This window comes from Marinobacter sp. (assembly GCF_041687235.1).
Taxonomy (GTDB): Bacteria; Pseudomonadota; Gammaproteobacteria; order Pseudomonadales; family Oleiphilaceae; genus Marinobacter.
In genome coordinates, this window is the sequence record NZ_JAWLCH010000009.1 from 57,672 (window position 1) to 113,736 (window position 56,065).

General features: G+C 57.6%; 55 protein-coding genes (2 of these 55 only partly in view). 17 read left to right on the forward strand and 38 right to left on the reverse strand.

Translation table 11 applies throughout. The features are described 5' to 3' along the window. Nucleotides 1-2,551, reverse strand: partial view of an HTH-type transcriptional regulator MalT gene (gene malT / locus ACESMK_RS13405; RefSeq protein WP_372999581.1) — the 5' portion only. The gene continues 206 nt to the left of window position 1, outside the view; the window shows 2,551 of its 2,757 coding nt (coding positions 1-2,551); its start codon is at nucleotides 2,549-2,551; its stop codon lies off the left edge, out of view. Between the two features lie 249 nt (nucleotides 2,552-2,800). Between malT and ACESMK_RS13410 the strand changes: the two genes are divergently transcribed. Genes ACESMK_RS13410 through ACESMK_RS13425 form a run of 4 tightly spaced genes read left to right on the forward strand, consistent with a single transcriptional unit; the run spans nucleotide 2,801 to nucleotide 7,412 of the window. Continuing rightward, nucleotides 2,801-3,601 (forward strand): C39 family peptidase, encoded by an 801-nt coding sequence (locus ACESMK_RS13410; protein WP_372999584.1) that lies wholly within the window; start codon nucleotides 2,801-2,803, stop codon nucleotides 3,599-3,601. Nucleotides 3,602-3,657: 56 nt separating this feature from the next. Further along, the gene (locus ACESMK_RS13415) at nucleotides 3,658-4,668 is read left to right on the forward strand and encodes a transporter (RefSeq protein WP_372999587.1); all 1,011 of its coding nucleotides are present in this window, start codon (nucleotides 3,658-3,660) and stop codon (nucleotides 4,666-4,668) included. 38 nt (nucleotides 4,669-4,706) lie between these two features. After that, complete coding sequence (locus ACESMK_RS13420; protein ID WP_372999590.1) at nucleotides 4,707-6,332, forward strand: OmpP1/FadL family transporter; 1,626 nt, start codon at nucleotides 4,707-4,709, stop codon at nucleotides 6,330-6,332. Nucleotides 6,333-6,383: 51 nt separating this feature from the next. Beyond that, a complete protein-coding gene (locus ACESMK_RS13425; RefSeq protein ID WP_372999593.1) occupies nucleotides 6,384-7,412 on the forward strand; it encodes a MalM family protein in 1,029 nt (342 codons plus the stop codon). 22 nt (nucleotides 7,413-7,434) lie between these two features. On the opposite strand, the gene ACESMK_RS13430 is transcribed toward ACESMK_RS13425, so the two are convergent. From ACESMK_RS13430 to ACESMK_RS13440, 3 genes are read right to left on the reverse strand one after another with little or no spacing between them, the layout of a single operon-like run. Then, nucleotides 7,435-8,466: a polysaccharide deacetylase family protein gene (locus ACESMK_RS13430; protein WP_372999596.1), complete on the reverse strand. Its 1,032-nt coding sequence runs from the start codon at nucleotides 8,464-8,466 to the stop codon at nucleotides 7,435-7,437. 46 nt (nucleotides 8,467-8,512) lie between these two features. Beyond that, nucleotides 8,513-9,178, reverse strand: coding sequence for a DNA-J related domain-containing protein (locus ACESMK_RS13435; protein WP_372999598.1), 666 nt, complete (start codon nucleotides 9,176-9,178; stop codon nucleotides 8,513-8,515). A 28-nt stretch (nucleotides 9,179-9,206) separates the two neighbouring features. Then, nucleotides 9,207-9,851: a TetR/AcrR family transcriptional regulator gene (locus ACESMK_RS13440; RefSeq protein WP_372999600.1), complete on the reverse strand. Its 645-nt coding sequence runs from the start codon at nucleotides 9,849-9,851 to the stop codon at nucleotides 9,207-9,209. A gap of 72 nt (nucleotides 9,852-9,923) precedes the next feature. Between ACESMK_RS13440 and ttcA the strand changes: the two genes are divergently transcribed. Then, entirely contained in the window at nucleotides 9,924-10,838 is a 915-nt protein-coding gene (gene ttcA, locus ACESMK_RS13445) for a tRNA 2-thiocytidine(32) synthetase TtcA (protein ID WP_372999603.1), read from the forward strand. 4 nt (nucleotides 10,839-10,842) lie between these two features. Here ttcA and ACESMK_RS13450 read toward each other — a convergent pair whose 3' ends face one another. The 9 genes from ACESMK_RS13450 to ccoN all read right to left on the reverse strand — a co-directional run bounded on the left by ACESMK_RS13450 (nucleotide 10,843) and on the right by ccoN (nucleotide 19,526). Next, nucleotides 10,843-11,532, reverse strand: coding sequence for a sulfite exporter TauE/SafE family protein (locus ACESMK_RS13450; protein WP_372999606.1), 690 nt, complete (start codon nucleotides 11,530-11,532; stop codon nucleotides 10,843-10,845). Continuing rightward, entirely contained in the window at nucleotides 11,529-11,777 is a 249-nt protein-coding gene (ccoS, locus tag ACESMK_RS13455; protein WP_372999609.1) for a cbb3-type cytochrome oxidase assembly protein CcoS, read from the reverse strand. Before ccoS ends, ACESMK_RS13450 begins: the two co-directional genes overlap by 4 nt. Before the next feature lie 49 nt (nucleotides 11,778-11,826). After that, nucleotides 11,827-14,274 (reverse strand): heavy metal translocating P-type ATPase, encoded by a 2,448-nt coding sequence (locus tag ACESMK_RS13460; RefSeq protein WP_372999612.1) that lies wholly within the window; start codon nucleotides 14,272-14,274, stop codon nucleotides 11,827-11,829. Further along, the gene (locus ACESMK_RS13465) at nucleotides 14,271-14,786 is read right to left on the reverse strand and encodes a FixH family protein (protein ID WP_372999615.1); all 516 of its coding nucleotides are present in this window, start codon (nucleotides 14,784-14,786) and stop codon (nucleotides 14,271-14,273) included. Before ACESMK_RS13465 ends, ACESMK_RS13460 begins: the two co-directional genes overlap by 4 nt. Nucleotides 14,787-14,832: 46 nt before the next feature. Further along, on the reverse strand, nucleotides 14,833-16,263 hold the full coding sequence (ccoG, locus tag ACESMK_RS13470; protein ID WP_372999618.1) for a cytochrome c oxidase accessory protein CcoG: 1,431 nt from the start codon (nucleotides 16,261-16,263) through the stop codon (nucleotides 14,833-14,835). Between the two features lie 132 nt (nucleotides 16,264-16,395). After that, nucleotides 16,396-17,286 (reverse strand): cytochrome-c oxidase, cbb3-type subunit III, encoded by an 891-nt coding sequence (ccoP, locus tag ACESMK_RS13475; RefSeq protein WP_372999621.1) that lies wholly within the window; start codon nucleotides 17,284-17,286, stop codon nucleotides 16,396-16,398. After that, nucleotides 17,283-17,468, reverse strand: a complete 186-nt coding sequence (locus ACESMK_RS13480) for a cbb3-type cytochrome oxidase subunit 3 (protein WP_372999623.1) — start codon at nucleotides 17,466-17,468, stop codon at nucleotides 17,283-17,285. Before ACESMK_RS13480 ends, ccoP begins: the two co-directional genes overlap by 4 nt. A gap of 3 nt (nucleotides 17,469-17,471) precedes the next feature. Further along, on the reverse strand, nucleotides 17,472-18,080 hold the full coding sequence (ccoO, locus tag ACESMK_RS13485; protein WP_372999626.1) for a cytochrome-c oxidase, cbb3-type subunit II: 609 nt from the start codon (nucleotides 18,078-18,080) through the stop codon (nucleotides 17,472-17,474). Nucleotides 18,081-18,095: 15 nt separating this feature from the next. Beyond that, nucleotides 18,096-19,526 carry a cytochrome-c oxidase, cbb3-type subunit I gene (gene ccoN, locus ACESMK_RS13490; protein ID WP_372999629.1) on the reverse strand — a complete coding sequence of 477 codons (1,431 nt, stop codon included), beginning with the start codon at nucleotides 19,524-19,526 and terminating at the stop codon, nucleotides 18,096-18,098. Nucleotides 19,527-19,747: 221 nt separating this feature from the next. Between ccoN and ACESMK_RS13495 the strand changes: the two genes are divergently transcribed. After that, nucleotides 19,748-20,395, forward strand: a complete 648-nt coding sequence (locus ACESMK_RS13495) for an alpha/beta family hydrolase (RefSeq protein WP_372999632.1) — start codon at nucleotides 19,748-19,750, stop codon at nucleotides 20,393-20,395. Between the two features lie 3 nt (nucleotides 20,396-20,398). Here ACESMK_RS13495 and ACESMK_RS13500 read toward each other — a convergent pair whose 3' ends face one another. Beyond that, nucleotides 20,399-22,240, reverse strand: a complete 1,842-nt coding sequence (locus ACESMK_RS13500) for a diguanylate cyclase (RefSeq protein WP_372999635.1) — start codon at nucleotides 22,238-22,240, stop codon at nucleotides 20,399-20,401. Nucleotides 22,241-22,353: 113 nt separating this feature from the next. Here ACESMK_RS13500 and rlmM point away from each other — a divergent pair, with 113 nt between their 5' ends. Further along, nucleotides 22,354-23,430 (forward strand): 23S rRNA (cytidine(2498)-2'-O)-methyltransferase RlmM, encoded by a 1,077-nt coding sequence (gene rlmM / locus ACESMK_RS13505; protein WP_372999637.1) that lies wholly within the window; start codon nucleotides 22,354-22,356, stop codon nucleotides 23,428-23,430. Here the strand turns inward: rlmM and ACESMK_RS13510 are convergent. Further along, nucleotides 23,427-23,717, reverse strand: a complete 291-nt coding sequence (locus ACESMK_RS13510; RefSeq protein ID WP_372999640.1) for an antibiotic biosynthesis monooxygenase family protein — start codon at nucleotides 23,715-23,717, stop codon at nucleotides 23,427-23,429. The two genes, rlmM and ACESMK_RS13510, sit on opposite strands and share 4 nt — an antisense overlap. 86 nt (nucleotides 23,718-23,803) lie before the next feature. Between ACESMK_RS13510 and tusA the strand changes: the two genes are divergently transcribed. Then, a complete protein-coding gene (tusA, locus tag ACESMK_RS13515; RefSeq protein WP_372999643.1) occupies nucleotides 23,804-24,043 on the forward strand; it encodes a sulfurtransferase TusA in 240 nt (79 codons plus the stop codon). 9 nt (nucleotides 24,044-24,052) lie between these two features. Here the strand turns inward: tusA and dsbD are convergent, their stop codons facing one another. Continuing rightward, on the reverse strand, nucleotides 24,053-25,951 hold the full coding sequence (gene dsbD / locus ACESMK_RS13520) for a protein-disulfide reductase DsbD (protein WP_372999646.1): 1,899 nt from the start codon (nucleotides 25,949-25,951) through the stop codon (nucleotides 24,053-24,055). A gap of 160 nt (nucleotides 25,952-26,111) precedes the next feature. Between dsbD and ACESMK_RS13525 the strand changes: the two genes are divergently transcribed. The 3 genes from ACESMK_RS13525 to pdxB are packed head-to-tail and all read left to right on the forward strand — an operon-like array spanning nucleotide 26,112 to nucleotide 29,151. Then, nucleotides 26,112-26,702: an elongation factor P hydroxylase gene (locus ACESMK_RS13525; RefSeq protein ID WP_372999649.1), complete on the forward strand. Its 591-nt coding sequence runs from the start codon at nucleotides 26,112-26,114 to the stop codon at nucleotides 26,700-26,702. Next, a complete protein-coding gene (locus ACESMK_RS13530; RefSeq protein WP_372999652.1) occupies nucleotides 26,699-27,982 on the forward strand; it encodes a DEAD/DEAH box helicase in 1,284 nt (427 codons plus the stop codon). Before ACESMK_RS13525 ends, ACESMK_RS13530 begins: the two co-directional genes overlap by 4 nt. Nucleotides 27,983-27,999: 17 nt before the next feature. After that, nucleotides 28,000-29,151, forward strand: coding sequence for a 4-phosphoerythronate dehydrogenase PdxB (gene pdxB / locus ACESMK_RS13535; protein WP_372999655.1), 1,152 nt, complete (start codon nucleotides 28,000-28,002; stop codon nucleotides 29,149-29,151). Between the two features lie 53 nt (nucleotides 29,152-29,204). On the opposite strand, the gene htpX is transcribed toward pdxB, so the two are convergent. The 3 genes from htpX to ACESMK_RS13550 all read right to left on the reverse strand — a co-directional run bounded on the left by htpX (nucleotide 29,205) and on the right by ACESMK_RS13550 (nucleotide 31,881). Continuing rightward, nucleotides 29,205-30,089 carry a protease HtpX gene (htpX, locus tag ACESMK_RS13540; protein ID WP_372999658.1) on the reverse strand — a complete coding sequence of 295 codons (885 nt, stop codon included), beginning with the start codon at nucleotides 30,087-30,089 and terminating at the stop codon, nucleotides 29,205-29,207. A 95-nt stretch (nucleotides 30,090-30,184) separates the two neighbouring features. After that, nucleotides 30,185-30,655: a hypothetical protein gene (locus ACESMK_RS13545; protein WP_372999661.1), complete on the reverse strand. Its 471-nt coding sequence runs from the start codon at nucleotides 30,653-30,655 to the stop codon at nucleotides 30,185-30,187. Between the two features lie 11 nt (nucleotides 30,656-30,666). Next, nucleotides 30,667-31,881, reverse strand: a complete 1,215-nt coding sequence (locus tag ACESMK_RS13550) for a pyridoxal phosphate-dependent aminotransferase (protein WP_372999664.1) — start codon at nucleotides 31,879-31,881, stop codon at nucleotides 30,667-30,669. 253 nt (nucleotides 31,882-32,134) lie between these two features. Between ACESMK_RS13550 and ACESMK_RS13555 the strand changes: the two genes are divergently transcribed. After that, nucleotides 32,135-32,626 carry a glutathione peroxidase gene (locus tag ACESMK_RS13555; RefSeq protein ID WP_372999667.1) on the forward strand — a complete coding sequence of 164 codons (492 nt, stop codon included), beginning with the start codon at nucleotides 32,135-32,137 and terminating at the stop codon, nucleotides 32,624-32,626. On the opposite strand, the gene ACESMK_RS13560 is transcribed toward ACESMK_RS13555, so the two are convergent. Then, nucleotides 32,615-34,963, reverse strand: coding sequence for an ATP-binding protein (locus ACESMK_RS13560; protein ID WP_411289512.1), 2,349 nt, complete (start codon nucleotides 34,961-34,963; stop codon nucleotides 32,615-32,617). The genes ACESMK_RS13555 and ACESMK_RS13560 overlap by 12 nt on opposite strands. A 53-nt stretch (nucleotides 34,964-35,016) precedes the next feature. Continuing rightward, a complete protein-coding gene (locus ACESMK_RS13565) occupies nucleotides 35,017-35,784 on the reverse strand; it encodes a hypothetical protein (RefSeq protein ID WP_372999669.1) in 768 nt (255 codons plus the stop codon). Between the two features lie 237 nt (nucleotides 35,785-36,021). Here ACESMK_RS13565 and ACESMK_RS13570 point away from each other — a divergent pair, with 237 nt between their 5' ends. Next, entirely contained in the window at nucleotides 36,022-37,032 is a 1,011-nt protein-coding gene (locus ACESMK_RS13570) for a LysR family transcriptional regulator (protein WP_372999672.1), read from the forward strand. On the opposite strand, the gene ACESMK_RS13575 is transcribed toward ACESMK_RS13570, so the two are convergent. The 8 genes from ACESMK_RS13575 to ACESMK_RS13610 form a co-directional block, all read right to left on the reverse strand. After that, on the reverse strand, nucleotides 37,021-37,986 hold the full coding sequence (locus tag ACESMK_RS13575) for a GNAT family N-acetyltransferase (protein ID WP_372999675.1): 966 nt from the start codon (nucleotides 37,984-37,986) through the stop codon (nucleotides 37,021-37,023). The genes ACESMK_RS13570 and ACESMK_RS13575 overlap by 12 nt on opposite strands. A 5-nt stretch (nucleotides 37,987-37,991) precedes the next feature. Further along, nucleotides 37,992-39,143 (reverse strand): JmjC domain-containing protein, encoded by a 1,152-nt coding sequence (locus ACESMK_RS13580; protein ID WP_372999677.1) that lies wholly within the window; start codon nucleotides 39,141-39,143, stop codon nucleotides 37,992-37,994. A gap of 16 nt (nucleotides 39,144-39,159) precedes the next feature. Then, entirely contained in the window at nucleotides 39,160-40,527 is a 1,368-nt protein-coding gene (gene purB / locus ACESMK_RS13585; protein WP_372999680.1) for an adenylosuccinate lyase, read from the reverse strand. Between the two features lie 88 nt (nucleotides 40,528-40,615). Beyond that, complete coding sequence (gene hflD, locus ACESMK_RS13590; RefSeq protein ID WP_372999682.1) at nucleotides 40,616-41,260, reverse strand: high frequency lysogenization protein HflD; 645 nt, start codon at nucleotides 41,258-41,260, stop codon at nucleotides 40,616-40,618. Further along, nucleotides 41,257-42,444 (reverse strand): tRNA 2-thiouridine(34) synthase MnmA, encoded by a 1,188-nt coding sequence (mnmA, locus tag ACESMK_RS13595; protein WP_372999685.1) that lies wholly within the window; start codon nucleotides 42,442-42,444, stop codon nucleotides 41,257-41,259. Before mnmA ends, hflD begins: the two co-directional genes overlap by 4 nt. Nucleotides 42,445-42,480: 36 nt before the next feature. Next, the gene (locus ACESMK_RS13600) at nucleotides 42,481-42,945 is read right to left on the reverse strand and encodes an NUDIX hydrolase (RefSeq protein WP_372999688.1); all 465 of its coding nucleotides are present in this window, start codon (nucleotides 42,943-42,945) and stop codon (nucleotides 42,481-42,483) included. After that, nucleotides 42,942-43,574: a pseudouridine synthase gene (locus ACESMK_RS13605; protein WP_372999691.1), complete on the reverse strand. Its 633-nt coding sequence runs from the start codon at nucleotides 43,572-43,574 to the stop codon at nucleotides 42,942-42,944. The genes ACESMK_RS13600 and ACESMK_RS13605 overlap by 4 nt, the downstream gene beginning before the upstream one ends. 174 nt (nucleotides 43,575-43,748) lie before the next feature. Beyond that, nucleotides 43,749-44,060 (reverse strand): cold shock domain-containing protein, encoded by a 312-nt coding sequence (locus ACESMK_RS13610; protein WP_372999694.1) that lies wholly within the window; start codon nucleotides 44,058-44,060, stop codon nucleotides 43,749-43,751. Nucleotides 44,061-44,366: 306 nt separating this feature from the next. On the opposite strand from ACESMK_RS13610, the gene clpS reads away from it, so the two are divergent. After that, the gene (gene clpS / locus ACESMK_RS13615; RefSeq protein WP_008169202.1) at nucleotides 44,367-44,726 is read left to right on the forward strand and encodes an ATP-dependent Clp protease adapter ClpS; all 360 of its coding nucleotides are present in this window, start codon (nucleotides 44,367-44,369) and stop codon (nucleotides 44,724-44,726) included. Nucleotides 44,727-44,744: 18 nt separating this feature from the next. After that, nucleotides 44,745-47,015 carry an ATP-dependent Clp protease ATP-binding subunit ClpA gene (gene clpA / locus ACESMK_RS13620; RefSeq protein ID WP_372999697.1) on the forward strand — a complete coding sequence of 757 codons (2,271 nt, stop codon included), beginning with the start codon at nucleotides 44,745-44,747 and terminating at the stop codon, nucleotides 47,013-47,015. Nucleotides 47,016-47,117: 102 nt separating this feature from the next. Here clpA and infA read toward each other — a convergent pair whose 3' ends face one another. The 9 genes from infA to ACESMK_RS13665 form a co-directional block, all read right to left on the reverse strand. Next, nucleotides 47,118-47,336, reverse strand: a complete 219-nt coding sequence (gene infA / locus ACESMK_RS13625; RefSeq protein WP_008169200.1) for a translation initiation factor IF-1 — start codon at nucleotides 47,334-47,336, stop codon at nucleotides 47,118-47,120. An 80-nt stretch (nucleotides 47,337-47,416) separates the two neighbouring features. Further along, the gene (locus ACESMK_RS13630) at nucleotides 47,417-48,130 is read right to left on the reverse strand and encodes an arginyltransferase (RefSeq protein ID WP_372999701.1); all 714 of its coding nucleotides are present in this window, start codon (nucleotides 48,128-48,130) and stop codon (nucleotides 47,417-47,419) included. Continuing rightward, nucleotides 48,131-48,844 (reverse strand): leucyl/phenylalanyl-tRNA--protein transferase, encoded by a 714-nt coding sequence (aat, locus tag ACESMK_RS13635; protein WP_372999704.1) that lies wholly within the window; start codon nucleotides 48,842-48,844, stop codon nucleotides 48,131-48,133. A gap of 203 nt (nucleotides 48,845-49,047) precedes the next feature. After that, nucleotides 49,048-50,001 (reverse strand): thioredoxin-disulfide reductase, encoded by a 954-nt coding sequence (gene trxB / locus ACESMK_RS13640; protein WP_372999707.1) that lies wholly within the window; start codon nucleotides 49,999-50,001, stop codon nucleotides 49,048-49,050. A gap of 143 nt (nucleotides 50,002-50,144) precedes the next feature. Further along, nucleotides 50,145-51,056, reverse strand: a complete 912-nt coding sequence (locus ACESMK_RS13645; RefSeq protein WP_372999710.1) for an AAA family ATPase — start codon at nucleotides 51,054-51,056, stop codon at nucleotides 50,145-50,147. Between the two features lie 7 nt (nucleotides 51,057-51,063). Then, nucleotides 51,064-51,987: a carbon-nitrogen hydrolase gene (locus ACESMK_RS13650; RefSeq protein ID WP_372999713.1), complete on the reverse strand. Its 924-nt coding sequence runs from the start codon at nucleotides 51,985-51,987 to the stop codon at nucleotides 51,064-51,066. Next, nucleotides 51,987-53,036, reverse strand: a complete 1,050-nt coding sequence (locus ACESMK_RS13655; RefSeq protein ID WP_372999716.1) for an agmatine/peptidylarginine deiminase — start codon at nucleotides 53,034-53,036, stop codon at nucleotides 51,987-51,989. Before ACESMK_RS13655 ends, ACESMK_RS13650 begins: the two co-directional genes overlap by 1 nt. 102 nt (nucleotides 53,037-53,138) lie before the next feature. After that, nucleotides 53,139-53,441 (reverse strand): hypothetical protein, encoded by a 303-nt coding sequence (locus tag ACESMK_RS13660; RefSeq protein ID WP_372999719.1) that lies wholly within the window; start codon nucleotides 53,439-53,441, stop codon nucleotides 53,139-53,141. 95 nt (nucleotides 53,442-53,536) lie between these two features. Continuing rightward, nucleotides 53,537-54,124: a PilZ domain-containing protein gene (locus tag ACESMK_RS13665; protein WP_372999722.1), complete on the reverse strand. Its 588-nt coding sequence runs from the start codon at nucleotides 54,122-54,124 to the stop codon at nucleotides 53,537-53,539. Nucleotides 54,125-54,246: 122 nt separating this feature from the next. On the opposite strand from ACESMK_RS13665, the gene ACESMK_RS13670 reads away from it, so the two are divergent. Together ACESMK_RS13670 and lolD are read left to right on the forward strand one after the other, a co-directional pair. After that, nucleotides 54,247-55,488 carry a lipoprotein-releasing ABC transporter permease subunit gene (locus ACESMK_RS13670; protein ID WP_372999725.1) on the forward strand — a complete coding sequence of 414 codons (1,242 nt, stop codon included), beginning with the start codon at nucleotides 54,247-54,249 and terminating at the stop codon, nucleotides 55,486-55,488. Nucleotides 55,489-55,501: 13 nt separating this feature from the next. Continuing rightward, nucleotides 55,502-56,065 carry the 5' portion of a lipoprotein-releasing ABC transporter ATP-binding protein LolD gene (gene lolD / locus ACESMK_RS13675; protein WP_372999867.1) on the forward strand. 126 nt of this gene lie beyond the right edge of the window, so only the first 564 of its 690 coding nucleotides appear in the window; the start codon lies at nucleotides 55,502-55,504; its stop codon lies off the right edge, out of view.

Here is a 56,065-nt window from a genome sequence, read left to right on the forward strand (position 1 = left end):
TGCGGATCAGTTCCGGTACATCCGGACGGTCGATGATGTCCTGGATGATCGCTTCATCCAGGGAGATCCGGATGGCGCGGCTGAAGTCGCGTTGTTGCTGGGCCAGTTGAATCAGGCGCTCTGCCCTCTGAAGCTCCATGCCTTCAATGGCCTCTTCGTTGATCAGTGCCTTGAGCAGAACAATCAATTCCTTGCCCAACCTCAGGAAGCTGCCAACAGCGCCAGTGGTGCTCGCCAGTTCGAGCGCGGTTTTCATGTGATCCAGAGCCCGCTCACGGTCGTCCAGTTGCCAGTATAGGTAGGCGAGGGCAATGTGGTTACGGTTCAGGTCTGTTTTCAGGCCAAATTCCTGCGCAACCGCCGTCAGCTCTTCCAGGAGGGGACGGGCTAGTTCGTACTGACCAAGGCTGATCAGTGCCCGTGCCTGGTTGCGGCCATTGCACTGATGGAAGTGGTTGGTAGCCTTTACCGGATCACAGTGTGGCGCAACGGTGAGCCAGCGCTGGATGGAGTCATGGTCCCGGACAGCATCCCAGTACGACAGCATGGTGGCCTGGGCATTGGCCACCCAATCCAGGTGGTAGTCTTCCGCTGCCAGCATTTTCTGGATCTTGGCAATGTAATCGGCACACAGACTCTGCCTGCCCCGTGCCTGGGCAACTTTGGCCAGGGACGTGTAGCTCTGCACATACCAGCGTTCACCCTGCGCCTCGAGTATTTCGATACCCTGCAGGGCGCAACGCTCGGCACTCTCCAGATGGTGCCACTCCCACATGATCTGACTGCGAATCCGGAACAGGAATTCCAGAATTGGCAGATGGTTCAGCTGATTCTCCTCCGCATACTGGAAAGCACGTTCCTGAATGTTGTATGCCTTTTGCAGCAGACCCATGGCGACACTGATCTCGCTCTGCTGGCACAGGGCCCAGAGAACGTTCTGGTGCGCCTGATGGGCCCTGGCGAGATGCTCCGTGTCCTGCATGCGGGCCAGAGCTTCCTCCAGTTCACCGCGCACAAACAGCGCTTCCCCTATAACCGAGGCGGCAGCAACCCTGGACGTCGGCAGGTATCTGGCTTCCTGCTCGATGGCTTCCCGGGCGAGGGACAGGGCACGGTCGCCGTCGCCATAGTTCATTGCGACTTGGGCCCGGATGGCACTGAACTCCCCATGAACCGCCTTCTGGGTGTCTTCGTTCATGGATGCCTGCAGTCGGGCTTCCGCCGCTGACAGCCAGTTTTCCACTTCATCGAACTTGTACTGCCCCTGGGCTACCCATGCCCTGAGCAGAGTCAGCGTGGGATCTTCGGCAATGATTTCCTGGGGTAAGGTGTCCAGGCATCGCTGAAGCAGATGGAACTGGCCCTCGGTGAAGAATTTGCGGCCGTGGATGGTGAGTACACGGGTAATGCGTTCCGGATCTTCCGCGGCAATGGCGTGTTTGGCCGCCTCCTCGGCGTGGCTCAGCTCCAGCCAGGCATCAGCGGCACGCTGATGCAGATCCCTCTGGTTTTCCCGGGTAGTACAGGTCAGCAGATGACGCAGGTAGACCGAGAACAGCGGGTGATACCGGAACCAGAGCGCGGAGTTGTCCACGGGTGTTATGAACAGCCCCATGGACAGCAGACTGCTGAGCAGGGCCTGGCCGTCGGTGTCATCCATGACCCGCATCACCATGCCCGCATTGAAACGGTCCAGAATACTGGTGCGCATAAGAAAGCGGCGCTGCTGCTCGCTCAGATCGTTGCCTACGAGCTCGTCGAAGTAGTCAAAGATGTTCTGGTTGCCTTGCTCCAGTTGATCGACAAAATCACTGAACTCGACACTGGTAGCCGAGGAAGCGGACAGAAGTTGCAGGGCGGAAATCCAGCCCTCTACCCGCCGGACAGCCCGCTCAATGTCCTCGCGGGCAATCTCGAACGGCAGTCGGCTCTGGAGGTACTGTTGCGCTTCGTCCGGTCCAAAGCCGAGATCCCGGCTGGTGATTTCGGTCAGACGCCCCTGCATCCGGAGCTGGGCAACCCCAACCGGTGGAATGGTCCGGCTGATGATGACAAGCGTGAGATAGCCTGGCAGATGCCTTAGCAGAAAACGCAGCGCTTCGTGGATCTCCAGGTTGGTTATCAGGTGGTAGTCATCAAGCACCAGATACAGTGGCTCGTCATCCTGGGGCAACCCTGCGAGTAGATCGGTCAGGAAAGATTCGAGACTGTCATAACCTTCCGCCTGGAGCTTTTCCAGCACAGCTTGGCAGCAACCTTCGGTGGCCCGGGAGAGGGCGTTGGCCAGATAGCCGGCAAAGCGGGCCGGGTTGTTATCACTGCTTTCCAGGCGAAACCAGGCTGATCGGGCGTCGAGACTTGCCAGCCGCTCGGCAATCGTCGTGGTTTTGCCATAGCCAGCCGGCGCGTGAACCAGAAGCAGGCTGACAGGCTCAAGGCCGTGCAACAGATCGTTGAACTTATCCCTCGGCAGCAGCGCCGGCGGTGATACCGGGCTCTGATTCTTGGCGGCGATAAACGTGATTTGTCCCGGATTCAGTGTTGTTGTCATCAGGATCTACATCAGGAATTTGAGTTGCTGGACTGGTGTTGATACCGGCTTTGCGCTGTTGCGTCAACTCCAGAGGCCCTCTTTATCAGTGCCTTGAACCAGTTCTCAAATCCGCCCCGCAAGGCCCCTTCTGCACCGACAGATTTGAGGCACAGTTATCTTTAAGGGCGAGGGCTTTTCGGTATCTTACCGTAACAACATGTAACCCGATTAATAACGTGGCCAATAAAAACAGGGACTTCGTCTGACATGCTGCTGGTGCTCGCTGGATCCATCCTTACATTCACCATGGTGCAGGAAGCGACCGTGGTGGAGCCTTTTGAGAAGGGCGCCATCGTCATCCAGCAGGATGTGGATTCGAGCCCGATCGAATTGCGCTCGGATGTGCGGGTTGAGCCGCTTGTCGAGCAGAAATTCCGGAATATTGTCCGCCAGGCGTACGACTACAGTTGTGGAAGCGCGGCGCTGACCACCGTTCTGAACTTCTACCTGGGGCGAACCCTGTCGGAACGACAGGTCATGGAGGGGCTGCTTCATTACGGCGAAAGCGAGCGTATCGTGGAACGTCGAGCCTTTTCCATGCTCGACATGAAACGGCTGGTCACCGCTCTTGGCTACCCGTCAGGCGGCTTCAGGGCCACGATTGATGACCTCAAAGACCTTGACCACCCGGCCATCGTGCCCATCCATCACGCTGGCTTCAAGCATTTCGTGGTGTTGCGAACCATCCGGGACGGGCGTGTTTATCTGGCCGACCCTTCGGTAGGCAATATTTCCTTTACCCTTGCCCAGTTCGAGGAGAAGTGGGACGACAACGTGTTGTTCATTGTCTTTCCGGGCAGTGACAAGCCTCTGGACAACCTTGAGCTGAAGGAGGAGGACCTTCGCTTCGTGGACGACCAGACAATGACGCTTCTGGCGCTGGAACGGATACCGGCATTTCACGAGTCCACCCAGAGGCGAATCCAGAATCTGCTGGAACGCCAGAAAAACAATCCCGACGGCAGTGTAGAGAACACGCGAAAGCAGCTGCATTACCGTCGAAACTAATTTTCCGGGGTTTCTCCCCGGGTCAGGAACATTACAAATAAAATAAGGGAGTCAGGATGAATCGTTGGTTTGTGCGAGGTTTTATCCTTGTTTCCACGGCAGGTTTGCTTCCGGGCATGGCCCTGGCGCAGGAAGGAAGTGTGGACCAGGCGCGGGAAGCGTTGGCCAAACAGGAAGGAGACGAAGACTCCTCACAGCAGCTTGAGGAAGTGTTCCAGGCTGCAGAGAAGAACTATTCGTTGCAGAAGAAAGGCTCCCATTCCCTGAATTATTCGTTCGACTATTCCTACACCGCTGATCAGCGGCTGGATCTGGCTATTACGAATGGTTCGGTGAGAAACCTGGATGTCGTGCCATCGGCAACCCACAGCTTTACGAACTCCTTTTCCTACGACTACGGCCTGCTGGACAACCTGACCGTGGGTACCCGTATCCCGCTGGTGGTCAAATATGACACCCAGGACGAGCTCAATGTTTATGATTTCGGCGACATTTCCTTCACCGGGCGTTGGCAGCCCTTCGCCTATGTTCCCGGTAAGATGTCGACCACGCTGTTCGGCACCCTGTCCAGCAAGACCGGTGTCAGTCCTTATGAAATAGATATCAACGAGCAGCTTTCAACCGGCAGCGGGTATTACTCGATCGGGGGCGGGGCGAGTCTCTCGAAGGTCCTGGATCCGGTGGTGGTTTTCGGCTCCGTAAGCGCCACTTACAACCTGCCAGCGGAGGACCTCCAGCAGGTCAGGGGTGCGCGTTTGCTGGAAGAGGTGGACCCGGGGTTCGGGCTGTCAGGGTCGGCCGGTTTCGCCTATTCCCTCTCTTACGACATCTCGCTGAGCATCTCCGCCCAGCTCAGTTACAGCGACGAAACGGTGCTGACCTTCTCCAACGGCGATCAGGCCGTGGCCCAGGATCAGATGACCGGTTTCCTGAGCATGTCCCTGGGAACCCGTGTCAGTGATACCACGATTGTGAACACCAGCCTGGGTATCGGCCTGACTGAGGACGCCCCGGACTTCTCCCTGGGAGTCTCCCTGCCCATTAACTTCTCCGGTCTGAAAGAGTGATTGGTGTCGTTGACGATCTACGGGAAGGGAAGGACTTCATGGGACATAAACGCCACAACCGCCGGATTCTCGCGGCCCTGATTGCCACGACCATCTCATGTGGTGCCCAGGCACAGCTTGCGCAGAATCTGACGATTCATCCCAAGGCACTGGCCCTCGGGAATGCCGTGACCGCCGACCCACCGGGAATTATGGCAATTCATTACAACCCGGCGGGTCTGACCAAGCTGGACGGTCGTCAGCTGGAAGTGAACCTGATGAGCGTCTATCTCGATATCGATGCTGATTTCACGGCTCCGGATGGCTATGAGATTTTTGGCATTGACGGGCTGGAGACTGATCCTCAAACCGGAAAGCAGCGGGACCCGGTGGCCAACACCCACAGTCACACCAACAACGTGGCACTGTATGTTCCCGGATATGGAATTTTGCGGTTACCGCCCGGACCAGCCCTCGCGCCTTCGGCGGGTATCAGCATCAATCCGCCGGGCTCCAAGCTGACCTTCGGTAATGCCTTTTACCTGCCCCTTGCAGCCGGTTTCTACCGTGACAAGGACGACCCCGGTCGCTACCAGCCACAGGCCACGGCGCTGCAGCGCACAACCTATCTGTCGCCCACTGTCGGATACGAAATCAATGACGACTGGTCCGTGGGTGCCGGGATACATCTTTCCCACATGGGCGTCGCTGCGGATCAATACATGCGCGCGCCCAACCTGTTGTTGGGTGTGGCGGAAGTTCTGCAGGACGCCTTTAACTGTGAGAGCGGCGACGAGCCCCTTCAGCCCTGGCTTGCACTGTGTGGGGGTAATGTTGGCCCCTGGGATGACATCGGCGCACTGAACATCAATGTCCAGGAAACCCTGTCACCGACCTATGCCCTGGGTGTCATGTGGGAGCCGAACGACTGGTTCAGCTGGGGGGCAAGCTATACCTCTGAAGCTGACATGAACATGAAGGGCACTTTCGAGATTCAGTACACCGATGACTGGTCGGGCTTCTGGCAGAGTGTCAACGGATCGGTACTCGGTGCCATTACCTCGGCCATCCTGAGCCTGCCATCCGGTGCGCCGAAGGAATCCGGTAACGTCAGTATGGACCTGGTCTATCCGCAGCATTTCCAGACCGGTATCAGTGTTGACGTGCACCCGAAGCTGACCCTGAACGCCGATATCGGCTGGACCGATTACAAGCAATGGGATGCCTTTGTTTTCCGTTTCGACCGTAACCTGGAGTTCCTCAATGCGGCCCGGATCCTGTCACCGGACAATGCCACGCCAAACACTCTGAGACTGCCCCTGGGTTTCAAGAGCCAGTGGAACTGGGCCTTCGGCATGGAGTTCCATGCCTCTTCTCGCCTGGACCTCCGGGCTGGTGTGGAAATACGGGATTCCGTTATACCGGATGATCAGCGACAGGTCATGGCGCCCTTTGGCGGCGCCAACCTTTACAGCATCGGGATGGGGTACCAATGGGACAAGAACACTGAGATTGATATTAATCTCAGCTATCTCCATTCGGTGGAGTCGATTCCCGCGGACACCAGCTGTAACGTAAACTGCGACAATATCACCAACATTATCTACAACCCCTATGCAGGCCTTGATGTCAAAACCTCGCTACGGGTTGTCATGGCAGGCCTCAGTTTCCGGACAAAATTCTGAGTGCTGCCATTAACCAGAAGGTAGTCATTCGCAGTGATTAACGGACCTTTCTTGAAACCTGCCCTGTGCCTGTTTCTGGTTGCTCTTCTCGGAGGCTGCCAGACTGGCGGCTCGACGTTATCCGAACGGGAGGGTTATTTTACCTGGGTAGACGAGCAGGGCAGGGTCCGACACTCTCCCATTGCCGGGGGTTCCAAAGAAAAGGCCGGCAATGAACGCGATCCGGTTTCTGTTGAAGAAACAAGTCCTGCCGGTAGTGAGGCCCGTTCGGGCCCGGAGCTGCAGGAGGAAACCGAGTACACGCTGGAGAATTATCCGGATGGCGGACAGCTTGAAAAAGACGGCTACGTTCGTCCCGGGGAACGGCAACCCTACTTTACCTGGCGGGACGCTGAGGGAAATGTCCGGGTAAGCTATTACCGGCCCGATACGCGTTCTGACCTACAGAAGGGGCTGATAGAACCTCCCGTTCAGATTACCAGGGCCAGCGTCTACCATGCGGGGCCGGATGGGCCGGCTCAAGCGCCGGTGGCCGGTCATGACCCGGATGCCTTTGCCATTCTCGGCATTGAGGCCTCATCGGAAGATTTTTTCGCCCGATTTGCCGAGACCTGCTGTGCTTCCATGAATGGTCTTACCCCGCAACGCTGGCAGTCAGGACGGGAATTTGGCGTAACACTCGAAGACGGTTCAGCAACCCATCCGTTCCTGACCGGCAACAGCGCTTATCAATTGATCGAACTTCCTGACGCCGGCAAGCACGGAAGTTTTGTCATGCGCCTGCGCTCATACGCCAGAAACGGCGTGTTTGTTCCCTCGCTCGTTTTCCTGAACGAGCAGAAGGAGCCGGTAAGACTGGTGACCGATCTGGTCATGGATTTTACACCGGAAAACTGGCACAGACGCGGCTATCTGGAGGCATGGATTCCCGCTTTCCCTGCACAGGGAGAGCGCTGGCTGGTCCTGTTTACCCGCGATGAAGACCTGAATGGCCAGACCGTTTTTGAAACCGGAGCTGGCCCTGGGAAAATGCCCCACGTTATGCAGGGCGAAATTGGCCTGATGCAGGTAGAAGACTAGTGCCCCGAAGGGTGCCCCGCCGTCAGTCCTCCGGTTTGCTCAGATCCAGCCACTGTTGCGACAGCCAGTAGTAGCTGCCATGGCCCGCGGGGTGGGTGCAGTTGTAACGGAATCGCCGGCTGTTGAAGGAATCGGGCGCTTGCACCTTCACCTTGCCGTCAATCACGTCAAAGTCGATACGTCCCTGACCGGAGGCAAAGCATGTCAGCCGGCCAGCATCCAGCGCTTCAGGCAGCGGGAAAATCAGTGTGGGTGGGTTTTCCGAGATCACACCGTCCGGCAACTCGCCGGTATCAACAGGGAACGCCTTGCTGCGCAGCTTGTCTTCAAGGCTGCCCAGTTGTCCGTAGGCGTTGGCCATTGGAAAGCGGGGTAAACGAGTGTTCGCAGTTTTCTGGCCGATGGCGCCGGATTGCTGGCCGAAACCGTACCAGCCACGATCGGCCACTTCCCGTTCCAGTGCTTCGTCAAACTCCCCGTAAGGGTAGGCGAACATGGGAGCCGGGGCGTCAAGTTTCCGATCAAGGGTTTCCTGGGCTGCATCAAGGCTGTTGGTTACCCGGGCTTGCCAGGCGCTTTCGGATTCGTCCGGCTTGCGAGCCAGATGTCCATGGTCAGCGCTGTGATTGGCGATGGTCACGCCCGGGCGTTCCGCCAGTTCCCGAATCTGTTCCCAGGTCATGTAGCCCTTTCGACCAACGGCTTCGGTATTGACGAAAATGGTGTAGGGGTACGCCTTTTCGGCCAGCAGGGGAGCCGCCGCACGGTAGACCGAGTCGTAGGCATCATCGAAGGTAATGGCGATGCGATTGTCTTTCCCGCCGGTACCGGCCAGTGTTTCTCCGGTGCCCTCCAGAAGGTCCACAACCTCAAGGTCCAGATCAGACAGCATATCCAACTGGCCTTCAAACAGGGACACGGAGGTACTGGTGGCGGGCGGGGTCGAATCGCTGACATGGTGGTACTGCAGCACCACCAGGTCAGCCTGTGCCGAGATGGCGGTTGCCATGACCGCAACGGCCAGTGAGGGTTTCAGGAATACTTTGAGTCGCATAGAGTCTCCTGGGTTTTCTGATTCTGGCCCGGTGCTATGGAACCGGTCAGATGCTGTGACGAAAATGGGCCTTCAATACCGAAAACGCCTGGTTGAGGTGCTGAATGGTCTCGGTTTTGCCGCCGCGATCAGGGTGTGCACGCATCACGGCCCTGCGAAAACGCTGCTTGACGGTTGGGAAATCCGGTGGAATAGCCGTGAATCCAAGTGTTTCAGCAGCCTGCCTTGTTTCTGATTGTGCTGGTGCCTGGCCAGGAGCGCCTGCCCAGAAATCATCCATCATCTGCTGAATGGCTTCATCCGGCAGGCGGTACTGAGAAAGGTCCAGATAGAACTGGCGAAGTGTGTCGACACTGTCCGGAACTCCTTCGCCACCGACCACTGCCTGCGTCTCGATGCGTATCGTCAGGGGCGATATTCTCAGGCTCTCGCCGGTTTCAGACAACTGGTCACGCAGACGATAGAGAACGTGAAATAACAAAAAATGAACCGGGTAGAGTTTTTCGGGTTCGCTGAAAACAACGTCTCCAAGCAGTTCCCAGGGCGGTTTCTGAAGTACTTTGATGAGCGATAATTCATTCATGCCGGCCGGTGCTGACCTGAGCTCGTGCTCAACGGCCACCAACAGATGCTGAATCTGTTGCTCAAGGCAAGTATCTTCGTCCACTGCCCGAGGATGGAAAGGGTTCCTTCGGAAATCGTTGTCTGTCATGGATCCTATGGTAGGGCACTCCCGGTCGTCAGGGAAGTGCTGCCAGCCGAGGGAGACCGCCCAGAAACAGGGCCGTGGAAAAACGGGTTGCGGTCAGCGCTTCCGAATCCGCCGACTCCGGGTTTTTGTGGGCGCGCCTGGCTAGGGTCAGGCTGGTTTCATAGGCAACGCCGAAAAAAGCTGCGCACAGGTATTCTTGATCGATTGGGGGGAGCAACTGGCGGTCTATCGCGTCGCGGACATCCCCTTCCAGAGATAACATGGTGAGCCCGAGTATGTCCGACCCAAACAGTTCTTTCAGAGCACGGTCATTGCGATGGGCCAGTTCGTAAACCAGTGGATCCCGGGCGGTTGCGGTATACAGGGCCAGGTAGGCGTAATGAATGAAATCCTCGGTGGTATCCGATGTGCGCCGATACCGGGTGAGGTTATTGTTCAGATTGGTGAGGAAATCGGTGAGCAGGGCGGCGAAGATATCCTGCTTGCTGGAGAAATAATTGTAGAACGTACCGGCAGCCAGCCCCGTGCGGCGTACGATGTCGCGGATGGTTGAATTGTCGTAGCCCCGCTCCCGAAAGCATTCCCGCGCAGCATGGAGGATGGCCCTTCGGTTGCGTATCCGGTTCCGTTCCCGTTTGCCCGCGACTTCTCCACTCGATTGCAACATATCCATGTCGGTATCCTGTCCCTGAATCCATGTGACGCGTATAATCTCACGTCCATTTGCCTTATGAACGTAGTTGGTATGTCCGAAGCAATGATCGCCAGTTCCGAACAGTCCCTCAACTCCGAGCGCGAACGCCGCCAGAAGCTGGAGTTGAACAAGCTGCAGAAACGTCTGCGCCGCGAAGTCGGGCAGGCGATTGCCGATTTCTCGATGATTGAAGCCGGTGACAAAGTCATGTGCTGCCTCAGCGGCGGCAAGGACTCCTACGCCATGCTTGATATTCTGCTCAACCTGCAGAAAAGCGCTCCGGTTTCGTTCGAGCTGATTGCCGTCAACCTTGACCAGAAGCAGCCGGGTTTTCCGGAAGAGGTCCTGCCCGAGTATCTGGCCTCGATGGGTATTGAGTATCACATCATCGAGAAGGACACCTACAGTATTGTTAAGGAAAAAGTGCCGGAAGGGAAGACCACCTGTGGTTTGTGTAGCCGGCTACGTCGCGGAATTCTCTATAATTTCGCTGAGGAGCATGGGGTTACCAAAATTGCCCTGGGCCACCATCGGGATGACCTGCTGGAAACCCTTTTCCTGAACATGTTCTATGGCGGTAAATTGAAGTCCATGCCACCGGTGCTGCACAGCGACGATGGCCGGAACACGGTGATCCGGCCGCTGGCGTATAGCCGGGAAAAAGATATCGCCCGCTATGCGGGTCTTCGGGAGTTCCCCATCATCCCCTGTAACCTGTGTGGTTCCCAGGAGAATCTTCAGCGTCAGGTGATCAAGGAGATGTTTCAGAGTTGGGACAAGCAGCATCCTGGCCGGCTTGAGACTATGTTCCGGGCCCTGTGCAATGTAGAACCCTCGCACCTGGCGGATACCAACCTCTACGATTTCAGGGAAGGCAGGCGCCTGGGTGGCAAGCGCCAGGCTGTACAGACAGCGGAACCCGAGGCAGCGCCGGACTTTGGTCGCCTGGATGTGCTGAATATCTAATCGGCTAGTGTCCGGTCAGATGCTGAATCGGCAGGGTCCAGAGCCCGAACAGGATAAGCAGGCCGCCAGTCACCTTTCGGAACAGCTGGTGGCTCTGTAAGCCGCGAATCCAGTTGGCTGCGAAACCGGTGGCCAGCATGGAAGGGAGGGTGCCAAGCCCGAAAAACAGCATGGTCAGTGCAGCCGAACCCACCGTTGGCTGCAGCGCAGCCCACCCGAGGGTGCTGTAAACCAGGCCACAGGGCAGCCAGCCCCATAGCGCTCCGAGGGCAAGCGCCTGTCCTCCGTGATTCACTGGCAGGAAGCGACGGGTCAACGGAGATAGCCGCGCCCAGATGGGCGCGCCTACACGCTCCACATAGCGAATACCCTGCCACCACTGCCCCATGGAAAGCCCCATGAAAATCAGCAGAATTCCCGCCAGAGTTCGCAGTAGCAGGCCGGCAAGCGTCCAGTGACTGGCGGCTGAGGTGCTGGCCAGTGCAACCAGAGCGGCAATCAGAACGTAGCTGCCGATCCGCCCGAAATTGAAGGCCAGAAGCATTACCGATTGCCGTAACCGGAAGCCCCGGCCCACAGGCAGGGCCATGGAGAGGGAGGCGCTGATACCGCCGCACATGCCCAGACAGTGTGTGCTGCCGAGCAGTCCGATCAGAAATGCGCTCGGGTAGGAGAGGTAGAGTTCAGGGCTCATCCTTTTTCGGACTTGTCCTCTTCCGGGCTGGCGGTTTCCCCACTGTCGGCTGTTTGTGTCCGCGCTGGTTCCTTTTTCGCCGGCTTGTCGGTTCGGGCGTCGTCCGGGATCATGTCCTGGTCGTCATCGTACAGAATTCGATGGGCCGGGCCTTCGAGATCATCGTACTGTCCGTTCTTTACCGACCAGGTAAACAGGGCGATGCCCACGGCCACAAGTATGAGCATCACCGGTACCAAAAACATGACGATTTGCACGGTGCAACCTCGCAGAAAAGAGTATGGGGTTACGGTATCAGGACAAGGCCTGGGCGCCAACCGCGGGATTGTCCTGACTCTGCCGGCTCCGTGACTTGCCAAGCCGCAGTGCATTCAGAACCACCACCAGAGAACTGAGTGACATGCCAATGGCTGCAAGCCAGGGTGCAACCATACCCGCTGCAGCCAGGGGTAGCGCACAGACGTTGTATATGAGGGCCCACCAGAGATTCTGGCGGATAATGCGCCGGGTCTGGCGGCTCGTTTCAAGAGCTTCGACCAACTGCAGCAATTGACCATTCAGCAGAACCGCGTCGGCTTTCAACTGGGTCAGATCGGCTGCCGTGCCCATGGCCACCGAAATTCCGGCGCCGGCCATGGAGGGCAGGTCGTTCAGCCCATCACCGACCATCATGATGTGCCGGCCTTCGGCTTCCAGCTTTTGCAGCACTGCCAGCTTATCTTCCGGAGAGGCCTGGCCGATGGCTTCGTCAATACCCAGTATACGCGCCACCTGATCGACATGCCCGGACCGGTCGCCACTCAGCAGCAACGTGCGGATGCCTGCGTCCTGTAGAGCCTTGATGGCCGCACGGGCATCGTCGCGGGGCTGGTCGTCGAGCCTGAAACAGGCAAGCCATTCAGTCTCCGAGGCCAGCCAGATTTCCATGCCCTGATGATGCTCCGCCTGCGGAGCAGGAGCAGTGGTGTGCTGCTCGACAAACCCCCGGTGGCCAATGAACAGTCGCAGCTCCCCGAGCTGGCCGGACAACCCTCCGCCAACATGGTTCTGGACGTGCTCCACCGCAGCCGTGGTTCGACGATGGAACACTTTGGCGATGGGGTGCTCCGAGTATTTCTCCAGGCCCGCTGCAAGCTTGAGACAGGTCTGCTCGTCCAGGCTGCCAACGATCTCGGTGCCCGTCAGGCTGAGTTCCCCGCGTGTCAGCGTCCCGGTTTTATCGAAGACCACGGTATCGATGCTGTTCATCGACTCGAGGGTGTGCCCCCGCGTTGGCAGGAAGCCAAGGCGGCGGAGCCTGACCGTTGCCGATGTGATGGCTGTCGGGGTTGCCAGCGAGAGTGCACAGGGGCAGGTCACTACCAGCACAGAAAGGGTGATGTCGAAGGCATTGTCGGCCCCGGCCAGCCACCAGCCGATCCAGACAACCGGAGCCAGGATCAATACCCGGCCGACAAATTTTCCGGCCATACGGTCGGCCATCATGGCAACCTGGGGCTTTTCCGACTGGACCCGGTCCAGGACACGCAAAATGCCTGAAAGACGGGTCTGCGCACCTGCCTTGACGACCCGGACATCAAGGGGGTTTTCTCCGTTTACGCTGCCGGCGTGGACGGTATCGCCGGGATAACGGGTTTCCGGTAAATACTCACCCGTCAGGGCGGCTTCGTTCAGTGTGGATTCGCCCCGCACAATCTCGCCATCCACGGGCAGGGTTTCCCCGGGGCGCACACGAACGATATCTCCCGGCCGGATCTGGTGGGCGGGAACGATATCGGTATTCTCACCCGTCACCAAAGTCGCAACGGTTGGCTGAAACCCTGCCAGCGCGTTGCCTGTCAGACCTGCACGGTAGCGGGCCTGAACTTCGATGTAGCGCCCTAACAACAGGAAAAAGGTGAACATGCAAACAGACTCGAAGTACACTTCCTCACCGCCAAAGACGGTTACCCACGCGCTGGCGAGGTAGGCGAGCCCGATCGCTATGGCGACCGGCACATCCATGGTCAGGTGCCGGCTCTGGATATCCCGACGAGCATTGCGGAAAAAGGGCGCGGCACTGAAAAGAACCACGGGGGTGGCCACCAGAAGGCTGAACCATCGGAAGAAACTGACGAACTCGGGAGACAGCTCGCTGACCAGTTCGAAATAAAGGGGAAACGCCAGCATCATACTCTGGAAAGAGCCGATTCCGGCAATTGCGACCCGGATAAGCATGGATCGATGCTCGGCCTTGAGTGCCTGCTCTGCCTCGTCCGCCTGGTAGGGACGGGCCGTGTAGCCGAGTTCGTGGATAGCGATCAGCAGGTCGCTCAGCCGAGCCTGATCCGGGGACCAGACCAGTCGCGCACGCTGGGTGGTATGGTTTACCGAGAAGGAGACAACACCGGGTTGCTGCTTCATATGGTTTTCAAGCAGCCAGATACAGGCGGCACAGGTAATGCCGCCAATGAGCAACTGGGCTTCCTGGGCGCCTTTTACCGGTGCAACAAAAGACTCCTGAACCAGCGGATGATCAAGCTCTCTGATGCGATTCAGTTCCGCCGGGGTCAGCTGCTTTGGGGTAACCGCCGGTTTTGTCCGAAAATCATAGAACCCGGTAAGACCCTCGCTGCGAATGGTCTGGCACACGGCCTTGCAACCCTGGCAGCAGAAGTGGCGGGTCGTTCCTTCGAGCTCAAGAGTGATGGGGGGCTCGCCGTCTGCCGGCTCACCGCAATGAAAACAATCCAGGCTGGTCAACCTTGGGCTGACTCCCCGGCCTTGACCGTAATTCCCTCTTCAGACGGTAGCCAGGCTTCCCCCTTGAGTCGCCACTCGTTACCGGGACCCTGGAGATCGTAGTACCAGCGACCGTTGATATCTTCGTGCAGCTGACCTGCATACCGGCCCGGCGCAACCTGTCTGAACTGGATCACGCGGTCTTTGTCCGACAGGGTGGGATGAAACAGATTAAGCACCAGATAGGGCAAGTCTGCTGGCCCTTCCACGGTTTCCAGATTCAGGGTGACCTTGCGCTCATCGAAGGCAAACCTGGCTTCCATGCCCATATCTTCGGCTTTCTGGTCGCGGGCAATCGACATGTTGATGCCGCGGCCCTGCTTGGACCAGTCGTCCGTTACCATGGCGTTCTCGGTATTCAGTGCCACCGTTATTGCAATGGTGCACCAGATAATGGAGGCCCCGGGGAAAATCAGCAGGAACCAGAACCAGGGCTGTTTGTACCAGGGGCTTACGGGAGCTTCAGTAGTCATAAATCGGTATCTCGTTTAAACGTTCCCGGATTTCGGAAAATCCGGATCAGCGCGTTGGACCAACAAAACGGCTTTCAGTTTCAAGGCTGAGTGAAGAATCTTCCTCCGACTGGGCCGTGAAAAGAATGTCGTTGTTGGACTCAGCGATGGATTCGGGTGGCACGTCTACAACGGTCGGCAGTGACCGGTTCTCGCCACTTTCTACGGTCACGGAGGTGTCGGTCAGAATCCGGATGCCTTCGAGCCCGCTGACGGAAATAACAAAGGTTTGCGGCACTTCCGTCATATTCGCAATCTTGAGGGTGTAGGAGTTCTCAATACGGCCCTCACCGTTGAAACTGTATAAGGCGCCGCGATCTCGCAACGCATCCATTGTTGCCGGCACTCGGGTTGCGATGGTGAAGATGATGGCTGCAACCATCAGTGAGAGGACAGCGCCATAACCAAAGGTTCTCGGGCGCAAGAGCTTGGAAGGTTTGCCCTCGAGTTCGTTTTCCGTGGTGTAACGGATCAGCCCCCTGGGATAGTCCATCTTGTCCATGATCTCGTCGCAGGCATCAATGCACAGGGCACAGCCGATACACTCGTATTGCAGGCCGTCCCGGATGTCGATGCCGGTCGGGCAGACCTGGACACACTGGCCACAATCAATGCAGTCTCCCAGGCCAACTTCTGCCGGATCCACGCCTTTTTTGCGACCACCCCTGGGCTCGCCCCGGTTGGGGTCATAGGAGACCACCCGGGTATTCGGGTCGAACATCACAGACTGGAAGCGGGCATACGGGCACATGTACAGGCAAACCTGTTCCCGCATCCAGCCCGCGTTCAGATAGGTAGCCACCGTGAAGAAAGCGACCCAGAAATAGGCCCAGCCATTGGCTTGCAGCGTAAACAGATCGGCCAGCAATTCGCGAATAGGATAGAAGTAACCGACAAACGTGAGTCCGGTGGCGAGGGCAATAAGAAGCCAGACCGCATGCTTGGCGGACTTCTTGGCAATCTTGTTCGCCGAGCTCGGCGCTTTATCGAGCTTCATCCGCTTGTTCCGGCTGCCCTCGATACGCTCTTCCACCCACATGAAAATAAAGGTCCAGACGGTTTGCGGACAGGTGTAACCGCACCAGACCCGACCAAACAGTGTGGTGATGAAGAAAAGACCAAACGCACAAATGATCAGCATGCCCGAAAGCAGAATGAAGTCCTTCGGGTAGAAGGTCGCCCCGTACAAATGGAATTCCCGGGCAGGCAGATCAAAATGAATCAGCGGCTGTCCGTCCAGGGTGAACCAGACGAACGCAAAGTACATGCCCATCAGTAACGTCAGGCTGACGTTACGGATACGCTGAAAGAAGCCTTTGACTTCCTTGACGTAAATCTTCTTGCGGCTGGCGTATAGCTCGACGGTTCCGGATTTATTGTTGTTGTCGGAGGGGTCAGAGGATGGGTCAACCTGTTTGACCGGAATCTCACTGCTCATCGTTACCTCCAGGAAAACGGTAGTACGGGGCAACAGGCTTTTAGGCTGCTGATCTTTTCAAGCCTGTGCCCGCGGGGGCAGACACAGGGTTGAAAAGACCTGGCCGGAGTGATCCCACCCCGGCCAAGTGACTCAGTTCGAGAGGCTGTAAACGTACGCCGCCAGAATCTGAATCTGATCGTCCGAAAGGAGGCGATCCTGGGCAGGCATCTCGTTCTGCCTTCCATGAACAACGGTTTCCCGGATCCACTCGTAGGTAGAACCGTAAAGCCAGGTGTTGTCTGTCAGGTTGGGGGCTCCCATAGACTGCATACCCTTGCCGTCAGGACCGTGACAGGCCACGCATGCCTGGGCAAAGACCGCCTCGCCGGCTTCCGCTGCTTCGGCGTCCTTTTCCCGACCACTGAAGCTCAGGACATAATTGACGACCTGGTCGACTTGCTGGTTGGTCATGCTGGGCATGGTGCCTTTCGCGGGCATGTTACCCATGCGGCCATTGTGCAGGGTCTCGAGAATGTCGTCAGGACTTCCGCCCCAGAGCCAGTCATCGTCAGTCAGGTTGGGGAAACCCACCTGGCCGCGAGCTGCGGAGCCGTGGCACACAGCGCAGTTGTTGGCGAACAGACGCTGGCCGATCTTCATGGCATCGTCGTTCTCCGCCAGCTCGGGAACCGGTGTCTGGCCAAACTGGGCGTAGATTTCACCGTATTTATCTTCAGCCTCTGCCACTTCCGCTTCCCACTGGTTCGTGGAAGTCCAGCCGAGCAGGCCTTTATAGTTACCAAGACCCGGGTAGAGCGCGAGGTATCCCAGTGCGAAGATGCAGGTAGCAAGGAACAGGTAGAACCACCACTTCGGAAGTGGGTTGTCGTATTCCTCAATGCCATCAAAGGAATGGCCCATGGTGCGGTCGGTTTCGGTATCGGTCGTCTGGCTCTTGCGGGTTGCCCAAAGCAGCCACCAGCAGCCGAACACGGTACCGAGCACGATCACACTGATCCAGATGCTCCAAAAGGTACTCATTCTTTTTTCTCCGTTTTTTCCTGTTCGAGCGTACGCTTTTCCACGTCGTCATCGTCGAAGGGCAGGTGAGCTGCCTCGTCGTTGGCCTTCTTGCGGTGGGCACTGTAGGCCCACCAGACGATTCCAAGGAACATCGCCATTACCAGAAGTGTGTGAACACCGCGTAACTCATTAATATCCATGGTTCACCGTCTGTCTGAAATCACAGTACCCAGCTGTTGCAGGTATGCGACCAGCGCTTCGATTTCGAATTTACCCTCCACCTGAGCGGCTGCTTCTGCAATCTGCTCATCGGTGTAGGGAACGCCCAGAGTCTGAAGTGTCTCCAGCTTGGCAGCGGTCTTGGTATGGTCGACCCTGTCTTCAAACAGCCAGGGGAAAGCCGGCATGTTGGATTCAGGTACGACGCTGCGCGGATCATAAAGATGCTGACGCTGCCAGGCATCTGAATAACGTCCGCCAACGCGGGCCAGGTCCGGACCAGTGCGCTTGGAGCCCCACAGGAACGGGCGGTCGTAAACGAACTCGCCCGCAACGGAGTAGTGGCCATACCGCTCGGTCTCCGCACGGAACGGGCGGATTTGCTGGGTATGACACACGTGGCAGCCTTCACGCACGTAGATGTCCCGGCCTTCCAGTTCCAGCGCTGACAGAGGCTCGAGGCCCTCCACCGGCTCATTGACGTCTTTCTGGAAGAACAGCGGGACGACTTCGGCCAGGAAGCCGCCACTGATGGTCAGGATGATCAGTACGATCATCAGACCAATATTTTTTTCGACAATTTCGTGTTTCATCTGCTCTCTCTCCCGTTACGCCGGCTGTGTTGCAGCGTTGTCCTGCGCAACCGCATCTTTCTGACGCACGGTCATATAGACGTTGTAAGCCATGACCAGCATGCCGGTCAGGAAGATGGCACCACCGATGAAGCGGACGAAGTATCCCGGATAGGACGCTTCCAACGATTCCACAAAGCTGTAGGTGAGAGTGCCGTCTTCGTTGACAGCGCGCCACATCAGGCCCTGCATGATGCCGTTTACCCACATGGCGACGATATAAAGTACGGTGCCGACGGTTGCGAGCCAGAAATGCGCGTTGATCAGGCTCGTGCTGTACATGGCCTGAATGCCCCACAGTTTCGGGATGAGGTGATACACCGCACCGATACTGATCATGGCAACCCAGCCCAGGGCACCGGAGTGCACGTGACCAATGGTCCAGTCAGTGTTATGGGACAGGGCGTTTACGGTTTTGATGGACATCATCGGACCTTCAAAGGTCGACATACCGTAAAACGACAGGGAAACCACCAGGAAGCGCAGGATCGGATCGGTGCGCAGCTTGTGCCAGGCACCTGACAGGGTCATCATGCCGTTGATCATGCCGCCCCAGGAAGGTGCAAGCAGAATCAGGGACATCACCATGCCCGCAGTCTGCGCCCAGTCAGGCAGGGCAGAGTAATGCAGGTGGTGGCCACCGGCCCAGACGTAAGTGGCGATCAGTGCCCAGAAGTGGACGATCGACAGGCGGTAAGAGTAGACCGGACGGTTGGCCTGCTTGGGAACGAAGTAGTACATCATGCCCAGGAAGCCGGCGGTCAGGAAGAAGCCTACCGCGTTATGACCGTACCACCACTGCATCATGGCGTCTGTGACACCTGCGTAGGCAGAGTAGGACTTGAAGGCACTGGCAGGAAGCGCCATGTTGTTGCCGATATGAAGCACCGCCACGGTCAGAATGAACGCACCATAGAACCAGTTGGCCACGTAGATATGGGGCGTGCTGCGCTTCATGATAGTGCCGAAGAACACCAGCGCGTAGACAACCCAGACCACCGCGATGGCAATGTCGATCGGCCACTCGAGCTCGGCGTATTCCTTGGAAGTGGTAAGACCCAAAGGCAAGGTAATGGCTGCCGACAGAATGATCGCCTGCCATCCCCAGAAGGTGAACGACGCCAGGCTATCGGAAATCAGACGGGCCTGACAGGTGCGTTGCACCACATAATAGGAGGTAGCGAACAAGGCACTTCCACCAAAGCCGAAGATAACGGCGTTGGTATGCAGCGGCCGGAGACGGCCGAAGTGGGTCCAGGGCAGGTCGAGGTTGAGGGACGGCCAGACCAGCTGTGCTGCAATCAGCACACCCAGCGCCATACCTACAATACCCCATACCACTGTCATGATGGCGAATTGTCTCACCACCTTGTAGTTGTATGTCAGGTTTGCATTTACTGTGCTCATAGCCTTACCAATGGGTTTAAAGTGGGGAAATATGCGGGCGCAAGTATGGAGAAACCATTAGCTGTTTGCAATGACTCAGGTCAACTCCTGACATCCGTCAAATGCGCCGAAATCAGCAACATGGCTTCCTTTTCAGTGCCGTTATTGGAGTTGTTTCAGCGTCGGGAATAGGTGTTGCCTGAGTAGCAATGATAGTCGCTTAATTGCATGAGGTGAATTCTGTGGAGTTGATTAAGACCAAAGGCCATGAAAGTCCTTCGGAAGTCGTACTGATTCTGGCGCACGGAGCTGGTGCGCCGGCAGATTCCCCGTTTATGGAGGAGCTTGCTATGGCGCTCGGCCGGGAGGGCATCTCACCGGTCCGCTTCGAATTTCCCTACATGCAAAAACGTCGCCTGGATGGCAAAAAGCGGCCCCCCGACCGGGAACCTGTTTTGCTCGAGTATTTTGCCGGAGTCGTTGATCAGGTTCGCGCTGGGCTTGGGGCCGGGGGGCGGGTTCTGGTAGGTGGCAAGTCCATGGGTGGAAGGATGGCCAGTATCCTGGCAAGCCAGCGGGAGGATATTGATGGTGTGGTTTGCTTTGGCTACCCCTTCCATCCGCCGGGAAAACCAGACCGTTGGCGCACCGGGCACTTCCAGGATCTCAAGTCACCCATGCTGGTACTGCAGGGTACAAGAGATCCTTTTGGCAAGCCTGCCGAAATGGCAGGCCACGAGAAGGCGTTGGACGACATTCGGCTGCGCTGGCTGGAGGGCGGTAATCATGATTTCCAGCCTCTGAAAAGTCAGTCCCGGACCCAAAGTGACCTGATTGCCATGGCGGCCCGGGAGGCCCGGATTTTTGTCAATGAGTGCCTGGTGCCCTGAACGTCACTCAACCTCGCTGGTGTCGGCGACCAAGGCGCGATTCCGGCCGGCACTTTTCGCCCGATAGAGGGCTTCATCCGCCCGTTCGAAAAGTTCGTTCTGATCTTCGCCGGCGCCAAGGGACGCGATCCCTGCGCTGAGGGTCATCCTGACCTCGCTGCCGTCCGGCGACAATAAAGGCGTGTTGGCGATGTCGGCAAGCAGGGCCGCACAGACCTTTTCGGCGCCTGCAGCGTTGGTTCCCGGCAACAGCAGTGCAAACTCCTCACCGCCAAACCGAATGGCGACATCCCGTGGACGCTTCACATGCCGGGTGAGCATTTCGGCGATGAACTGCAGGCAGGTGTCGCCGAACCCGTGGCCCCAGGTATCATTAATGGTCTTGAAATGATCGGCATCTACCAGCGCCAGTGTCAGTGGGTGACCGGTTCGGCGTGCTTCGGCGCACAGCTCCGGGAAAATATTATCCAGATGTCTGCGATTGTGCAGGCCGGTCAACGCGTCATTGAGGCTCATGGTTGACAGCTTGCGGTTAGCCTTTTCCAGCTCCCGCATGGTGTTTCTGAGCTGTGCCGTGCGCTCGTGCACCTTGAACTCCAGCTCCGTCCGGGCACTGTGCTCAACGTCCAGGAGTTTCTGGTTGAGCAGACGCCATCGCTGCACCATCGCATAGTTAAGCAGAATAACCTGACCGCCCACGGCCGATTGCATCAACGCTTCACGAGCCAGGAAGTCGGTAAGATAACCAAAGGCCGCAAGCGCATAGATCAGGCCGCCAACCAGCATGATCAGCCAGGCAAGGAGGTACCACATGGCGGGCTGATAGCCTTGCTTCCAGCGAACTGCAGCAATAATGAAAAGGCTTGAGATGACCGCGAGCGCGAGAACCGTGTTGAGAAGAATGGTCTTGTTGTACGGGAGGATCAGTGTGAGAGCCAGGAAGCCGACGCAGAACCAGGCCTGGCCCTTGAGGACGCTGTCCGAGATGGTTCCTCTGTCGATTTCCAGAAACGACCGGCCAAAAAGTATCATGGCGAGAGCGCAAAGTGACAGAGACAGCGGTATGGATGTATTGGCAAAGTGGGCACTGTCTGGCCAGAAATACTGGTTGGCGAAGCCGCCCATGGCGAATAAGAAGAGTCCAAGCGCCGCCAGATAGAAAGCATTGTAGAAGTAGTAACCGGTACCGGAGCTGAAGAACAGCAACAGGTTGAAGACGGCAAATACCAGTAATGCCCCGTAGAAGAGTCCATGGGTCAGGGTCAGGTGATTGCTTCCGGCAATCACTTCCGGGACCGTCTCGAAACTGAGCGGCACATTAAGCGCCCCGTTGCTGTGGACCCTGAGCGTTAATGATCGGGTCTCCCCACCATCCAGCGTGACGGGGAGCAGAAAATACCGGTAGTCTACGGCCCGAGACGCAAAAGGCCGTTGGTCTCCGGTGATAATCGCCTCGGTCGTATCCTCTCCGGTTTGCCAGTAGGTAACTTCATCGAGCAGGGGGTAGTTGAGCTTCAGATACCACACGGTCCGCTCAGCACTGGAGTTCCTGACATGCAAATGGACCCAGTAAACAGACTTGGTGTGGCTGAAAACCAGATCACGTCCATCTGCAGGTGTCCACTCGAGATCACGCGGCAGCTGGTCCGGCGTTTTTGCGTGGTGGCCTGGTGTGTCCGGGGGGGCGCTGTGATAGCAGACATATTGCATAAGGGACGCACGGGCCGCACTATCGGTTGCCTCAAGTGTCGGGCATCCCGACCGGACTGATCCTGTATCTGGCAACGCCAGGGCAGGGATCAGCGACAGGCTGAGAATGGCAATCAGGCGCAAAACGGACAACATTCAGTGGTTCCCGCGGTTAACAGAGCGGGAAGTGTAGCCAGAGAAGACAATCTGCGCTGTTAAACAGATTCAACTTTTGAGGGATGGTTTGCTGTCCCTATATCAGGTGCCGCATGGAACAGATACTTGTATTTTGCCGGCCCGGCTTTGAAACAGAAGCTGGCCGGGAGGTAACCGACTCGGCCTCGGAAAAGGGCATCTTCGGCTATTTTGAGCCCGTCAAAGATCAGGGGCTGGTCCGCTTTTTCCCGGCCGCACCAGAAACCCCGGATGATTTGATGGCACGCCTTGCGCTTGATGATCTGGTGTTCGTTCGTGACTGGATGGTGGTGCTTGGCGAGTTTGGCCTGCCGGACGAGGACCGCGTTGGCGCGATAATAGAGGGTCTCAGGGGGCTGGGGCGGGGCTATCCCGGATGTGCTCGCCTGGAAGTCCGGCTGCCGGAAAACAATGCAGACCGAGACCTTGGCAACTTTGCCCGGAAGTGGGTGTCGCCCCTGTCCAGAGGGCTTCGCGGGGCGGGCCTGCTCAAGGCCGACCAGAACGCTGCTGCGCCAGCCCGCCTGGAAGTGTTCCTCCCGGATTTTACATCGGCGGTTGTCGGTTTCAGTCTTGCCGATAATCGGGCCCGGTATGTCGGCGGTATCCCGCGCCTGCGGCTACCGGCATCGGCGCCCAGTCGGTCCGCCCTCAAGCTGGAAGAGGCCTGGAAGGTATTTCTGCCACCTGATCAGGAACTGGACTATCTCGGTGGCGGCAAGAAAGCCGCTGATCTCGGAGCCGCGCCCGGCGGCTGGACCTGGCAGCTCGTTCGCCAGGGTATGATGGTAACCGCCGTTGACAATGGCCCCATGAACGCGGAGTTGATGGCCTCGGGGCAGGTTGAGCATGTGGAGGCCGATGGTTACGGCTGGCGCCCCAAACGGGGCATTGACTGGATGGTCTGTGATATCGTGGATCAACCCCGAAAAACTGCCAGGCTGGCGGTAACCTGGGTTGGCGAGGGCCTTTGCCGTTACACGGTCTTCAATCTGAAGTTACCGATGAAGAAGCGCTACGACGAGTGGCTGATCTGCCGTGATATTCTTGTGAATGGGCTCCGGGAGGCGGGTGTTGGATTCCGTCTCAAGGCTCGCCACCTGTATCACGATCGGGAAGAGATCACCTGTTTTATTGAGCGAACCGGTTAAAAAGCACTTTGTTCCAGAACCGTAATGTGCTCTTCCTCGTCCATCATGGGAATCAGGTCGATCATGAGGTTTTTGCGTTCCTCGGAGTGAAACCAACGGTTCCAGTCAGCTTCTGACCGCCAGTTTGCCAGGGTTATCCGATGATTGGGGTCATGGCTGTCTACCAGTGTTTCGCCGGAAATAAAGCCCGGTGCACTTACAGCCTGTTGCAGAACCTTGCGTGAGCGTTCTTCGTAAGCTGATTCCAGGGTTTCGGCAATGTGACGCTCAATCAGAACCCGAATCATGGCAAACCTCCAAGTGTTTTAGCTGTTATAAACAATAATTTAGCAGGTTTTCACGAAAAATCAGGTTCATTGACAGGAGATAGTGTGTGAGTGCATCCGAATACGACGCGGAGTTGGACGCCCGGGGTCTGTTCTGCCCGGAACCGGTCATGATGCTGCATAACAGGATCAACGATGTACAACCCGGTGGTGTGCTGCGAGTGGTGGCAACGGATCCCTCCACCACCCGGGATATCCCGAGGTTCTGCCAGTTCCTTGGCCATGAGCTGATCAGCCGGGCCGAAGCCGACGATCTCTTCATCTTCCTGATACGCCGAGGGCAATAGCGCTCTGTGTTACACCTCCGGGCGCACTCTCTGGAGGTGGCCAAGGAATTCCTCCCGGTCCATTTCGCCCAGTACCCGGCGTTGGGGCAGCTCTTCACCGTTGCTGCCATAGAACAGGATGGCGGGTGGTCCGAAAAGGCCGAGTTCGTCCAGCAACGCCTGCTGATCGGGTGTGTTGTCGGTCATATCGATCTGCAGCAGGGTGTAGGGGCTGAGGGCCTGGATGACGTCTGGTTTGCTGAAAACATTGCGCTCCATGACCTTGCAGGAAATACACCAGTCGGCATAGAAATCCAGCAGGACCGGACGGCCCTGTTCCCGGGCCTGTTGCAGCATTGCCCGGATTTCGCCGGGCTGCTCGACACGCAGGAAATCCGCATGCTGGTTGCTCGCCGCGCCGCCGCCACCGGGTGATGCGGAAGCCACTGTGAACTGTGACAGTGGCTTAAGGGGGTCATTGGCGCCGCTCACAGCGCCGGCGAGCAGGGCCAGGCCATAGGCGAACAGGACCAGGCCAAGGCCCTTGCGGGTCCGTTCCCAGCCGGCTTTGGCGGCATCGAAGGCGCCTAGCTGAACACCGGTGATGGCGATCAGAAGCCCCCAGAGAGTCAGTGCCAGCCAGCCTGGCACCAGGCGTTCAACCAGCCAGATGGCCACAGCCAGCAACATTACGCCATAGAAGTGTTTTACCGCGGTCATCCAGTGACCGGTGGTTGGTAGCAGTTTCCGGCCACCCACCGCGACCAGAATAAGCGGAATGCCCATGCCGAGTCCGAGTGCAAACAGTGCCACGCCTCCGATAACGGCGTCCTGGGTTGTCGAGATGTAGAGCAGGCTACCAGCCAGTGGAGCGGATACGCAGGGCGAAACGATCAGTGCCGACAGGGCCCCGATACCGAAAATACTGAATACTCTGCTGCCCGTGAGCCGGTGGCTGGCGTCATTCAATGGTTCGCGAATGAAGCGTGGTAGCTGGATTTCGAACAGGTCGAACATCGACAGCGCAAAGATCACGAACATCAGGGCAAAGACACTCAACACCCACGGCGATTGCAGTTGCGCTTGCAGGTTGAAGCTGGCGCCGAGCAGCCCGGTCAGGACCCCGGCCGCAGCATAGGTCAGTGCCATCCCCAGAACATAGCTGCCCGACAGAAGCAGGGCATGGCCTGTTGTCCGGGTATTCCTGCCGGATACCAGTGACGAAATGATCGGTACCATGGGGAGAACGCAAGGTGTGAAGGTCAGTCCAAGCCCCAGCAGAAGAAACACGCCGGCGATCACCAGCGTGGATTGCTGGGCCAGAAAGCCCGCAAGGCCTGTGGCGGTTTCGGTATCGACGGGCGTGTTGCCGCCACCTCCCGAAATACCTGCGGCGGATGCCGCCTCCGCATCAGAGCCGCCACCCCCCTGATAGAAGAGCACGTCGCGGGTCTGGGGTGGGTAACACAGTCCTGCTTTGGCGCAGCCCTGGTACGTTACCTGTAGCTCGGCTTCCCGAACTCCGGACGGGAGCGAGACCGGAACACGGACCTCAACGGGGTCAAAAAATACGGTGGTCTTGCCAAAGAATTCGTCTTCGGTCTCTGTACCCGGAGCCGAAAACTCAGGTTCTCCGACAACGACATCGGGATTGGTTGCTTCGATGCTCACCCGCTCGCGGTAAAGGTAGTGTCCGGGTGTGATGTCCCATGAAAGAACCACCTTGTCCGCATCGGTGGTGAAACTGAACGGCAGCGCTTCATCGACCGGAAGAAAATCATTGCCCTGGCCGCCAAACAGGGAGCTTCCATTGCCGCCAAGCGCCCAGGCAGGCGACGAGGCGAAAAATATCAGGGCGAGCGCCAGAATCAGATTCAGTGGATTTGCCCATTGGCGTTTCATCTTCGGTACGTCAGCGAAAGCCATCATCGATTGTAGGAGTTCCCGGTTAGTGTCTCTTGGGTTAGAGTCTTTGCAAGTCGGACTGTTACAGCGTTGTCGCCACCGGCTCACGCCAGCAGTGGACACGGAGGACCTGTCAAAGTTCCCTCTGGTATTGGGGGCGGTAAAGTCGCACAATAGCCACCCAATGAATCACAGTCCAAATGATCTTATCATGCTGTTTAATGACCTTTTCCGGGAAGCATACCGGACGGTCCTGGTCAAAGGCAGCGATGAACCTGAATACTTGCCTGCGAGCGGGCCGGAAGGTCTTGCACAGGTCATTTTTGCTCATGGCTATTATGCCAGTGCTTTGCATGAAATAAGCCACTGGTGTATTGCTGGTGAGCACCGGCGCACACTTCACGATTATGGTTACTGGTACTGTCCGGATGGCCGTACACTGCAGCAGCAACAGGCCTTCGAACAGGTTGAGATCAAGCCCCAGGCTATCGAGTGGTTGTTTGCCCTGGCTGCGGGATCCCGTTTTCACATCAGCGTGGACAACCTCTCCGGAGCGGGCGCCGCAAATGAAGAACGGTTCCGCCACAATGTGCGGATCCAGGCGAGAGAGTATCTGGACCGGGGGTTACCGCCCCGGGCACAGGCCTTTTTTGATTCGCTGGCAACATTTTACGGTACCGGAGCTACCCTACAAGAGCGTTGGCATGAAGATGCCCGACGCATTGCTCCGTTATATTCTGAATCAGGACATCCCAGGAAAACTGAGACTCTATGACATCTGACCCAAAACACACCGGCGACCTGAGATTCAGCGATCTGAACCTCGACAAGCGTTTGCTGGATGCCATTACGGCCATCGGTTTTGAATACTGCACACCCATCCAGGCGGAAACGCTGCCCTGGACACTGGCCTGCGAGGACCTGATCGGTCAGGCCCAGACCGGCACCGGTAAAACCGCTGCGTTTCTGATTACGGCAATCCAGAGTCTGCTGGAGACCCCGATTCCCGAAAAAGACCGTTTCGCCTCCGAGCCCCGGGTACTGGCCCTGGCGCCCACCCGGGAACTGGCCATGCAGATCGCCAAGGACGCAGAACAATTGTGCCAGCACACTGGCCACAATGTGGTGACGGTTGTTGGCGGTATGAACTATGACAAGCAGCGGGACCAGCTGCAGAACGAGATCGTCGATATTCTCGTTGCGACTCCGGGACGCCTGATCGATTTCCTCGGTTCTCAGGACGTCTTCCTGGATCAACTGGATATCCTGATTCTGGATGAAGCCGACCGCATGCTTGATATGGGGTTCATTCCAGACGTCAAACGGATCATCCGTAAATGCACCCCCAAGGATGAGCGCCAGACTCTGCTGTTCAGCGCCACATTCAATCAGGATGTCCTGAACCTCGCCTCCATGTGGACCAGTAATGCCGAGTTCGTGGAGATTGAGCCGGAACAGAAGACGGCAGAGCGGGTGGAGCAGACAGTGTACCTGGTGGGCGACGATGAAAAGCTTCCGGTTCTGGTTAACTTCCTGAAGCGGCCGGAAGTAGAGAAGGCGCTGGTATTCGCCAACCGGCGGGATCAGTGCCGCGATCTGGAAGAAGATCTCAGGAACCAGGGGGTCAAAGTGGCCCTGATGTCCGGGGAGATTGCGCAGAACAAACGCCTCAAAACCCTGGATCAGTTCAAGAAAGGCAGCATCCAGGTGCTTGTCGCCACCGATGTGGCCGGCCGCGGTATTCACGTGAACGGCGTCACCCATGTCTTCAACTACAATCTGCCGGATAATGCCGAGGATTACGTGCACCGTATCGGTCGCACGGGAAGGGCTGGCAAACACGGGGTTTCCATCAGTTTCGCCGGTGAGGACGATTCCTTCGCGCTTCCGGCCATTGAGACCTACATCAGTCAGAAGCTGAAGACCGCAGTGCCTGACGAGGAACTCATGGCGGCAATGGATAACCCGCCGATTACCCGCAAACGTGGCCGACGCCCTCAGGGATCAGGTGGCCGTGGCCAGGGCGGACGTAATCAGCGTCAGCGCAGGAACTGACAGGGTCAGGCATCATCATGTTGATCGTAGCAGACGAAAACATTCCCTTGCTGGATTCCTTCTTCGGCGATATCGGTGAGATACGCCGGGTCTCCGGCCGCTCCATGACTGGTGAGGACGTCCGTGACGCGGACATCCTGCTGGTGCGATCAGTCACGAGGGTAAACCGTGAACTGCTGGAGGGCAGTCGGGTCCGGTTCGTAGGTACAACCACGATCGGTACCGACCATGTGGATCTCGACTGGCTGGAGCAGGCGGGTATCCGCTTCTCCGCCGCGCCGGGCTGCAACGCCAACAGCGTGGCCGAATATGTGCTGTCGGTGCTGTCGCTCCATGCTGAACGACGTGGTTTGTCGGACTGGTCGCAGCTCAGCGTCGGCGTTGTGGGTGTTGGTAATGTTGGTGGCGAGCTGGCCCACAAACTGGAGCGCCTTGGCTTTGAGGTGCGCCTTTGCGACCCACCCAGAGCTGACCTCGAGCCGGATGATGAGCAGTTTGTGGCGCTTCAAGAGGCCATGAAATGCGATGTGGTGTCCCTGCATACACCTCTCACAAGGGAGGGAAGCCATCCCACGTTTCATATGATCGGGCAGGCGGAACTTGCGGCATTGGGCGCAAGCCAGTTACTTATCAATGCCGGTCGTGGTGAAGTCATCGACTCCTCAGCGTTGCTGGCGCGTCTAAGCCAGGGAGATGCACCCGTCGTGGCTCTGGATGTTTGGGAACAGGAGCCCAGAATCCATCCGGAGCTGGTGGATAGGGTGTGGCTGGCCACACCCCACATTGCCGGGTACAGCCTGGAGGGCAAGGTTCAGGGAACGGAAATGATCTATCAGGCCCTGAGCCAGTTCCTGGGGCTGCCTGTTCGCAAAAAGGCCGGCCAGTTTTTGCCGGAACCGGCGCTCAGCAAGGTTTCCTTTACCAGTTCGGCAGAGGAAGAAGATGCGATCCGGATTGCACTGAGGGCCTGTTACGACCCTCGCCGGGACGATGCCCGGCTTCGTAACGCCATGACCGGCTCCCTGGAAGAGAGAGGCGCGGCGTTTGACAGGTTGCGTCGGGATTATCCCGTTCGTCGTGAGTGTTCCAGTCTCAAGATTCAGCTCAAAGGAACCAGTAAGTCCCTGCAGGACAGTTTCCGGGCCGTCGGGTTCAAGCTGAAAATCTGATCGGGGCAACGCCCGAAAAACAAGAAACCGGGGCCGTTCAGGCCCCGGTTTTTTTAGGACAGCCTGGCGTTCTGCAACGCCTGTATCCGGTCTTCCAGCGGGGGATGGGTCATGAACAAGGCGCTCAGGCCGCCTCGGGCCCCCCGATTGATACCAAACGCCTGAAGGCTGTCGGGCATCTGGTCTGGCACTTCACTTTCCTGCTTTAGCCGTGCCAGGGCGCTGATCATGGCGGAACGACCGGCGAGCTGGGCACCAGCGATATCCGCCCGGAATTCCCGGCGGCGAGAGAACCAGAACACGATGGTGCTGGCCAATATACCCAAAACAATTTCAGCAACGATGCTGACGGCGAAAAAGCCCAGCCCGTGCCCGCTCTCATTCTTGAAGACCACCCGATCAACGAATGAGCCAATGACCCGGGAAGCAAAAATAACGAAGGTATTCACGACCCCCTGAATCAGGGCCAGGGTTACCATGTCACCATTGGCAACGTGACCGATCTCATGACCCAGGACGGCCCGGATTTCATCTTTGTTGAAGCGGTGCAGAAGCCCCTCGCTGACCGCAACCAGCGAATCGTTCTTGTTCCAGCCGGTGGCAAAGGCGTTGGATTGCGACGCCGGGAAAATGGCGACTTCCGGCATGCCGATACCAGCGTTCTTGGCCAGCTCGGCCACAGTATCCACCAGCCAACGTTCTGCCGGTGTTCGCGGAGCGTCGATAACCCGGGCCTTGGTGCTCCATTTGGCCATTCGCTTCGAAATCAGCAAAGACACGATAGCGCCGGCGAATCCGAAGACCGCGGCGAAGGCCAGCAAAGAGCCATACTGAATACCATTCTGGGCGAGGTAGCTGTCCACACCCAGGAGTCGCAGCGTAAAGCTCGCGACGAGGATTACAGCAAGGTTGGTTGCCAGAAACAGCAGAATACGCATGTTGGTTTCCTGATCAGTTTGTAACAGAAAATAAAGCCGTCTTTCAGACCGTTATATGCGTCCGCGGTTCAATCAATCAACGGGCTTACGGTGATTTAATAATTATCCCGGTCCGCGAAGAAGGTTGCCTGCATGATCTGGCTGATGCGAGCCGAGTTACCACTACGGAGTGCAGTCCGGATCAGATGGATATGGGTGGAGAGGTCATCCTGAACCGATGGAGGCAGTGTGCTGGCGGAGCCCTCTTCAGGCACTCCGAACTCCCTTGCCAGGGCCTGTGGCGCTGGGGCGCTCAGGCGGATAAACGCATCCCGGGTCAACACCGCCTGATCCAGAGCTTCCTGGCGAATGGTGTCGATGTAACGGAGCAGGCCTTCTTCTGAAAGCCAGAGCAGGGCGCCAAAACAGGCCATGTGTCGCTTGCTGTGCAGGCCAAACTCGTCTGGTTCATCGGGGCCGGCAATGTCCTCAACGAACAGGTTTATCCGCCGGGGAAATACGCCGTAAAGCTGAACCAGGGCGATGGCTGCATCCTTGTAGAATTCCTCGACGTGAATATCCGCCATGGTTTTCCCCGTTATTGCTGGTATTTGCCAAGGAAATTTCCGAGCCGCCCCATGGCGTCCTCCAGGGTATCCTCCCGGGGCAGGAACACCACTCGCAGGTGCTGCTTGTCGTCAATGTTGAATGCGGAGCCTTGCACCAGAAGGATTTTTTCCTGCAGAAGCAGGTCGAGAACCAGCTTTTCATCATTCACAATCGGAAAGTGCTTTGGGTCCAGTTTCGGGAACAGGTAAAGCGCACCCTGTGGTTTGACGCAGCTTACCCCCGGAATGTCGTTGAGCATTCGCCAGGCGGTTTCCCTCTGTTCGTACAGGCGCCCGCCCGGGGCTACCAGATCGTTGATGGACTGGTAACCTCCCAGCGCCGTCTGGATCGCCAACTGGGCCGGTACATTGGCGCACAGGCGCATGTTGGAGAGCATTTCAATGCCTTCGATCAGATCCTTGGCTCGGTGTTTGGCGCCGCTGATGATCATCCATCCCGAACGGTAACCCGCCGCCCGGTAGTTCTTGGAGAGGCCGTTGTAGGTAAAAAACAGCACATCGTCGGCCAATGAGGCAGTGGAGATGTGCTGGGTGCCATCGTAGAGAATCTTGTCGTAGATTTCGTCGGACAGGATGATCAGGTTGTGTTTCCGGGCCAGTTCGATCACCTGTTCCAGAAGCTCTTTCGAATAGACGGCCCCGGTGGGATTGTTGGGGTTGATCAGGACAATTGCACGGGTCCGACGGGTAATTTTCTTGCGGATGTCATCGATATCCGGGAACCAGTCCTGTTGCTCGTCGCAGCGGTAGTGCACAGGCTTGCCGCTGGAAAGCGTAACCGCTGCTGTCCACAGGGGATAGTCAGGAGCCGGGATGAGCACTTCGTCACCGGTGTTGAGCATGGCTTGCATGGTCATGACGATCAGCTCGCTGACACCATTGCCCAGAAAGATATCGTCGATATCGACCTTGTCGATGCCCCTTTGCTGGCAATAGTGCATGACCGCCTTTCGGGCGGAGAACAGCCCCTTCGATTCCACATAGCCCTGGGCCAGATGCATGTTGTAGATGACATCCTGCTGGATCTCTTCCGGCACATCCAGCTCGAACGCGGCAGGGTTGCCGATATTGAGCTTGAGTACCCGATGGCCTTCTTCTTCCAGTCGACGCGCTTCCCGCAGAACTACGCCACGTATTTCATAACACACGTTATCCAGCTTGGCGGATTTGTAGTAGTTCTGCATAAGACCCTGACGTCCTTCTTTTGAGATCGAAAAATGGCGCCTGCCAACACGACAGGCCTTTATTCTAGCGGAGCGAAGGGCAGCGGCAACAGGGGAATTATGATGAATTGTGGCGTTGTAAGGCAGATTTAGGTCACAAACCTGAACCGGTTTTTAAAAATGTGGCCGGTACAGCCTGCAATGCCATGGTTTTCTGGTCTGCAATGTGAACAATGGATGGGCGTCAAACACACCGGATTGGAAGGAGAAGCCAATGGCTGGCGAGACGGTATACGATTTTAAAGTGCGTGATATCAACGGTAACGAACAGAGCATGGCAGAGTATAAGGGCAAGGTGCTCCTGATCGTGAACACCGCCAGTAAATGCGGTTTCACACCACAATTCGAAGGTCTGCAATCCCTGCACAGCGAGCTTGGGGGCAAAGGCTTCGAAGTCCTGGGTTTTCCCTGCAACCAGTTCCTCAACCAGGATCCGGGCGACGAGAATGCGATCAGTCAGTTCTGCAGTCTCAACTATGGCGTGGATTTCCCGATGTTTTCCAAGATTGACGTCAATGGTGATGGCGCCCATCCGCTGTTTCGGTTTCTCAAGCGTGAAGCCAGGGGGCTCATGGGGTCTGAAAAGGTGAAGTGGAACTTCACCAAGTTTCTGGTGGGGCCGGATGGCCAGGTTGTTCGTCGCTACCCGCCCACGACAAAACCCGAGGATATCCGGGCCGACATCGAGAAGCTGCTACCGGCCTGACGTCTCCGAAGAGCGAATTGGGCGCCAGCGATCAATCATCGCGCGAAGTTCCTCGCGTTTGTAGGGCTTGGTAATGTAATCGTTCATGCCTGATGCAAGGCAATCCTCGCGGTCGCCCTGCATCACATTGGCCGTAACCGCAATAATGGGCAGATCCTTCCATGCCGGATTCTGTCGAATCCGCTGGGTGGCCTCGTAACCGTCCATGACCGGCATCTGGCAATCCATCAGCACCAGGTCATAGTGGTGCTTCTCCAGTGCCTGTATGGCCTTGAGACCGTTTTCGGCGTGATCAGTCCGGTGCCCCAGTTTTTTCAGCAGACTGCTTGCCACCAGTTGGTTGACCTGATTGTCCTCAACCAGAAGGATCGCCAGAGGTTGCTCGGTTGAGGCCAGGTCTTTGGTCGTCGCCTCAGGAGCGAGCCGCTCATCCTCGGTAACCAGACCAGCCGCCAGGCCAAGGCATCGAAGTAGTTCATCCCGCCGTAACGGCAGCGACAGAAGCTGTTGTCGGCCCCTGGCGGGCGGCAGAGTCCCGGTAAAGTCCGCAAGGATCACTCCGGCGCCTTGCCAGCCGGCAGCAAAGGCGAGGGCTTCTTCATCGTCAGCGCTTGCCAGCGCCAGGAGAATGCCGTCCGGATGTCGGCTTGCGCCCCGGATCGGAATGCCCCATTGCCTGAGCTGAGCCTCGATCGGAGAACGGTGCGGGCTTTCCGGGGGAATGGCCATGGCGATGCCGATGTCTTTGAGCCTGCCGTTCACCTCAGGTGGCTCATGGTCGCCGCCGATTTCGTGGACAGGTAAGGGCAGGGTAACCGTGAAGTGGGTGCCTTTACCCTCCCGGGAGTCCACCAGAATCTGTCCATGCATACGTTCCACCAGCTGGCGGCATAGCGTCAGGCCGAGTCCGGTGCCTCCGTAAAGTCGGGTGGTGTCCACATCGGCCTGGGAGAAGGGTGAGAAAATCCGGTGAAGTCCCTCGTTGGACATGCCGATCCCGGTATCCACCACATCAATTCTGAGACTGCCTCCTGAGTAACCGGCCCGAATTCTCACGCTGCCCTCGTCGGTAAACTTGATGGCGTTGCTCAGCAGGTTATTGAGCACTTGTCGGACCCGCGTGGGATCTCCGAGAAAGTGTTCCGGTAAGTCCGGGTCTATCTCGGTCACCAGATGAATCAGCTTCCGTCGTGCCTGTTGTGCGTGGAGGGTTGCGCATTCCTCGATCAGGTGCCGGACGCTGAACGGGATGTTCTCCAGGCTGAGCTTGCCGGCCTCCACTTTCGAAATGTCCAGAATGTCGTTCAGCAGGCCGAGCAGGCTCTCGCCTGCGTTCAGGGCGATTTCCATTCGGTTACGCTGAGCCGGGTCCAGTTCGCCTTCAAGGGCCAGGCCAAGCATGCCCAGGACGCCATTGAGAGGGGTGCGGATCTCGTGACTCATACTGGCCAGGAAATTCGCCCTTGCCCGGGCCCGTCGGACGGCATCTTCCTTGGCTTTCACCAATGCGCGGTTGCCTCGTTGCAGGGCTTCGTTCTTTTCAGAAATTTCCCGGGTGCGGTCCGCCACTTCCTGCTCAAGCTGGGTTGAGTAGTTCTTCATGGTGCTTTCGGCGTGCCGGAGTTGCGCAAGGCTGGAATCGATGGTTTCCAGATGCTGATTGATGATGCCTACCATGGTTCCGATCTCGTCTTCCCGGTGGTTTGCCGGTATCGGAAGCCTGACTTTCTCCGGTGAGCTGGCGCGGACCTGGCTGAGAGCGCTGATTACATTGAGCATCGGGCGCGTCAGCACAAAATAGAAAATGGCCAGCAACGCGGCCGATAGGATCAGGCTTTTCAGCAGCCCGGTGATCAGCGTGTATCCGGCCCGCTGCAGGAATTGCGCGCCGTAGTGATAAGTGTCGATGGTGACGATCAGGTGCCCGAGTGGCAGGTCCTCAAGCTGGGGCACCTGCAGTTGCTGCCGAAACACCCGGTCAGATCCGAACAGCAGATCGCTGATCCATCGGTAGGGCGACTCCGGACTGCTCTTGCTGGATGCAGCCATGGTCTCTTCATCGTTATCCGTAATCCTGGCATCTATGGTGGCGGGGTGACGGAGCAGGCCATCAAGTAACTCTTCCGCCAGTCTGACATCGATGTTGTAGGCAATCTGGGAGGCCGGGCTGTTGCTGATATCGATCAGCGCATGAATCTCTTCTTCCATCGATTGCCTGGCGCTGAAGTAATCCAGGGTAATCTGGACGACATTGAGCACAAGCCCGAGGGCCATGGCAACCAGCACCGTGTCTCGAGTCAGTCGATAGGAAAGTCGTTTCTTGAAGCCCTTGGTCACGGGTATGCACTGTCCCTGTTGGCGGGCCTGGAATGATGACCCGATCTGTGCCTTCAGTCGTCGTAGTCAGCCTTTTTCTTCCACTCGTCGTCGTGGAGGAAGGTATCCCACTCACGATCCAGCTTGGATTCTCCCTGTGGGCTCTCTTTGCCCTCCGCGCTCATGGCCTCCAGTTCCTTGATGCGGGTCCGGAAGCTTTTGACCGCTTTCATGGCAAGGGGGTTATCACGGGACTTGCCCATTTCCGTGCTGGCCAGGTGATAGGCATGAATGGCCTTGCGGATCTGGTTCTGACGCACGTAATCCCTGGCCTGAAACACGTGCAGGTCCGCGTGGGTCTTGTGAACGAGAAAGAGCACGTACTTGAGGTTTTTCTTCGCCGTGGCCGAATCAATACGCCCACTCTTGTGCATGGCTTCGATCATCTTGAACAGATTCTGAAGCAATTCCTTGACGTAATTGGATTTTTCGGCGGAATCAATCTTGACCGGAGTGGTGGTGTCCCGCTTTTCGATGATCTGTGTTTTCAGTTCGGCTGCAGAGTTCTGCCACTCTTTGACTGGCAGGTTGGACTTCAGGCCGGCAAGCTCCGTACAGGCTTCTTCCATGCGTTTGATCAAGAGCAGTTTCAGATCGGCCGTCAGATACTGGCCGGGAATTTCGGTCAGCAGACGATTGGCTCTGTTATAGGCGTCTTCCTGGGCCGTAATCTTCCGTGCCCGTTCAATCCGGGCGCGCTCACGCATCTGACTGAGCACAATAATGACAATCGAGACGGTAACGATAGCCGCCAGCAGAAGGACGATCGTAGTGGTATCCATTTTGTCAGTAACGACTCCGGCTTCAGGATCAAATGATGGCGGGTCTGTGAACCGGCCTCAAAATACCGATATTATTCAGCAAGTATCCGAAAGACTAGCAGAAATACCGAAACAGATCCTTGTTCAAATGTGAAAGTTCGTGTCGCGGATTGATTACGTGAATCATCGGTATCATGTATATTGTTCCCGTGAATGGCCCAGGCTATCCAGCGTATTTACTGGCTTTCCGGAGTTGCTGTGGATATTTCCCGTGTTGATCTGAACCTGCTCGTCTATCTCGATGTGTTGTTGCGCGAGCGGAACGTCACCAAGGCCGCCAACCACCTGGGAATCACCCAGCCTGCCATGAGCAATGGCCTGAGGCGGTTGCGCGACCTGTTCAGCGACCCGCTTCTGGTACGCACCAGTGAGGGCATGACGGCAACGGAGCGCGCGCGGGAACTGCAACCGCTGGTGCGGGGAATTCTGTCGGATATTGAACAGGCGGTGCAGGAAAAGACACCGTTTTCGGCACTCGAAAGCCAGCGCGTGTTCCGGATCATGGCCAGTGATTATGCGGAATCCTGTCTGATGCCGCGGGTTTTGCGGCGAATCCGGCAGGAAGCCCCCCACGTCACACTGGACGTGCTCACGCCCAGTGATGTCAGCTTTCTGGATGTGGAGCAGGGCCGTCTCGACATGGCCATCAACCGGTTTGACAAGATCCCCCAGTCGTTTCACCAGAAGACCCTCTGGACCGAGTATTTCGCCTGCCTGATGAATGCCCGGAATCCGGTGCTTAAAGAGCCCTTTACTCTCGATACCTACCTGGACGCCAGCCACATCTGGGTCAGCAAGACCGGGTTTGGCGTTGGTGTGGGGGTAAACCCCAAGGATGTCCAGCGGCTGGGGTGGGTAGACGAAGCCCTGTCGAGAATGGGGCGCAAGCGCCAGATCTCGGTGTTCACCCGGCATTATCAGGTGGCTATGCTACTGGCGGAGCAACATGATCTGATTGCGACTCTTCCTTCCCGGGCAGCCTGGCTGCAGAAAGACAACCCGAATCTGGTGGTGAAGGTACCGCCGTTCGAGATCCCGCCGTTTGAACTGAAAATGGCCTGGAGCCCGCTGTTGCAGCACAATGCGGATCACCAATGGCTGCGCAAGCTGATTGCCGAGGTGGCTACCGAGGTAGATACCGAGTTTGCGCCGTTCGGGGCCAGGTTTGAAGCGCCGGACGCGCCCCAGGCCCATCACTCAGAGCGGTAGTTCCCGGAGTTCCAGGGAAGGGCGCGCCGCATCCCACATACGCTGGAAATTTTCAGACAGCAGCTTTACCCGGCCGCTGTCCGAGAACTTGGCAAAACCTTCGGGTTTGTAGAAGTCATGCCGGTACACCACACCTTCCCGATCGGCCAGGATAAAGGGCTGGTCCTCAACCGGGTAATCCTCGTTGACCAGCCTGAGCTCCATACGGCTCGGAAGCCGTCGCATCAGTTCCACCAGCGTATGGCGGCGCTTCACCAGGGGCTTGTCGTCGTGGATCAGCAACCTTACCTCACTGAGTCGGTGCCTGCGGGCAAGCGCGGATATCAGTTCCCGGAAGCGGTGCCGGTCATACAGGTCATGGTCGAGCAGCCGATCGTACAGCCAGATGCGCTGGCCGGCCTGGCCAACCACGGAGTCCATCAGGTTCAGAAGCCGGGCCTCGGTATCGAACAGCCAGGAATCCGTATCGCTGCCCAGAATCATTGGCTGGTCCCTGCCGCCAAGGGGCTCGGCGGCAAGATCCGGCGCCAGGCAACGCATGTCAAAGTGGGGAATGCCGGCGTCGTCATAAACGCCCGAGCAGACATGGAAGCCTGATCGCTGGTAGAAGGGAATGGCGTGTTCCTGTGCGGACAGCCTGAGCTCGGAAAACCGGTCGGCGGATTCTGCCACCAGGTGCCTCAGTAGTGCTTCCCCGATGCCCTGTCCCCGATACCGGGGCAAAATCGCCATGCGCCCGATATGGCCGGTTTCTTCGAGGGTCGAAAACAGCCGGGCTACCCCGGCGGGGGTGTTGTCCGGGAGCACGGCGAGGTAGTGATCGGCAATTTCGTCGGTTTCATCCCACTCCAGCTCCGGGGGGACTTTCTGTTCCTCAATAAACACCTGCTGGCGAATATCCCGGATAGATGCCGGGGCCAGTTGCCAGCTGTATTTGCGAAACCGAATGTTCATAATGCCTATTCGAAGTAAACAGAGCCCTGATTGTAGAGCGTGGTCAGAAGCCCAAGCAACGCGTCATCTTCGGCAAAGCGGGCCAGGGCGACCATGTCCACGCGGGCGGCGGAACACAGCAGCGGAGCCAGCGGTCGGGCATCGCCCTTGAGCAGGAACTGCTCGCCATCGACAAACAGGGCGGTTTCACTGGGAAAGTCGTAGTAGGCGAAACGGGAGCCTTCGTTCCAGCGCAACTGCTCGTCCGAATGAATGGCTTCGGCAACATCCTCAGTCGACGCCGGCTCCTCGGCGGGAACAACAATGTCCATGCTCTTGGGCGCGGTTGAGTACTGGCCAAACCAGAGGGCCAGTTGCCGTCGGTCTCCGAGTTTTTCCCGGATAATATTCTCAAGGCGGTCAACCACATCGGGTTGAATGGTGCCCGGGTTGTCCTGGACCTGAAGATCCGGATCATTCAGATGATCGGCCGCGTCGGACTGGCTGCACAGGAAGTCGGTGAAGCCCGTGAGGATATCGTCCATGGTGGGTGCCCGGAACCCGACAGATAACGTAATGCAGTCGTCCTCGGCCACACCATGGTGGCCGATGCCGGGGGGCAGGTACAGCATGTCACCAGGTGCCAGGGTAACGGTTTCTTCGCCATCCCAACTGCTCAGAATGCGGAGCGGGGTGCCCTCCACCCGGGGGGAGGTATGGTCGCAATGACCTCCAAAGGTCCATCGGCGATGACCCTGGGCCTGGAGCAGGAATACATCGTACTGGTCGTAGTGGGGGCCGACGCTGCCACCTTTCGGGGCAAAGCTGGCCATGATGTCATCCAGGCGCCAGTTGGGAATGAACCGGAAGTGCTCCAGCAGATCGGCAATGTCCGGCACCCAGTGGTCCAGCCCCTGCACCAGCAACGTCCAGTCCTGCTCGGGCAGGGAACTGAACCGGTCCGGCGAGAAGGGGCCATTGTGCAGCTGCCAGGGCTTGCCATCGTCGTTTTCAATGACAATCCGGGACTCAACGCCTTCTTCACAGGCCAGACCGGCCAGCTCATCGGCACTGACCGGGCACTGGAAGCCGGGGAAGGCCTGGCGGATCACCAGAGGCTTTTTCTGCCAGTAATCCCGCAGAAATTCAGAGGGTGTCAGTCCGCCAAGCATGTCCATGGGTGTACTCCCGGTTTCAGATGTTTTGTGCCTGATCGACTGCGTTGCCGATGTAACGGCCCGGAGTCAGGGCCATCAGCTCGGCTTTGGCCTGCTCAGGAATGTCGAGGCTCTCCACGAAATTCTTGATCACTTCCGGCGTCATTGCCTTGCCGCGGGTCAATGCCTTCAGCTTTTCATAGGGTTTTTCAATATTGTAACGACGCATCACGGTCTGGATCGGCTCGGCAAGCACTTCCCAGGCATGGTCCAGGTCTTCATCCAGGCGAGCCGGGTTGATTTCAAGTTTGCTCAGGCCTTTCAGTGTAGCTTCGTAGGCGATCAGGCTGTGGGCAAAGCCAACGCCCAGATTGCGCAGTACGGTGGAGTCGGTCAGATCCCGCTGCCAGCGCGAAATGGGCAGCTTGGCGGAGAGGTGGCTGAACAGCGCATTGGCGATGCCCAGATTGCCCTCGGAGTTTTCGAAATCAATCGGGTTGACCTTGTGGGGCATGGTTGAGGAGCCCACTTCGCCTTCCACCGTTTTCTGCTTGAAGTAGCCGAGGGAAATATAGCCCCAGATGTCCCGGTCCAGATCGATCAGAATGGTGTTGAAACGGGCGATGGCATCGTAGAGCTCGGCAATGTAATCGTGTGGCTCAATCTGAGTAGTGTAGGGGTTCCAGTCGAGGCCGAGGCTTTCGATGAATTCCCGGGCGTTGAGGGCCCAGTCGATCTCGGGATAGGCAGAAAGGTGGGCGTTGTAGTTGCCAACGGCGCCATTGATCTTGCCCAGAAGCTCTGTTCCCCGGATCTGTTTTACCTGCCGGCGAAGGCGATGAACGACGTTCGCCAACTCCTTGCCCACGGTGGTGGGGGACGCGGTCTGGCCGTGGGTGCGGGACAGCATCGGCTGCTCGGCATGGTCGTGGGCCAGTTGGGCGAGCTTGTCAACGACCCGGTCCATGGCCGGCAGCAAGCCGTGGTCCAGACCTTCCCGTAGCATCAGGCCATGGGACAGGTTGTTGATATCTTCGGAGGTGCAGGCAAAGTGGACAAATTCGGTTACTGCATGCAGTTCCGGAACGCTGGCAATTTTCTCTTTGATAAAGTATTCCACCGCTTTCACGTCGTGATTGGTGGTGCGCTCGATTTCTTTGATGCGCTCGGCGTCTTCCAGGCTGAATTCCGCAACCAGGCGGTCCAGAACCCCGTTTGCCTCTTCGGAAAAGGCCGGTACCTCGGTGACGCCGGGGTGAGCGGCCAGTTTCTGCAGCCAGCGGATCTCGACGGTTACGCGGTTCCTGATCAGGCCATATTCACTGAAAATTTCACGGAAGACGCTGACCTTGCTGCCATAGCGTCCGTCGACCGGGGAAATGGCGGTCAGGGCGGTGAGTTCCATCGAAAACCTCTCAAGTCATCAAAGAATCGGATCAAAAGAAAATAAGGGGTGCACATCATACACCACCACAGGCACTGAATCAGCGGTGTCAGTGGTACAGGGAGCGATTGGCTTCCTCGGCCAGTTCCCTGGCGAGCCGGATAACCTTTTTCCGGGCAAGGATCAGTTGCCAACGGCGGCCGCCCGTTTGGCGCCAAAGTACGGCGGAGCGAATGCCCGCAAGCAAAAGGGCGCGCACTTTCGCGGCGTTTTCCTCCTGCTGAAGGACGGACGGATTGCCACTAACCTGGATGCGCATGCGAAACGTGCTGATCGTGTCGGCATAGACCGACGCCAGGTTGCTGATCAGATTAGGGTGGGTGTATCCGAAATGGCTCGCGGTGTGCCTTGCCCGCTCAATCCGGCTGCCGATCACGTCCAGCATGTCGGAACGGCGGTTCAGCTTGGACTCCAAATGGACAAGATTGAGGGCATAGCGCAGAACTTCGATGTCCTGCTGTCGGCTCTGCTGGCTGAGCACTGAGGAAAGGGTGACCAGCCCTTCGCGAATATCTCGCAGTTCGCCACCGTAGACGTCCAGCGTCTGCTCGGGATTGGTGGCGAACAGGGAGCGTATGGAGGTTTCCAGGCTGGCTCCGTTGCACTGGCCGTTATGGGCAATTTGCTGCACCAGTTGTGCGGCCTGAAAAACGCCGGCAAGGGCCAGGGTCTGATCCTTGAGGGAGCGGCTCATGCGGTTTCTTCCTGCGGCCGGGTTCCGGTCAGGCGGGCTGGCAGGGGGTCGCCGTCCCGCCAGGTCTCTTCAATGACGCCGCCGCCGAGGCATACGTCGCCATCGTAGAAAACGACAGATTGGCCAGGGGTGACAGCGCGCTGGGCGTCGTCAAAGTCCACCCGAACACCGCCCTGGATCACGACAACCTCGCAATCCTGGTCCGGCTGCCGGTAACGGGTTTTGGCCTTGCAGCGGAATGCCTCCGCAGGTGGCTCGCCAGCGACCCAGTCAATCGGTCCCGATACCAGGCCCCGGGAAAAGAGCAGGGGATGATGTTTGCCCTGAACAGCAATCAGGACATTGCGCGTGAGATCTTTCTCCGCCACGTACCAGGGCTCGTCCCCGAATTCGCTGAGGCCGCCTATGCCCAGCCCCTGACGCTGGCCAATGGTGTGATACATCAGGCCCTGGTGCCGGCCAATTTTCTGGCCATCCGGTGTTTCGATATCGCCTGGCTGGGCCGGAAGGTATTGTTTCAGGAAATCCTTGAACTTGCGCTCGCCAATAAAGCAGATACCGGTGGAATCTTTTTTGTCGTGGGTGACGAAACCCTGCTGTTCGGCAATACGACGCACTTCGGGTTTCTCCAGCTCGCCTACCGGGAACAGTGTTCGCGCAATGCGGTCGCCGGAAACCGCATGCAGGAAATAGCTCTGATCCTTGTTGGGATCCAGCCCTTTCAGAAGTTGGGCCTTGCCCGGGGCGTCGGCAATTGGTCGTTGACGGGCATAGTGGCCGGTGGCGATATAGTCGGCGCCGAGAGTAATGGCGTAATCCAGGAAAGCCCGGAACTTCACTTCCTTGTTGCAAAGGATGTCGGGATTCGGCGTACGCCCGGCCTGGTACTCGGAAAGGAAGTGTTCAAACACCCGATCCCAGTATTCAGCCGCGAAACTGGCGGTGTGCAGCTTGATGCCGATGGCCTCGGCGACGGCCTGGGCGTCCGCCAGGTCCGTCATGGCGGTGCAGTATTCGGTGCCGTCATCCTCGTCCCAGTTCTTCATGAACAGGCCTTCAACCTGGTACCCCTGGTCCTTGAGGAGCCAGGCGGCCACGGACGAATCCACGCCGCCGGACATGCCGACGATGACTCGGGTGTTGGCTGTGCTGTTTGAAGGGGGAGCTTCGGGTGCGTTGGTCATGACAGCTTCGTTACCGGCTAAAAAACCGAAAGTTTATCATCTTTCCGGAGGCGCCGTCTGCGCATCCACCACCACGTCCAGCGGGTATTGCCGACCGTTTCGGTAATCTTCTATGCACTGGAGTACCAGCGGGCTGCGCAGTTTATCGCCCAGCGCGCGAATTTCATCCAGGGTCAGCCAGTGGGCGGCGATGATGCCATCGTCCAGCTGCTCGGTAAGTCGGGTGCGAGCCCGGGCGGCATAACAGAAACGGTAGTAGGTAACCCCGTTGGCGGGCGCCTTGTAGGTGTAGATGCCAAGAAAGTGTAACGGTTCTATGTCCCAGCCAGTTTCTTCCAGAGCTTCCCGCCGAACGGCATCCAGAATGGCTTCGTCCTCCTCGACATGGCCTGCGGGCTGGTTGAAAACAACGTTGCCGCCGCTGATTTCCTCAACCATAAGGTAGCGGTCGGCGCCATCCTCAACAATAACGGCCACGGTGGCGTGGGGTGTCCAGGTCATGATTTCCGGTTTCTCCTGGGTCGGGCGCCGGCGGCACTGCGGCGGCGGGGAGATTTTGCTGGAGCAGGAAGATTAACGGTTATAGTCCGGTAGGCACCTGAATCCAGGCCGTCCAGCGTCCAGTCGCCAATCCGGTATCGGATCAGTCTGAGTGTCGGGAAGCCAACGGCGGCGGTCATGCGCCGGACCTGCCGGTTTTTGCCTTCGGTAATGGTAAGTTCAATCCAGCTTGTTGGAACGCTGTCGCGATGGCGCACCGGTGGCACTCTTGGCCAGACCGTCGGGGCGGGCATTCTTGCGGCCTTTGCGGGTCGGGTGAGGCCATCTTTCAGCTCGACCCCGGATGCCAGGTGATTCAGTGCCTCGTCGGAAATGTCGCCTTCTACCTGTGCCCAGTAGGTTTTGGGCATCTTGAGCGTGGGCGAGGCAATCCGGTGTTGCAGGGCACCCTCGGCGGTCAGCAGAAGCAGACCTTCCGAATCGTAGTCCAGGCGGCCGGCCGGGTATACGCCCGGAATCCGCAGGTAATCTGCCAGGGTAGCGCGGGGCGCCTCACCGTTCTGGGCCCTGTCATCGGTAAACTGGCTCAGAACCTGAAAGGGTTTGTTGAAAAGTACGAGGTCTGCCATGCGCTGGTGCGTTCCCGGAATTCCGATTGCCTTGGAGAGTGCAGGGTACTGCAAAGAGCGGGACTGGCAAAGCCACACGGCTACCGATGGCCTGGCGCACGGTTTCTGGGCAAAAAAAGAGGAGCCCACCAGCGGAAGACCGGTGGGTGAGGGTGGTACCAGGGCCAGAACCGATCAGGCGTTTACTGCACGGGGCGGATAACCGTCCCGGCCCGACTCCTGTTGTCCTGACTCACTGGCTGAGTCGCTCCCGGCTCCAGCCTGTGCCTTGCTGGCAGGCTGCTCTTCAGGAATGATGTTGACGGCGTGAATGCCCTTGTCGCTGGGCTTTTTGTCAAAAGTTACGGGCTGGCCGGCTTTCAGAGTCTTGTAGCCGTCCATTTGCACCGAAGAGAAGTGCGCAAACAGGTCGTCACTGCAGCCATCCTCGATGATGAATCCGTACCCTTTGGCATTGTTGAACCACTTGACCTTGCCTCTTGGCATGATGAACTCCCCTGTTCTTTTGCTGTCACTATTCTTGTTGATCTTTTGTTTGCCTATCGGCGCCGTCGCACTGCCGGTCCGAATCCAGTTACATAAACCTTGCATGGATTTACATTATTTTACAATGCATCTTCACTTTCGGCCAATCATTGCAGCGAGTCAATAGTTTCTGTACCCGGAATGTGTGGTTGAACGCAGTCTGGAAGCGGTATCATGTTCGTATTGATAAATATCTCACGCCCTGCTTGAAAACCCCGGGGCGGACATCCACATTTAACAGGAGCACCGATAAACCGGTAAGGAATGATGCGGACTATCGAAAATTCTCTACTAGTATTCAATCAGGGGGAGGACGAACAACCGGGGCGACAGGATGACCTCAGCGTTGCTCCCGAAAAGCCTGCTCTCAAGCGCCCGGCGCGATACAGGGTGGTGCTTTTGAACGATGACTACACACCCATGGATTTCGTCGTGGACGTGTTGATGAAGTTCTTCGGAATGAATGAGGAAAAGGCGACGCAGGTGATGCTGCTCGTCCATACACAGGGAAAAGCTGTATGCGGGGTATATACCCGGGACATCGCGGAAACAAAGGCGGCACAGGTGAACCAGTATTCCTCGGAATGCGAACATCCGCTCCTTTGCGAGATTGAACGTGCGGACTGAAAGACGTTGGGGTGGCCCATGCTGAGCAAAGATCTAGAAATTACGCTGAATACGGCCTTCAAGAGTGCCCGGGACAAGCGTCATGAGTTCATGACTGTGGAGCATCTGTTGCTGGCCCTACTGGATAATGAATCGGCGGTGGGCGTTCTGAAAGCCTGTGGTGCAGACCTCAAGAGGCTTCAGGAAGAGCTTGTCGAGTTTGTGGATTCAACCACGCCACTGATTCCGAGCAGTGACAGTGAGCGGGAAACGCAGCCCACGCTGGGATTCCAGCGGGTGCTTCAGCGCGCGGTTTTCCATGTGCAGTCCTCGGGCAAGAAAGAGGTGACCGGCGCCAATGTGCTGGTGGCCATTTTCAGCGAGCAGGAAAGCCAGGCCGTGTATGTGCTCAAGAAACAGAGCATTGCCAGGATTGACGTGGTCAATTTCGTGTCTCACGGCATCTCCCGCGTTCAGGGTGCGGAGGATCAGGAGAGTCACGATCAGGCATCCCACGATGAAGCTGGCGAGGAAGGAGGGCAGTCCAAACCTCTGGAAAGCTACGCAACCAATCTGAATGAGCAGGCCCGCCAGGGCCGGATTGATCCGCTGATCGGACGTGAACACGAGGTTGAGCGGGTTGTTCAGATTCTTGTCCGCCGCCGCAAGAATAACCCCTTGCTGGTCGGGGAAGCCGGTGTCGGCAAGACCGCCATTGCGGAAGGGCTTGCCAAACGGATTGTTGATGGCCAGGTCCCCGACATCATTTCCGATGCCGTGGTCTATTCGCTGGATCTCGGGGCTTTGCTTGCCGGAACAAAGTATCGCGGCGATTTCGAGAAGCGCCTCAAAGGGTTGCTTGCCGAACTTAAGAAAGAAAATCACGCGATTCTGTTCATAGATGAGATTCACACCATTATCGGGGCAGGATCTGCTTCCGGTGGTGTAATGGACGCCTCGAATCTGCTGAAACCCATGCTCAGTTCCGGCGAAATCCGGTGCATTGGTTCTACAACATTCCAGGAGTTCCGGGGTATTTTTGAAAAAGACAGTGCCCTGGCGCGCCGGTTCCAGAAAATCGATGTGAACGAGCCCAGTGTTGAGGATACCTATCAGATACTGAAGGGCCTCAAACCCAACTTCGAGAAGCATCACGATCTGAAATACACGGACAAGGCCCTGCGTGTCGCGGCAGAGCTGGCTGACCGGTACATTACTGACCGTCATTTGCCGGACAAGGCCATCGATGTGATTGACGAAGCCGGTGCAAGGCAGAGGCTGCAGCCCGAAGGCAAGCGGAAGAAGACCATAGACGTCACCGAAATCGAGGACGTGGTCGCCAACATTGCCCGTATTCCGCCGAAAAACGTCTCCACCAGCGACAAGGATCTGCTGCGGAACCTGGAGCGGGACCTCAAGATGACCGTCTTTGGTCAGGATCCGGCCATCGAGTCGCTGTCCACCGCCATCAAGCTGGCCCGTGCCGGACTGAAGTCGCCCGAGAAGCCTGAGGGTGCTTTCCTGTTCGCAGGTCCGACCGGTGTCGGTAAAACCGAGGTTACCAAGCAGTTGGCCAAGGTCCTGGGCATCGAACTGGTGCGGTTTGACATGTCCGAGTACATGGAGCGCCACACTGTGTCGCGGCTGATCGGTGCGCCTCCGGGCTACGTCGGCTACGATCAGGGCGGCCTGTTGACGGAATCGGTCAACAAGCATCCGCACTGTGTGCTTCTGCTGGATGAAATCGAGAAGGCGCATCCGGAAGTCTTCAACCTGCTGCTGCAGGTCATGGACCATGGCACCCTGACCGATAACAACGGCCGAAAGGCGGACTTCCGCCACGTGATCCTGGTGATGACCACCAACGCCGGCGCCGAAAGCATGGCCCGTCGCTCCATCGGCTTCAGCGAGCAGGATCACAGCACGGACGGTATGGAAATTATCAGCAAGACGTTCACGCCGGAATTCCGAAACCGTCTTGACGGTATCATCCAGTTTGGCGATCTTCAGATGGACACCATCACCCACGTGGTGGACAAGTTCCTGACCGAGCTGCAGGCGCAACTGGACGAGAAGCATGTGGTTCTGCATGTGGATGACGACGCGAAGGCCTGGCTGGCCGAGAAGGGTTATGACGTCACTATGGGCGCCCGTCCGATGTCCCGTCTGATTCAGGACAGGATCAAACGGCCCCTGGCAGAGCAGATTCTGTTTGGTCGCCTGTCAGAGAAGGGCGGGGATGTGTTCATCCACCTCCGTGATGACGAGCTGGTGTTCGATTACGAGGACGAGCCTGCAGAGGCTGTCTGAAATACTTGAGCAAGGAAAACCGCTGTCCGGGCAACCGGCAGCGGTTTTTTTAGGCCCTAACGAAAAAAGCCCCCGAAGGGGCTTTCAGATGTCACGGGAGCATCAACGGGCGCGATAAACAATGCGGCCCTTGCTCAGGTCGTAGGGAGTGAGCTCAACCTTGACCTTGTCACCTGTCAGGATGCGGATGTAGTTCTTGCGCATCTTGCCGGAGATGTGAGCTGTCACAACATGACCGTTGCTGAGCTCAACGCGGAACATGGTGTTTGGAAGGGTATCGATAATAACGCCTTCCATTTCAATGGCATCTGATTTCGGCATTCAGTAGAAACCTCGTTTGGATATGCTTCTCGTAATTTTAAATTGCGCAATTCTGCCTGATTTATCGGCGTTTGGCAAAGTTAGCCCGGGTTCAGTTCTCGCCAGTGACCGTCTCGAAGTGCCTCGATTGGGCGAAAGCGGGTTTTGTAATTCATTTTTCGGCACTGCTTAATCCAGTAGCCCAGGTACAAGTGAGGTAATCCTCTGCGGCGCGCTTCCTCAATTTGCCAGAGGATAGCGAATGTGCCCAGACTCCGGTCCTCCAGTTCAGGGTGGAACACGGTGTAAATAGCGGAGAGGCCATCGTCCAACAGGTCCACGGCGGCCAGCCCAACCAGCTGATTGTCTTTACGGATTTCCAGAAACCAGGAATCGGTAGCGCCTTCCACCAGGAATGAGGTGAACTGTTCCCTGGAGGGCGGATACATGTCTCCGTCTTTATGCCGCTGCTCAATGTAGGTCGCGTAAAGCTGATAGTACCTTTCCGCGAAGGTGGCCGGCACCATTGTGCACTCCAGGTCTTCGTTTTTCCGAAGTACCCGCCTCTGGCTTCGATCAGGCCTGAAATCGTCGACTTTCAGGCGAACAGGTATGCAGGCGTTGCACTGTTCGCAGTGGGGTCGGTAATAGTGCGATCCGCTGCGGCGGAAGCCGAGGGCGGTTAGCTGGCTGTAGAGTTTTTTGTCGATATGGGCCCGCGGATCCACAAACATGGTGGTTGCCTCGCGGTCTGGCAGGTAGCTGCAATCGTGCGGGGGTGTTGCGAAGAACACCAGGGTTCTGAGATTGCTCATTCATGCCTCCGGCCCGGGCCAATGCCAGTGGAAGGTCCAGTCGGTCTGTTCCGGTTCCTGGTCGATGCTCATTCTGAGTATAGATAAAAACTCTTCCCGGGGAATAGTCCGTGCGCCCATCGTCAGGAGGTGTCGGCTTTCGACCTGGCAGTCCATGATCCGGTAGCCCCAGGTTTCCAGCTGGTTTGCCAGGTGGACCATCAGGACCTTGGAGGCGTTGGTTTCCAGGGAGAACATGGATTCGCCAAAGAAGCATCGGCCAATGGCCAGGCCGTACATGCCTCCGGCCAGTTCACCGCGCCGGTTCCAGATTTCTATTGAATGAGCCACTCCCATGCGGTGCAGCTCCGAATAGCTGGCAATCATCTCTTCGGTTATCCAGGTGCCTTCAGCCCGGGTGGAGGCGCATAACCGGATAATCCGTCCAAAGTGTCTGTCGGCCGTTACCCGGAAGCGTTGCTGGTTCAGGTCGCGACGCAGGCTCCGGGACACGTGGATTTCATTCGGGAATAGTACGCACCTGGGATTCGGTGACCACCAGAGTATAGGCTGGTCGTCGCTGTACCAGGGGAAGATGCCGTTCCGGTAGGCCAGGATGAGTCGGTCGGTGGACAGGTCGCCGCCGAGGGCCAGGAGGCCGTCCGGGTCGTCCAGGGCTTCGTTGGCGGGGGGGAACCAGAGTTGATCCGGGTCTAGCCAGGGTAGTGAGGTCATCCTTCTCCGGTTTTTACTGCCTAGTTCGCGTTGATCTTTTTGCTAACGGGCTTGGGAGTCGCGCCCGGGAGGACCAGTCTTCTAAAACACGCCGTAAATACATCCCTGTAGGCTTGGCTCCGCCATCCCTGGCTCCGCACAGTTTTATAAGACTGGTCCTCCCGGCCTCGATCAGCTTCCGTGTCGCCTTCTAAAAGACTAGATCAATCCTGTTGATCCAGAAACTTTTCAGCATCCAGGGCGGCCATGCAGCCGAAGCCGGCGGAGGTAACGGCCTGGCGGTAGACGTGATCGGCTACGTCGCCGGCGGCAAAAACGCCGGGGATGCTGCTCTGGGTGGCCATGCCTTCGAGGCCGGAGCGGATGCGAATGTAGCCGTTTTCCATGTCCAACTGGCCCTGGAACAGGTCGGTGTTGGGCTTGTGGCCGATGGCGATGAATACGCCGGCCAGGTCCATTTCCCGGGTTGAGCCGTCTTTGGTACTCTTGATGCGCATGCCGGTGACGCCGGTGCCGTCGCCCAGGACTTCATCGAGGGTGTGGTCCCAGACGATGTTGACGTTGCCGTTTTCGGCTTTTTCAAACAGTTTGTCCTGGAGGATCTTCTCGGCGCGCAGGCTGTCGCGGCGGTGTACCAGGGTGACTTCGTCGGCGATGTTGGAGAGGTAAAGGGCCTCTTCAACGGCGGTGTTGCCGCCGCCGATGACGGCGACTTTCTGTTTCTTGTAAAAGAAGCCGTCGCAGGTGGCGCAGGCGGAGACGCCCTGGCCTTTGAACTTCTCTTCGGATTCGAGACCGAGGTACATGGCAGAGGCGCCGGTGGCGATGATCAGGGCGTCGCAGGTGTATTCGCCGCCGTCGCCCTTCAGGCGGAAGGGGCGGCTGTGGAGGTCGGCTTCGTTGATAGTGTCGTAGACGATGCTGGTTTCGAAGCGTTCGGCGTGCTTGAGCATGCGCTGCATGAGTTCAGGGCCCTGTACGCCGTCGTTGTCGCCGGGCCAGTTGTCCACGTCGGTGGTAGTGGTGAGCTGGCCGCCGACTTCAATACCGGTAATCAGGGTCGGGTTCAGGTTGGCGCGGGCTGCGTAGACGGCAGCGGTGTAGCCAGCAGGGCCGGAACCGAGGATGATCAGTCGGGAATGTTTGGTGTCGCTCATTGAAGATTCTCTCACTGAAAAAAAACCGTACGTTGCCGGGCCCGGTTTCAGGGCCAGACTCTTCGGGGAAAGGTGGAAAGGCTAACATGAAAGACGCGGTCTGCCATTCGTTTTGGCCAATTCCGCTTATAAAACCTTGCTATTTACTCAAGCACGGAAACCGTTGCCAGGAGCTGGCGCACGCGTTCTGCACTCTTGCCGGATTCGCCCTGTTCAAGACGATGCTCCGCCACTGCCGGAAATACAGCCTGGATGTCGTCCGGCAGTACGTGGTGCCTTCCCTCCATCAGCGCCCAGGCCCTGGCTGCACGAACCAGTCCCAGCCCGGCCCGGGGCGAGAGGCCGTAGAGAAGGCCGGGCATTCGGCGGCTTTGTTCCAACAGCCGTTGTACATAATCCAGCAAGGCGGGGCTGGCAGTTACCCGGGTGACGCCCTCCTGAAGGGTCCTGAGATCCTCCTGGGAGAGCAGGGTCGGGAGTTTCTCGGTCATCACTCGCCGGTCTTCACCTTCAAGCAGTTCCCGTTCCGCCCTGGGGTCCGGATAGCCGAGGCGCAGGCGCATGAGGAACCGGTCCAGTTGAGACTCGGGCAGGGGGTAAGTGCCGCCCTGTTCGATGGGGTTCTGGGTGGCAATCACGAAAAACGGGTGGGGAAGTGGGCGGGTTTCCCCCTCAATGGATACCTGGCGTTCCTCCATGGCTTCAAGCAGGGCGCTTTGTGTTCTCGGTGAGGCCCGATTGATCTCATCGGCCAGCACCACCTGGGCGAAAATGGGACCAGGGTGGAAAACCAGACTGCCTGCTTGCTTGTCGTACATGGAGTAGCCGAGCACATCCGCCGGCAGCAGGTCATTGGTGAACTGAATGCGCTGATAACTCAGGCCCATCACTTTGGCCAGGGCATGGGAGAGGGTGGTCTTGCCCATGCCGGGGATATCTTCGATCAGCAGGTGCCCGCGGGCCAGCAGCCCGCAAAGGGCAAGCCTTACCTGTTGGTCCTTGCCAAGAAGTATCTGGTTCAGTTCACTGACTACGGTATCGACCAGTTTTTTCATTCCGGGCTCAGTCCCTCACGCGTTTCAGGATGTCGCCGTAGGCATCGATTCGGCGGTCTCTCAGATACGGCCAGATACGGCGAACCGATTCACTTCGATCGCGATCAAGGCTCACTGCCAGAATGCACTCGGAGCTGTCATCGCCCCGTGCCAGGAATTCACCCTGGGGGCCACAAATGAAGCTGTTACCCCAGAATCGAATACCATCGGTGTGCCCGGAAGGATCCGGTTCGGTGCCCACACGGTTCGGTGCAACCACCGGCAGGTTATTGGCAACCGCATGGCCTCGCTGCACGGTGATCCATGCGTCCAGCTGACGTGCCTGCTCCTCAGGATCATCCGTTATGTCCCAGCCGATAGCGGTGGGGTATATCAGTATCTCGGCGCCCGCAAGGGCCATCAGGCGGGCGGCCTCGGGATACCATTGGTCCCAGCATACGAGAACCCCGAGCCTGCCTGCCGAGGTGTCAATGGGGGTAAATCCGCTGCGACCGTCGTTGAACTGGGCATCGCCGGGAGTGAAGTAGAATTTCTCGTAGAAACCCGGGTCGTCCGGGATGTGCATTTTCCGATATAGCCCGGCCATGGAGCCGTCGTTTTCAAACACCACGGCGGTATTGTGGTAAACGCCGTTCATGCGCCGCTCAAAGATCGAGCCAACCAGGACGACACCCAGCTCGCGGGCCAGGTCAGACAAACGCTGGCTGGTGGGGCCGGGAATCGGCTCTGCCAGTTCGAAAACAGAGGTGTCTTCGGTCTGGCAAAAGTACAGGGTGGCGTGAAGTTCTTGCAGAACGACAAGGTCCGCGCTACCGGCTACAGCCTCCCGCACCAGCTTTTCAGTAACCGCAAGGCTCGCAGCCTTGTCGCTGCTACAGGCCTGTTGGATGGCGGCGATATTGATCTGGCTTTTGCGTGCTCCACTGCTCATCAGGTGACGACTCCGGCGGGTATTTGCATGGTGACACAGTGAAGGCTGCCATGCTGGTAAATCAAGGGCCGGCAATCGATCGGAACGATGTCCCGGGTCGGAAAAATGTCCTTCATGACGGCGATGGCATCTTTATCCTGTGTTACGCCGTAGACCGGCAGCAGCACCGCCCCGTTAAGAATCAGGAAGTTCGCGTAGGTGGCGGGCAGGCGTTCACCGTCTTCGTCATGAATTGCATCGGGCCAAGGCAAAGCCGTCAGTTTGTAGGGCGAGCCGTCGGCCTGACGGAATTCCTGGAGTTCTTCCTCCATGGCAGCCAGAGCGCTGTAGTGCTCATCGGCCACATCCGGGCAGGCCACATAACAGATGTGGTCCGGGGCGCAGAATCTGGCCAGGGTATCTATGTGGCTGTCGGTGTCGTCTCCGGCCAGGTAGCCATGGTTCAGCCAGAGAATCCGGCTGATCCCCAGCACCTCTGACAGCAGCCGTTCAATCGCGGTGCGATCCATGGAGGGATTCCGGGTCGGCGTCAGCAGGCACTCGGAAGTGGTCAGCAGGGTGCCGGAGCCATCGGATTCGAAGGATCCGCCCTCCAGTACAAAGTCCACCTGTTGCATGGTGGTTGTGCCGAATACGCCAGCATTTAGCAGGTGCCTGTTCAGTGCGTCGTCCTTTTCGAAGGGGAATTTTCCACCCCAGGCGTTGAACCGGAAATCCAGCAGTGCAGGCCCGTCTTCAGTGACAACGGTAATTGGCCCGTGGTCCCTTGCCCAGGTATCGTTTGCTGGCGCCGGAACCGATTTCACACGGCCCGGGAGGCCGTTTTCCTCGGCGTAGCGATTGAGATCCCGCTCCAGCTCCTGAAGGCGTACAACATGTTCACAACTCACCACGAGATGTTCGTATCGAAGTACAGCCTGAGCAATATTCAGAAACACCGGTTCCACTTTATCGATCACATCTGCCCAGTCGGTTCCCGGATGGGGCCAGGTCAGCATTATGGCGCTCTGGGGCGCCCACTCTGCGGGCAACACTCGTTTGGTTGTCACTACGCCACCTTGAATCATAAAAGACGCCATTCTAACCAACGGTCGGTTGAACGTCAGGACATGAGAAGGGAATTTTTCGGCCTGAGAGGGCCCCCGGGGCCTTCAGCGATTCTGCTTGAGAACGGTATGGATAACCCGGTCGCCCTCAAAATATACGACGAAGTTCTGATAATGCCATTGGCTTATGGGTGGCTCGCCCACCGGGCCCTGAATCTCCATGGGAGCCCCCCAGGAGGCCCGCACTGACGACTGGCTCATGCCAGAAGCCGGGAAGCTGGCCTGGTCGCGATCCGATTGCTCGCCGACCGGAACGCGGACTTCTTCGGCCACCACGGTAGGTATCTGAAAAAAGGCCAGAGAAGTCGTTACTGCCAGCGCGCCGAACAGGGTTTTGTTTTTTCTCATTGATGGGTCTCCATGAATACTGGCGTCCTCAAAAGGACATGGATAAAGCGTAATATCCGAAAAAGACTAGCAAAAGTCACCCGTTTTTCCCCAGTCTACTCTTTTTGGCGCTGTCGAATCTGCCACCGCATCACATGCCGTGCGATTTGCTGGCGATCGCTGTCATCAATCCGGGCAAATTCGGTGTGGACCCTTGCTCCGCCTGATGAATCGGGGTTTACTTCAAGCACACTGGCAATCGCCTGGGGCTGGTAAAGTTCGGGCGGGAGGGTCATACGGACAGCGAGCCGGTCGCCCGGCTGCCAGGCAGGGGTACTGCTTGAGAAGGACAGGCCCCCCTCACTCAGGGTCACTTCCTGCCAGTCCTCAGGTTGCAACGGATTTTGCTCAAAGGCCATAATGCGCGCAAGCGTATCCAGCTTGCCGTTCAGGGACTTGATCAGTCCGGTAAGCAGCCGGTCTTTTTCGGCGAGGCTGGCAAGCTGGGATTTTACGTCCTGGTCCAGCCGTCTGAATTCAGCTTTCAGGCTTTCAAGGTGGTCGCCGTTGAAGACATCCCTGTCCATAGGCGTGCCCGGCGCCAGCTTGCGGATCTCCAGGCCGATCCGGTCTTCAATGCGGAAAAAGTCCCGGCGTTCGGGAGAGTAATCCGCCGGTTCGCTTTGGATATCGGATGACTGCATCTCGGCTCCGAATGGCTGAATTTTTATTGGTATAGAACAGTTTAGCAGTTTCCCTCCGTGCTGGAAGGTACTCGGGAAAACCAGACCACGACAGACCTGAAGGTAGCAACAGGCACCTCTCCATGTTCAGACCCTTATCGTTTTACATTGGCTTGCGATACACGGCTGCCAAACGCCGTAACCACTTCATATCTTTTATTTCCCTGACCTCCATGATCGGGCTGATGCTCGGTGTCGCGGTTCTGATTATCGTACTGTCAGTCATGAATGGCTTTGATCGGGAACTCAAGCAGAGAATTCTCGGGATGGTGCCCCATGCCACGATCCAGGGTGCTGGCCCTCTGGAGGATTGGCAATCCGTTGATACCCGGGTGCAGCTGCACCCCCGTGTGTTGGCAGCAGCTCCCTTCATTCAGGGGCAGGGTATGGTGACCGGTGGCGGAAACGTTCGTGGTGTGATGCTGAACGGTATCCTGCCCGAAGAAGAGCGCACCGTTTCCATCATCGAAAATCACATGATCGAAGGCGGGCTGGACGATCTGGTGTCCGGTGAATTCGGCATCATCATCGGTCGTCTGATGGCCTCCAGCCTGGGGCTTCAGGTTGGGGACAAGGTGACAGTCGTTTTGCCAGAGGCTTCGGTAACGCCTGCTGGCGTTCTCCCCAGGCTCAAACGGTTTACGGTTAAAGGGGTTTTCAGCGTGGGTGCCGAGCTGGATGGCAACTACACCCTGATCCATATGGACGATGCAGCCAAGCTCATGCGGACCGGGGGCAAGGCAGAGGGCATCCGCCTGCTGGTGGACGACCTGTTCGCAGCGCCCAGGGTGTCACGTGAGGCGGCTGAGGAGCTTGGCGGAAGGTTCTACGTATCCGACTGGACCCGGACCCACGGCAATCTGTTCCAGGCTATCCGTATGGAGAAAACCATGATTGGCCTGCTATTGATGTTTATTGTCGCCGTAGCCGCCTTCAACATTGTGTCCACGCTCGTGATGGTGGTTACGGATAAAACCGGCGATATCGCCATTCTCCGGACCATGGGGGCAACGCCGGGCCGGATCATGCGGATCTTCATTGTTCAGGGGGCGGTCATTGGCGTCTTCGGGACCATTGTTGGCACCGCTTTGGGCGTTTTCGGGGCACTGAACATCAGTGCCTTTATCTCCTGGCTTGAGGGCGCGCTTGGCCACCAGTTTTTGAGTGCCGACGTCTATTTTATCAGCTACCTGCCTTCCCAACTTCAGTGGCAGGACGTTTTCATAATCAGCGGGGCCGGTCTTGCCATGAGTTTACTGGCAACCATCTATCCGGCCTGGCGGGCCTCCAGGGTAGATCCGGCGGAGGCGCTTCGCTATGAGTAAGGACAATTCCCGTATGGCGCATTCTTCCCTGGTGATCGACTGTCGTCAGGTCACCCGCACCTACAACGAGGGTCCCGGAAAGCTCACCATCTTTTCGGACATCTCCCTGGAAGTCTCGCAGGGTGAGACCGTTGCCATTGTCGGAAGCAGCGGCGCCGGAAAGACAACACTGCTGAATCTGCTGGGCGGGCTGGACAAGCCCTCTTCCGGACAGATTTCCATCTGTGGCGAGGATATTCACCGGCTCTCCGAGGCGCGACGCGCCCGGTTTCGCAATGCCCACCTGGGGTTTGTATACCAGTTTCATCACCTCCTGCCGGAATTTACCGCCCTGGAAAACGTCATGATGCCGTGTGCGTTGGGTGGAATGTCGGTGTCGAGTTCCCGGGACAAGGCAAAGAGTTTGCTGGAGCGTGTCGGGCTTGGTGAGCGGCTGGTCCATAAACCCGGTGAGTTATCTGGTGGCGAGAGGCAGCGGGTTGCTATCGCGAGGGCCCTGGTAAACGAACCGGATTGTGTGCTGATGGATGAACCAACAGGCAACCTGGACGAACACACCGGCGAGGGGGTTCAGGCC

Coding starts and splice junctions, on each gene's coding strand:
- ACESMK_RS13410 (WP_372999584.1), top strand. CDS start 2,801: ATGCTGCTGGTGCTCGCTGGATCCATCCTTACATTCACCATGGTGCAG.
- ACESMK_RS13415 (WP_372999587.1), top strand. CDS start 3,658: ATGAATCGTTGGTTTGTGCGAGGTTTTATCCTTGTTTCCACGGCAGGT.
- ACESMK_RS13420 (WP_372999590.1), top strand. CDS start 4,707: ATGGGACATAAACGCCACAACCGCCGGATTCTCGCGGCCCTGATTGCC.
- ACESMK_RS13430 (WP_372999596.1), bottom strand. CDS start 8,466: ATGCGACTCAAAGTATTCCTGAAACCCTCACTGGCCGTTGCGGTCATG.
- ACESMK_RS13435 (WP_372999598.1), bottom strand. CDS start 9,178: ATGACAGACAACGATTTCCGAAGGAACCCTTTCCATCCTCGGGCAGTG.
- ACESMK_RS13440 (WP_372999600.1), bottom strand. CDS start 9,851: ATGGATATGTTGCAATCGAGTGGAGAAGTCGCGGGCAAACGGGAACGG.
- ttcA (WP_372999603.1), top strand. CDS start 9,924: ATGTCCGAAGCAATGATCGCCAGTTCCGAACAGTCCCTCAACTCCGAG.
- ACESMK_RS13450 (WP_372999606.1), bottom strand. CDS start 11,532: ATGAGCCCTGAACTCTACCTCTCCTACCCGAGCGCATTTCTGATCGGA.
- ccoS (WP_372999609.1), bottom strand. CDS start 11,777: ATGTTTTTGGTACCGGTGATGCTCATACTTGTGGCCGTGGGCATCGCC.
- ACESMK_RS13465 (WP_372999615.1), bottom strand. CDS start 14,786: ATGACTACTGAAGCTCCCGTAAGCCCCTGGTACAAACAGCCCTGGTTC.
- ccoG (WP_372999618.1), bottom strand. CDS start 16,263: ATGAGCAGTGAGATTCCGGTCAAACAGGTTGACCCATCCTCTGACCCC.
- ccoP (WP_372999621.1), bottom strand. CDS start 17,286: ATGAGTACCTTTTGGAGCATCTGGATCAGTGTGATCGTGCTCGGTACC.
- ACESMK_RS13480 (WP_372999623.1), bottom strand. CDS start 17,468: ATGGATATTAATGAGTTACGCGGTGTTCACACACTTCTGGTAATGGCG.
- ccoO (WP_372999626.1), bottom strand. CDS start 18,080: ATGAAACACGAAATTGTCGAAAAAAATATTGGTCTGATGATCGTACTG.
- ccoN (WP_372999629.1), bottom strand. CDS start 19,526: ATGAGCACAGTAAATGCAAACCTGACATACAACTACAAGGTGGTGAGA.
- ACESMK_RS13500 (WP_372999635.1), bottom strand. CDS start 22,240: ATGTTGTCCGTTTTGCGCCTGATTGCCATTCTCAGCCTGTCGCTGATC.
- rlmM (WP_372999637.1), top strand. CDS start 22,354: ATGGAACAGATACTTGTATTTTGCCGGCCCGGCTTTGAAACAGAAGCT.
- ACESMK_RS13510 (WP_372999640.1), bottom strand. CDS start 23,717: ATGATTCGGGTTCTGATTGAGCGTCACATTGCCGAAACCCTGGAATCA.
- dsbD (WP_372999646.1), bottom strand. CDS start 25,951: ATGATGGCTTTCGCTGACGTACCGAAGATGAAACGCCAATGGGCAAAT.
- ACESMK_RS13525 (WP_372999649.1), top strand. CDS start 26,112: ATGAATCACAGTCCAAATGATCTTATCATGCTGTTTAATGACCTTTTC.
- ACESMK_RS13530 (WP_372999652.1), top strand. CDS start 26,699: ATGACATCTGACCCAAAACACACCGGCGACCTGAGATTCAGCGATCTG.
- pdxB (WP_372999655.1), top strand. CDS start 28,000: ATGTTGATCGTAGCAGACGAAAACATTCCCTTGCTGGATTCCTTCTTC.
- htpX (WP_372999658.1), bottom strand. CDS start 30,089: ATGCGTATTCTGCTGTTTCTGGCAACCAACCTTGCTGTAATCCTCGTC.
- ACESMK_RS13545 (WP_372999661.1), bottom strand. CDS start 30,655: ATGGCGGATATTCACGTCGAGGAATTCTACAAGGATGCAGCCATCGCC.
- ACESMK_RS13550 (WP_372999664.1), bottom strand. CDS start 31,881: ATGCAGAACTACTACAAATCCGCCAAGCTGGATAACGTGTGTTATGAA.
- ACESMK_RS13555 (WP_372999667.1), top strand. CDS start 32,135: ATGGCTGGCGAGACGGTATACGATTTTAAAGTGCGTGATATCAACGGT.
- ACESMK_RS13565 (WP_372999669.1), bottom strand. CDS start 35,784: ATGGATACCACTACGATCGTCCTTCTGCTGGCGGCTATCGTTACCGTC.
- ACESMK_RS13575 (WP_372999675.1), bottom strand. CDS start 37,986: ATGAACATTCGGTTTCGCAAATACAGCTGGCAACTGGCCCCGGCATCT.
- ACESMK_RS13580 (WP_372999677.1), bottom strand. CDS start 39,143: ATGGACATGCTTGGCGGACTGACACCCTCTGAATTTCTGCGGGATTAC.
- purB (WP_372999680.1), bottom strand. CDS start 40,527: ATGGAACTCACCGCCCTGACCGCCATTTCCCCGGTCGACGGACGCTAT.
- hflD (WP_372999682.1), bottom strand. CDS start 41,260: ATGAGCCGCTCCCTCAAGGATCAGACCCTGGCCCTTGCCGGCGTTTTT.
- mnmA (WP_372999685.1), bottom strand. CDS start 42,444: ATGACCAACGCACCCGAAGCTCCCCCTTCAAACAGCACAGCCAACACC.
- ACESMK_RS13600 (WP_372999688.1), bottom strand. CDS start 42,945: ATGACCTGGACACCCCACGCCACCGTGGCCGTTATTGTTGAGGATGGC.
- ACESMK_RS13605 (WP_372999691.1), bottom strand. CDS start 43,574: ATGGCAGACCTCGTACTTTTCAACAAACCCTTTCAGGTTCTGAGCCAG.
- ACESMK_RS13610 (WP_372999694.1), bottom strand. CDS start 44,060: ATGCCAAGAGGCAAGGTCAAGTGGTTCAACAATGCCAAAGGGTACGGA.
- clpS (WP_008169202.1), top strand. CDS start 44,367: ATGCGGACTATCGAAAATTCTCTACTAGTATTCAATCAGGGGGAGGAC.
- clpA (WP_372999697.1), top strand. CDS start 44,745: ATGCTGAGCAAAGATCTAGAAATTACGCTGAATACGGCCTTCAAGAGT.
- infA (WP_008169200.1), bottom strand. CDS start 47,336: ATGCCGAAATCAGATGCCATTGAAATGGAAGGCGTTATTATCGATACC.
- ACESMK_RS13630 (WP_372999701.1), bottom strand. CDS start 48,130: ATGAGCAATCTCAGAACCCTGGTGTTCTTCGCAACACCCCCGCACGAT.
- aat (WP_372999704.1), bottom strand. CDS start 48,844: ATGACCTCACTACCCTGGCTAGACCCGGATCAACTCTGGTTCCCCCCC.
- trxB (WP_372999707.1), bottom strand. CDS start 50,001: ATGAGCGACACCAAACATTCCCGACTGATCATCCTCGGTTCCGGCCCT.
- ACESMK_RS13645 (WP_372999710.1), bottom strand. CDS start 51,056: ATGAAAAAACTGGTCGATACCGTAGTCAGTGAACTGAACCAGATACTT.
- ACESMK_RS13650 (WP_372999713.1), bottom strand. CDS start 51,987: ATGAGCAGTGGAGCACGCAAAAGCCAGATCAATATCGCCGCCATCCAA.
- ACESMK_RS13660 (WP_372999719.1), bottom strand. CDS start 53,441: ATGAGAAAAAACAAAACCCTGTTCGGCGCGCTGGCAGTAACGACTTCT.
- ACESMK_RS13665 (WP_372999722.1), bottom strand. CDS start 54,124: ATGCAGTCATCCGATATCCAAAGCGAACCGGCGGATTACTCTCCCGAA.
- ACESMK_RS13670 (WP_372999725.1), top strand. CDS start 54,247: ATGTTCAGACCCTTATCGTTTTACATTGGCTTGCGATACACGGCTGCC.